This is a genomic window from Cohnella pontilimi, from assembly GCF_005049045.1.
GTDB classification, from domain to species: Bacteria; Bacillota; Bacilli; order Paenibacillales; family Paenibacillaceae; genus Cohnella; species Cohnella pontilimi.
The window spans coordinates 345,397-402,426 of the sequence record NZ_SUPK01000002.1 but is presented as its reverse complement, the minus strand read 5'-3'; the positions used below and the strand labels follow the sequence as shown (position 1 = coordinate 402,426).

Annotated in this window: 59 protein-coding genes and 1 other RNA gene (1 of these 60 only partly in view); 51 read left to right on the top strand and 9 right to left on the bottom strand. The window is 57.1% G+C overall.

Features of this window, described 5'->3' with window-relative positions:
• Window positions 1–1,495, top strand: the 3' end of a protein-coding gene (locus E5161_RS06000; RefSeq protein WP_136776797.1) for an AAA family ATPase. Its footprint begins 1,916 nt before the window's first position; 1,495 of the gene's 3,411 nt are visible here — the last part of the coding sequence; its start codon lies beyond the left edge, outside the window; it ends in the stop codon at window positions 1,493–1,495.
• A gap of 26 nt (window positions 1,496–1,521) precedes the next feature.
• Window positions 1,522–2,118: a hypothetical protein gene (locus tag E5161_RS05995; RefSeq protein ID WP_136776796.1), complete on the top strand. Its 597-nt coding sequence runs from the start codon at window positions 1,522–1,524 to the stop codon at window positions 2,116–2,118.
• 82 nt (window positions 2,119–2,200) lie between these two features.
• Here E5161_RS05995 and E5161_RS05990 read toward each other — a convergent pair whose 3' ends face one another.
• Entirely contained in the window at window positions 2,201–4,129 is a 1,929-nt protein-coding gene (locus E5161_RS05990; RefSeq protein WP_246042114.1) for an FAD-dependent oxidoreductase, read from the bottom strand.
• Window positions 4,130–4,294: 165 nt separating this feature from the next.
• Between E5161_RS05990 and E5161_RS05985 the strand changes: the two genes are divergently transcribed.
• The 28 genes from E5161_RS05985 (at window position 4,295) to rnpB (ending at window position 29,549) form a co-directional block, all read left to right on the top strand.
• Window positions 4,295–4,597 (top strand): hypothetical protein, encoded by a 303-nt coding sequence (locus E5161_RS05985; RefSeq protein ID WP_136776795.1) that lies wholly within the window; start codon window positions 4,295–4,297, stop codon window positions 4,595–4,597.
• A gap of 123 nt (window positions 4,598–4,720) precedes the next feature.
• The gene (locus tag E5161_RS05980) at window positions 4,721–5,095 is read left to right on the top strand and encodes a histidine triad nucleotide-binding protein (RefSeq protein WP_136776794.1); all 375 of its coding nucleotides are present in this window, start codon (window positions 4,721–4,723) and stop codon (window positions 5,093–5,095) included.
• 75 nt (window positions 5,096–5,170) lie between these two features.
• Window positions 5,171–5,344 carry a 30S ribosomal protein S21 gene (rpsU, locus tag E5161_RS05975; protein WP_062492346.1) on the top strand — a complete coding sequence of 58 codons (174 nt, stop codon included), beginning with the start codon at window positions 5,171–5,173 and terminating at the stop codon, window positions 5,342–5,344.
• 14 nt (window positions 5,345–5,358) lie between these two features.
• Window positions 5,359–5,802 (top strand): GatB/YqeY domain-containing protein, encoded by a 444-nt coding sequence (locus tag E5161_RS05970; protein ID WP_136776793.1) that lies wholly within the window; start codon window positions 5,359–5,361, stop codon window positions 5,800–5,802.
• Between the two features lie 178 nt (window positions 5,803–5,980).
• Window positions 5,981–7,333 carry an NfeD family protein gene (locus E5161_RS05965; protein WP_246042113.1) on the top strand — a complete coding sequence of 451 codons (1,353 nt, stop codon included), beginning with the start codon at window positions 5,981–5,983 and terminating at the stop codon, window positions 7,331–7,333.
• Window positions 7,334–7,380: 47 nt separating this feature from the next.
• The gene (gene floA, locus E5161_RS05960) at window positions 7,381–8,376 is read left to right on the top strand and encodes a flotillin-like protein FloA (RefSeq protein ID WP_136776792.1); all 996 of its coding nucleotides are present in this window, start codon (window positions 7,381–7,383) and stop codon (window positions 8,374–8,376) included.
• 33 nt (window positions 8,377–8,409) lie between these two features.
• Window positions 8,410–8,889 carry a single stranded DNA-binding domain-containing protein gene (locus E5161_RS05955; protein ID WP_136776791.1) on the top strand — a complete coding sequence of 160 codons (480 nt, stop codon included), beginning with the start codon at window positions 8,410–8,412 and terminating at the stop codon, window positions 8,887–8,889.
• Window positions 8,890–9,090: 201 nt separating this feature from the next.
• The gene (locus tag E5161_RS05950; protein ID WP_136776790.1) at window positions 9,091–9,987 is read left to right on the top strand and encodes a DUF5667 domain-containing protein; all 897 of its coding nucleotides are present in this window, start codon (window positions 9,091–9,093) and stop codon (window positions 9,985–9,987) included.
• A 149-nt stretch (window positions 9,988–10,136) separates the two neighbouring features.
• Window positions 10,137–10,433 (top strand): sporulation protein YqfC, encoded by a 297-nt coding sequence (yqfC, locus tag E5161_RS05945; protein ID WP_136776789.1) that lies wholly within the window; start codon window positions 10,137–10,139, stop codon window positions 10,431–10,433.
• A gap of 70 nt (window positions 10,434–10,503) precedes the next feature.
• Window positions 10,504–11,697 carry a sporulation protein YqfD gene (gene yqfD, locus E5161_RS05940; protein ID WP_136776788.1) on the top strand — a complete coding sequence of 398 codons (1,194 nt, stop codon included), beginning with the start codon at window positions 10,504–10,506 and terminating at the stop codon, window positions 11,695–11,697.
• 15 nt (window positions 11,698–11,712) lie between these two features.
• Window positions 11,713–12,684 (top strand): PhoH family protein, encoded by a 972-nt coding sequence (locus E5161_RS05935; protein WP_136776787.1) that lies wholly within the window; start codon window positions 11,713–11,715, stop codon window positions 12,682–12,684.
• Window positions 12,685–12,701: 17 nt separating this feature from the next.
• Complete coding sequence (locus tag E5161_RS05930; protein ID WP_136776786.1) at window positions 12,702–15,011, top strand: HD family phosphohydrolase; 2,310 nt, start codon at window positions 12,702–12,704, stop codon at window positions 15,009–15,011.
• Window positions 15,008–15,547 carry an rRNA maturation RNase YbeY gene (ybeY, locus tag E5161_RS05925; protein ID WP_136776785.1) on the top strand — a complete coding sequence of 180 codons (540 nt, stop codon included), beginning with the start codon at window positions 15,008–15,010 and terminating at the stop codon, window positions 15,545–15,547. Before E5161_RS05930 ends, ybeY begins: the two co-directional genes overlap by 4 nt.
• Window positions 15,544–15,918 carry a diacylglycerol kinase family protein gene (locus tag E5161_RS05920; RefSeq protein WP_246042112.1) on the top strand — a complete coding sequence of 125 codons (375 nt, stop codon included), beginning with the start codon at window positions 15,544–15,546 and terminating at the stop codon, window positions 15,916–15,918. Before ybeY ends, E5161_RS05920 begins: the two co-directional genes overlap by 4 nt.
• A gap of 17 nt (window positions 15,919–15,935) precedes the next feature.
• Window positions 15,936–16,355, top strand: coding sequence for a cytidine deaminase (cdd, locus tag E5161_RS05915; RefSeq protein WP_136776784.1), 420 nt, complete (start codon window positions 15,936–15,938; stop codon window positions 16,353–16,355).
• 26 nt (window positions 16,356–16,381) lie between these two features.
• A complete protein-coding gene (gene era / locus E5161_RS05910) occupies window positions 16,382–17,278 on the top strand; it encodes a GTPase Era (protein WP_136776783.1) in 897 nt (298 codons plus the stop codon).
• Window positions 17,279–17,379: 101 nt separating this feature from the next.
• Complete coding sequence (locus E5161_RS05905) at window positions 17,380–17,538, top strand: YqzL family protein (RefSeq protein ID WP_136776782.1); 159 nt, start codon at window positions 17,380–17,382, stop codon at window positions 17,536–17,538.
• A gap of 47 nt (window positions 17,539–17,585) precedes the next feature.
• A complete protein-coding gene (gene recO / locus E5161_RS05900) occupies window positions 17,586–18,407 on the top strand; it encodes a DNA repair protein RecO (protein WP_136776781.1) in 822 nt (273 codons plus the stop codon).
• Window positions 18,408–18,777: 370 nt separating this feature from the next.
• Window positions 18,778–19,665 carry a glycine--tRNA ligase subunit alpha gene (glyQ, locus tag E5161_RS05895; protein WP_136776780.1) on the top strand — a complete coding sequence of 296 codons (888 nt, stop codon included), beginning with the start codon at window positions 18,778–18,780 and terminating at the stop codon, window positions 19,663–19,665.
• A complete protein-coding gene (gene glyS / locus E5161_RS05890; RefSeq protein ID WP_136776779.1) occupies window positions 19,658–21,739 on the top strand; it encodes a glycine--tRNA ligase subunit beta in 2,082 nt (693 codons plus the stop codon). The genes glyQ and glyS overlap by 8 nt, the downstream gene beginning before the upstream one ends.
• Before the next feature lie 37 nt (window positions 21,740–21,776).
• Window positions 21,777–22,583, top strand: coding sequence for a pyruvate, water dikinase regulatory protein (locus E5161_RS05885; protein WP_136776778.1), 807 nt, complete (start codon window positions 21,777–21,779; stop codon window positions 22,581–22,583).
• A gap of 171 nt (window positions 22,584–22,754) precedes the next feature.
• Window positions 22,755–23,225, top strand: a complete 471-nt coding sequence (locus tag E5161_RS05880; protein ID WP_211246691.1) for a YaiI/YqxD family protein — start codon at window positions 22,755–22,757, stop codon at window positions 23,223–23,225.
• A 41-nt stretch (window positions 23,226–23,266) separates the two neighbouring features.
• Window positions 23,267–25,093: a DNA primase gene (gene dnaG / locus E5161_RS05875; protein ID WP_136776777.1), complete on the top strand. Its 1,827-nt coding sequence runs from the start codon at window positions 23,267–23,269 to the stop codon at window positions 25,091–25,093.
• Window positions 25,094–25,124: 31 nt separating this feature from the next.
• Window positions 25,125–26,252 (top strand): RNA polymerase sigma factor RpoD, encoded by a 1,128-nt coding sequence (gene rpoD / locus E5161_RS05870; protein WP_136776776.1) that lies wholly within the window; start codon window positions 25,125–25,127, stop codon window positions 26,250–26,252.
• A 71-nt stretch (window positions 26,253–26,323) separates the two neighbouring features.
• Complete coding sequence (locus E5161_RS05865; protein ID WP_136776775.1) at window positions 26,324–27,157, top strand: hypothetical protein; 834 nt, start codon at window positions 26,324–26,326, stop codon at window positions 27,155–27,157.
• Window positions 27,157–27,969 (top strand): tRNA (adenine(22)-N(1))-methyltransferase, encoded by an 813-nt coding sequence (locus E5161_RS05860; RefSeq protein WP_136776774.1) that lies wholly within the window; start codon window positions 27,157–27,159, stop codon window positions 27,967–27,969. Before E5161_RS05865 ends, E5161_RS05860 begins: the two co-directional genes overlap by 1 nt.
• Entirely contained in the window at window positions 27,936–29,051 is a 1,116-nt protein-coding gene (locus E5161_RS05855) for a Nif3-like dinuclear metal center hexameric protein (RefSeq protein WP_136776773.1), read from the top strand. Before E5161_RS05860 ends, E5161_RS05855 begins: the two co-directional genes overlap by 34 nt.
• Before the next feature lie 85 nt (window positions 29,052–29,136).
• Window positions 29,137–29,549: RNase P RNA component class A (gene rnpB / locus E5161_RS05850), an RNA gene on the top strand.
• A gap of 44 nt (window positions 29,550–29,593) precedes the next feature.
• On the opposite strand, the gene E5161_RS05845 is transcribed toward rnpB, so the two are convergent.
• The 3 genes from E5161_RS05845 to E5161_RS05835 all read right to left on the bottom strand — a co-directional run bounded on the left by E5161_RS05845 (window position 29,594) and on the right by E5161_RS05835 (window position 32,745).
• Complete coding sequence (locus E5161_RS05845; protein WP_136776772.1) at window positions 29,594–30,019, bottom strand: disulfide oxidoreductase; 426 nt, start codon at window positions 30,017–30,019, stop codon at window positions 29,594–29,596.
• Between the two features lie 13 nt (window positions 30,020–30,032).
• Window positions 30,033–30,749, bottom strand: coding sequence for a DsbA family protein (locus E5161_RS05840; protein ID WP_136776771.1), 717 nt, complete (start codon window positions 30,747–30,749; stop codon window positions 30,033–30,035).
• Window positions 30,750–30,879: 130 nt separating this feature from the next.
• Window positions 30,880–32,745 carry a S8 family peptidase gene (locus E5161_RS05835; RefSeq protein ID WP_136776770.1) on the bottom strand — a complete coding sequence of 622 codons (1,866 nt, stop codon included), beginning with the start codon at window positions 32,743–32,745 and terminating at the stop codon, window positions 30,880–30,882.
• A 209-nt stretch (window positions 32,746–32,954) separates the two neighbouring features.
• Here E5161_RS05835 and E5161_RS05830 point away from each other — a divergent pair, with 209 nt between their 5' ends.
• From E5161_RS05830 to thiI, 5 genes are all read left to right on the top strand, one after another.
• Window positions 32,955–33,452, top strand: coding sequence for a YpuI family protein (locus E5161_RS05830; protein WP_136776769.1), 498 nt, complete (start codon window positions 32,955–32,957; stop codon window positions 33,450–33,452).
• A gap of 81 nt (window positions 33,453–33,533) precedes the next feature.
• Window positions 33,534–33,749, top strand: coding sequence for a DUF1540 domain-containing protein (locus E5161_RS05825; protein WP_136776768.1), 216 nt, complete (start codon window positions 33,534–33,536; stop codon window positions 33,747–33,749).
• Window positions 33,750–33,861: 112 nt separating this feature from the next.
• On the top strand, window positions 33,862–34,560 hold the full coding sequence (locus E5161_RS21270) for a lytic transglycosylase domain-containing protein (RefSeq protein ID WP_281279858.1): 699 nt from the start codon (window positions 33,862–33,864) through the stop codon (window positions 34,558–34,560).
• 90 nt (window positions 34,561–34,650) lie between these two features.
• Window positions 34,651–35,820 carry a cysteine desulfurase family protein gene (locus tag E5161_RS05815; RefSeq protein ID WP_136776767.1) on the top strand — a complete coding sequence of 390 codons (1,170 nt, stop codon included), beginning with the start codon at window positions 34,651–34,653 and terminating at the stop codon, window positions 35,818–35,820.
• Window positions 35,817–37,037 (top strand): tRNA uracil 4-sulfurtransferase ThiI, encoded by a 1,221-nt coding sequence (gene thiI / locus E5161_RS05810; RefSeq protein ID WP_136776766.1) that lies wholly within the window; start codon window positions 35,817–35,819, stop codon window positions 37,035–37,037. Before E5161_RS05815 ends, thiI begins: the two co-directional genes overlap by 4 nt.
• 18 nt (window positions 37,038–37,055) lie before the next feature.
• On the opposite strand, the gene E5161_RS05805 is transcribed toward thiI, so the two are convergent.
• Window positions 37,056–37,784: a TerC family protein gene (locus E5161_RS05805; RefSeq protein ID WP_246042111.1), complete on the bottom strand. Its 729-nt coding sequence runs from the start codon at window positions 37,782–37,784 to the stop codon at window positions 37,056–37,058.
• 123 nt (window positions 37,785–37,907) lie between these two features.
• Here E5161_RS05805 and E5161_RS05800 point away from each other — a divergent pair, with 123 nt between their 5' ends.
• The 7 genes from E5161_RS05800 to E5161_RS05770 all read left to right on the top strand — a co-directional run bounded on the left by E5161_RS05800 (window position 37,908) and on the right by E5161_RS05770 (window position 43,633).
• Window positions 37,908–38,570, top strand: a complete 663-nt coding sequence (locus E5161_RS05800) for a TerC family protein (RefSeq protein WP_136776765.1) — start codon at window positions 37,908–37,910, stop codon at window positions 38,568–38,570.
• Between the two features lie 144 nt (window positions 38,571–38,714).
• The gene (locus E5161_RS05795; protein ID WP_136776764.1) at window positions 38,715–39,197 is read left to right on the top strand and encodes a hypothetical protein; all 483 of its coding nucleotides are present in this window, start codon (window positions 38,715–38,717) and stop codon (window positions 39,195–39,197) included.
• A gap of 332 nt (window positions 39,198–39,529) precedes the next feature.
• Window positions 39,530–41,371 carry a translational GTPase TypA gene (gene typA, locus E5161_RS05790; protein ID WP_136776763.1) on the top strand — a complete coding sequence of 614 codons (1,842 nt, stop codon included), beginning with the start codon at window positions 39,530–39,532 and terminating at the stop codon, window positions 41,369–41,371.
• A gap of 12 nt (window positions 41,372–41,383) precedes the next feature.
• Complete coding sequence (locus E5161_RS05785; RefSeq protein WP_136776762.1) at window positions 41,384–41,671, top strand: YlaH-like family protein; 288 nt, start codon at window positions 41,384–41,386, stop codon at window positions 41,669–41,671.
• A 29-nt stretch (window positions 41,672–41,700) separates the two neighbouring features.
• The gene (locus E5161_RS05780) at window positions 41,701–42,006 is read left to right on the top strand and encodes a hypothetical protein (RefSeq protein ID WP_211246690.1); all 306 of its coding nucleotides are present in this window, start codon (window positions 41,701–41,703) and stop codon (window positions 42,004–42,006) included.
• Window positions 42,003–43,100, top strand: a complete 1,098-nt coding sequence (locus E5161_RS05775; protein ID WP_136776761.1) for an LCP family protein — start codon at window positions 42,003–42,005, stop codon at window positions 43,098–43,100. Before E5161_RS05780 ends, E5161_RS05775 begins: the two co-directional genes overlap by 4 nt.
• A 77-nt stretch (window positions 43,101–43,177) precedes the next feature.
• The gene (locus E5161_RS05770; protein WP_136776760.1) at window positions 43,178–43,633 is read left to right on the top strand and encodes a pyridoxamine 5'-phosphate oxidase family protein; all 456 of its coding nucleotides are present in this window, start codon (window positions 43,178–43,180) and stop codon (window positions 43,631–43,633) included.
• 21 nt (window positions 43,634–43,654) lie between these two features.
• On the opposite strand, the gene E5161_RS05765 is transcribed toward E5161_RS05770, so the two are convergent.
• Window positions 43,655–44,161 carry a YhcN/YlaJ family sporulation lipoprotein gene (locus E5161_RS05765; protein ID WP_136776759.1) on the bottom strand — a complete coding sequence of 169 codons (507 nt, stop codon included), beginning with the start codon at window positions 44,159–44,161 and terminating at the stop codon, window positions 43,655–43,657.
• Window positions 44,162–44,338: 177 nt separating this feature from the next.
• Here E5161_RS05765 and E5161_RS05760 point away from each other — a divergent pair, with 177 nt between their 5' ends.
• Window positions 44,339–45,670: a PhoH family protein gene (locus E5161_RS05760; protein ID WP_136776758.1), complete on the top strand. Its 1,332-nt coding sequence runs from the start codon at window positions 44,339–44,341 to the stop codon at window positions 45,668–45,670.
• Here the strand turns inward: E5161_RS05760 and E5161_RS05755 are convergent.
• Complete coding sequence (locus E5161_RS05755; RefSeq protein ID WP_136776757.1) at window positions 45,667–46,179, bottom strand: hypothetical protein; 513 nt, start codon at window positions 46,177–46,179, stop codon at window positions 45,667–45,669. The two genes, E5161_RS05760 and E5161_RS05755, sit on opposite strands and share 4 nt — an antisense overlap.
• A 33-nt stretch (window positions 46,180–46,212) precedes the next feature.
• Between E5161_RS05755 and E5161_RS05750 the strand changes: the two genes are divergently transcribed.
• On the top strand, window positions 46,213–47,631 hold the full coding sequence (locus E5161_RS05750) for an extracellular solute-binding protein (RefSeq protein ID WP_246042131.1): 1,419 nt from the start codon (window positions 46,213–46,215) through the stop codon (window positions 47,629–47,631).
• On the opposite strand, the gene E5161_RS05745 is transcribed toward E5161_RS05750, so the two are convergent.
• Complete coding sequence (locus E5161_RS05745; protein WP_136776755.1) at window positions 47,605–48,687, bottom strand: coiled-coil domain-containing protein; 1,083 nt, start codon at window positions 48,685–48,687, stop codon at window positions 47,605–47,607. The two genes, E5161_RS05750 and E5161_RS05745, sit on opposite strands and share 27 nt — an antisense overlap.
• Before the next feature lie 101 nt (window positions 48,688–48,788).
• Between E5161_RS05745 and E5161_RS05740 the strand changes: the two genes are divergently transcribed.
• Entirely contained in the window at window positions 48,789–49,946 is a 1,158-nt protein-coding gene (locus tag E5161_RS05740; protein ID WP_169306580.1) for a class I SAM-dependent methyltransferase, read from the top strand.
• Window positions 49,947–50,025: 79 nt separating this feature from the next.
• Here the strand turns inward: E5161_RS05740 and E5161_RS05735 are convergent, their stop codons facing one another.
• Window positions 50,026–50,262: a DUF2626 family protein gene (locus E5161_RS05735; RefSeq protein ID WP_136776753.1), complete on the bottom strand. Its 237-nt coding sequence runs from the start codon at window positions 50,260–50,262 to the stop codon at window positions 50,026–50,028.
• Window positions 50,263–50,564: 302 nt separating this feature from the next.
• Here E5161_RS05735 and E5161_RS05730 point away from each other — a divergent pair, with 302 nt between their 5' ends.
• The 6 genes from E5161_RS05730 (at window position 50,565) to E5161_RS05705 (ending at window position 57,013) form a co-directional block, all read left to right on the top strand.
• Entirely contained in the window at window positions 50,565–51,209 is a 645-nt protein-coding gene (locus E5161_RS05730) for an RsfA family transcriptional regulator (protein WP_136776752.1), read from the top strand.
• Between the two features lie 129 nt (window positions 51,210–51,338).
• A complete protein-coding gene (locus E5161_RS05725) occupies window positions 51,339–52,301 on the top strand; it encodes a ketopantoate reductase family protein (RefSeq protein ID WP_136776751.1) in 963 nt (320 codons plus the stop codon).
• The gene (locus tag E5161_RS05720) at window positions 52,298–52,684 is read left to right on the top strand and encodes a DUF3397 domain-containing protein (RefSeq protein ID WP_136776750.1); all 387 of its coding nucleotides are present in this window, start codon (window positions 52,298–52,300) and stop codon (window positions 52,682–52,684) included. Before E5161_RS05725 ends, E5161_RS05720 begins: the two co-directional genes overlap by 4 nt.
• Window positions 52,685–52,840: 156 nt before the next feature.
• Window positions 52,841–54,466, top strand: a complete 1,626-nt coding sequence (gene bshC / locus E5161_RS05715) for a bacillithiol biosynthesis cysteine-adding enzyme BshC (protein WP_246042130.1) — start codon at window positions 52,841–52,843, stop codon at window positions 54,464–54,466.
• Between the two features lie 45 nt (window positions 54,467–54,511).
• Entirely contained in the window at window positions 54,512–55,774 is a 1,263-nt protein-coding gene (locus E5161_RS05710) for an adenosylhomocysteinase (protein WP_425456453.1), read from the top strand.
• 195 nt (window positions 55,775–55,969) lie between these two features.
• Entirely contained in the window at window positions 55,970–57,013 is a 1,044-nt protein-coding gene (locus tag E5161_RS05705) for a DUF4349 domain-containing protein (protein ID WP_136776747.1), read from the top strand.
• The last annotated feature ends 17 nt before the right edge of the window (window positions 57,014–57,030 follow it).

Genomic DNA, 57,030 nt, shown 5'->3' with positions numbered 1-57,030 from the left:
CAGCGATTGGCTGGCGTCCTTGTCGGAACTGTCGCAGCGACACGATCGCTGGGAGAGCGCGTTCTCGGATCGCTTAAGAGAATGGGCGCAAGCGAAAGACGCCGTTTTATCGTGTACGGAGACTTCTAGGCAGGCGGAAAACCGCCGCCTTAAAGCGGCCGAACAGGCCGACTCGTTCGCGAAGGCTTGGACATCGGAATTTCCGGATTTGGCGCCGGAACAGATCCACGCCAAAGCGGAAGAAGCGGCGGCTGCCGATCGGGAAGTACGCGATATTCGGGAACGGCTGGACAAAAGCGTCGGGTTTCTGGAACAGCAAGAGCTGAAATTCCGGGAAGCGGAACGCGAAGGGCATGAGCTCTCTCTTCGCCTCGCCGAGACGAAGGCGCGCAAAGAGAGCGCGGACGCTCTGCTTGCGAACGCGGCCGGCCGGCTCTCGGAAAGAACGGGCGGAGGCTCCGCGTCCGCCTTGCTGGCCGCTTCCAAGCAAGAGCTGGAGCAATTGCGGACCGCATGTGCAGAGGCCAAAGCGGCCGCGGAAAACGCCGAGCGGCACCGCCAGGAATCGTTGCGTCAGCTGGACACCGCCGCGGAAAGAGATCAGGCGGCGGCCGCCGCGATGGAACGGACGTTCAAACGGCTCGCGGACGGCTTGAACACTGCTTTGTTTGAGTCGGCGGAACAAGTCCGGTCTCTTCTTCCGGAGCTCCCGAACGTGCCGGCGCTCAAGCAAGAAATCGAGGCGTACCGCCGGATGGAGTCTCAGTTGACTGCCCAGCGCGAGCTGCTCCGGGAGCGAATGACCGGAGAGCCCGTCACGCCGGATGCTTGGGAGCAAAGCTTATCCGTTCTGGATTCAATTCGGCGGGAGTCGGAAGAGGCGTTGGCGCTGACCGCCAAAGCGGAGCGCGATGTGGACGATTTGTCCGCCCGCCGCGGGCGGTGGGAGGAGCTCGAGCGCAAGCGCGCGGCTCTGTCGGCCGAAGCGTCTCGCATTGCGCAGCTACAGTCGGTATTCCGGGGCAACGCTTTTGTCGAATATATAGCGGAGGAGCAATTGGAGCAAGTGTGCGTAGCCGCGTCCGAGCGGCTCGGCTTTCTCACAAGGCGCCGGTATGCGCTGGAGGTCGATGCAAGCGGAGGTTTCGTCATCCGCGATGACGCGAACGGCGGCCTGCGCCGCCCGGTTTCGACGCTCTCGGGAGGAGAGACGTTCCTGACCTCGCTGGCGCTTGCTTTGGCGCTGTCGGCACAAATCCAATTGCGGGGCAAATATCCGCTGCAATTCTTTTTTCTCGACGAAGGATTCGGGACGCTGGATCCGGAGCTGCTGGAGACGGTCATCACCTCGCTTGAGAAATTGCAGCACAGCCGGCTGGCCGTCGGCATCATCAGCCACGTGCCGGAGCTGCAGGCCCGTCTGCCGCGGCGTCTTCACGTCACGCCGGCGGAACCCGGCGGGCGGGGAAGCCGTATTACCTATGAAACGATGTAGCGGTTGCGATCTCGGGAGGTCTCACATTGGAAAAGAAACGATCATATACGGTTCCCGTGCTGTTGTTAATTCTCGTGGTGCTGACCACATTGATCGTCATGGTCTACAGCAAATTGCTCGTTGCACAGCAGCAGCAAACGACCGAAAAGGGGAAACGGCTGGCGGAACAATACATTCTCGCGAATGCGTTTGCCGAACGGCTGTCGGAAGGCGCCGCACTGCTGCGCGCGGACGCGACAGAGGCGCAAAGGCTGCGCGGTAAGCGGTTGATGGGTGAGGCGGACTACCCTTCGGTTCCAACCGTTGCCATTCTGACGGAAGCCGCACGCCGGACTTCCGGGCAGTCGAACGAAGAAGCGTTTAAGCCGATTTCGGTCGCGATGTCCAAACTGAGCGAAAAATTGAACGAAATCGGCGAACACGACGGCGCGATCACCGCTGAGGAACAGCGCGTGCTTGCCACCGTACACGCCGGGGCGGCCGACATGGCGGAGGCCCTTCACAAGTTTCGTCCTCCGACCGGCGATGCCGGCTTCCGCCAAATGCAAGCCGGCGGCGAGTGGGTGGCCGCGGTCAATGATGCCGCCAAAGCTTTGCAGGACATGGCCGCGAAGCTGAAATGAGGAAACACAGGGAAAAAATCCAATGCCCTAAGCACAACAAAAATCCCGGCATCCAAGATGCCGGGATTTTGCGTTCTACCGATCAACCCGCCTCGACCGGAACGGCCAACTCCTGCAGCAGCAGCGCGGCCGCTTCCCGTGCGCTCGAGAACGCGCGCTCCGCCAGCTCGCCTTTGCCCGAGCAGCCGTCTCCACAGAAGAAGAAAGGCACGCTTTCCAAACGGTTCGGCAGCAGGCGGTTGCCGGCCACGTGCTTGACGCTTTGCACCATCGCCTTTTTGCTCATCCGTTTGACCGCCACGGCGTCGCGCCAGCCTGGATAATGCCGGTCGAACAGCGCCTCCATTTGAGCTTGGCGCTCGTCGAGGTACGCTTTACGGTCCGATTCGCCCTCGAACGACTCGTCGGACAAATACGCGATGCCCTGCAGAAGCTGCCCGCCTTGCGGCACGAGCGTGTCGTCCGTCGCCGAGACGTCGGAGATGAACATTTTGTTGTTCATGTCGCTGATATAGGAGAATGGGCGGCTCACGACATGGCTCAAACCGACGTCATAGACCAGCACTTCCGTCGCCGTATTGGCTTCGAACGGCACCATGAACGGCTCCCAAGGCGTTCCTTTCAGCAGCTTAACCACCTGCTGCACCGGCATGGCGAATACGACCCGGTCGAACGCGGCTTCGCGGTTTTTGGTGGTGATCCAGTACTTTCCGCCTTCGTAGCGGATCGAGTCGGCGCCTTCCTGTGCCGCCAGCTCCCAGCGGCCGGATTGGCCGATTTTGTTTTTCAGCTGCTCCGTGATGACGGCCCAGCTTCCCAAAATATAATTGACCGGCTTCTGGGACAAAAAGAGATTGTGATAATAGTCTGCAATGACGTGCCCCGGCACGCGGCGGGCGTCCTCAGGCGAAATGAAGAAGTTCGAGCATACGAGGTGCTCCCACAACTCTTTCAAATCTTCTCCTTCGCCCGATTGCGCCAAATAATCGCCGAGCGTAGGGAAGCGGCGCAGCTGGTGAATGTTCGCCATCATCGCGGTAATTTCGGCGACGAAACGGACCTTTTGTCCGGCGGAAATGATATCGGTTTTGAGAAGATTAATAAAGTCCAGCGGGGCAGGCGTGATTTGATCCCCTTTTTCATACATAACCTTGCGTTTGTCCACTTGCCGGCTGGAAAAGTCGAGCTCCAGCTCCTTCTCGAGCTTGCCGATCGTATGCCGGTCAATGCCATAAATCGCATGCGCTCCGTAATTGAGCGTAAATCCGGCTTTCTCGTAAGTAAACGCGCGTCCGCCCCATTGCGGACTCCGCTCGAACACCACGCCCCGGATGCCCGGGGAACGGCTCAAATACGCGGCCGCGGTCAAACCCGCCAAACCGCCGCCGATGACGGCGACTTCCATGCTCGGTTCCTCCTTCAGAACGGCGCCGAAGTCCAGAGAGATGTCCGATCCGTGATCCGCCAATCCGCGCCAAGCCCACATAAGATTCGCACGTACGGCCGACTCCAGGTCGGATGAGGCTCCGGTCGCCCATGTCCACAACGTTCCGGTAAAAACATCATATAAGTACTTCGCTTTGCGGCCGTCGAGGAGCCAACGGGATAAACATTCCGTCAAAGCCTCGGCCAGCTCGTTCTGCACTTTGCCGAGAAGCGGCTCTTCCCGGCTGAGCGAATAGAGGCTGCGCACCAGAAGGGGGACATCTTTCACTGTACGTGACAATTCCAGCAGCAGGCTGTTGACCCGCCCTTCCGCGGAAACGCCTTCAGGAAATCTTCGTTCCGACCAGTGGCGGACAATCTCGCATTGGCGTCTCGGAAGCTCGCAGAGCAGCTCTTCCTTGCTCCGAAAATAGTGATAAAACGTTCCTTTCGATGTGCCTGTGGCTTCGATGATATCGCCGACCGAGACTTGATCGTAACCCCGCTGGGCAAACAGCCGGAGTGCCGTCTCCGCCACGTGCTGCTTCTTTTCGCGGGTCGCCGCCCGAAAACCGGGAATCTTCAAAGAGTCCACACTCCTCCGTGTGCCATTATACGCCACGCAACAAGCGATTGCCAGAGGAAGATAGACCGTCGGTCTACTTTGTGCCTCTGACTATTTTTCCGGCCGCGTAGCCTTTTGCCCAAATCGGAATATGCTGATCGCAAAAGAGCCCAAGGAGGAACCGGGATGGATATCAAAGAGAAGAAAAAGCTGTGTAAGGAGCACATGTACCGTTATGTGGCGGTGCATTTGGCGGACGGAAGTTCTTATGACGGCATCGTGGAATTTGTGGACGATCACTGGCTTCGTTTGGCGGTACCCGGAGCGGTTCAGCCTGCCTCCCGGGCCTATTTTCCGGTGCCCTACACTGACTATTTCGGTCCGTGGGGCTACTACGGAGGCTTCTATCCCTATCCCCGCAGATTCGCGGCACTGCTCATCCCGCTGGCGGCTCTGCAAACTTTGCTGCTGCTGCCGTATTTTTGGTGAACGCCGGAGCGGGGGGCGGCGGAGGAGCCGTCCCCCGGCATCCGTTTCGCCATTGGACGAGCCGTTGCGGGATACTGTATGATGGAAGTAACTTCAATCCGGTTCGAAAAGGGGAGCGCGGCTATGGACTGCATTTTTTGCAAAATTGCGGATGGAACGATTCCGTCCCGTAAAGTATATGAGGACGAGCGGGTGGTGGCTTTTCACGATATCCAGCCTCAGGCTCCGGTACATTTGCTGGTGATTCCGAAAAAACATATCGCCTCGTTGGACGACGCGTCCTCCGAAGATGCGGAGCTTTTGGGACATGCGATGCTGGCCGCGCAGAAGGTCGCCCGGGAAGCCGGCGTGGCGTCCAGCGGGTACCGCGTCATCACGAATATCGGACCCGATTCCGGCCAAATCGTTTTCCATTTGCATCTTCATGTGCTCGGCGGGGAAAAATTGGCTCATCTGAATCCGAAAAATACGTCCGAACAAGGCCCTTCCTCAAGTTGACACCCCCTTTCTACATCACATATAATTGGTTTGATAACCGTGTGTTGTGGTCTGTTGCGGAGGGAGGGAAAACAGGTGTCCGAAACGAAAGTACGCAAAAATGAAACAATCGACGCTGCACTCCGCCGCTTTAAGCGTTCCATCGCGAAAGACGGCGTTCTCGCTGAAGTTAAGAAGCGCAAACATTACGAGAAACCGAGCGTTAAGCGCAAAAAGAAATCCGAAGCCGCCCGCAAACGTAAGTACTAGGAGGATTGGCTCCGATGAACCTCGCGGACCGTTTGAACGAAGACATGAAGCAAGCGATGAAGGGTGGAGAGAAGTTTAAGCTCTCTACGATTCGGTTGGTTCGTGCCGCGATCAAAAACCAAGAGATCGAACTGCGACGCCCGCTGGACGACAGCGAATTGATTCAAGTCGTCAGCCGGGAGCTCAAACAGCGCAGGGATTCCCTTCAGGATTTTCAAAGAGCGGGTCGTGACGACCTTGTGGCCAACGTCTCTGCGGAGATTGACATCATCAGCCAGTATCTTCCCGAGCAGCTGACCGAAGAAGAAGTCAAAGTTATTGTCAAGCAGACCATGCAAGAAACCGGTGCTTCTTCCAAAGCCGACATGGGAAAATTGATGGGCGCGTTGATGCCGAAGGTGAAGGGACGCGCCGACGGAAAGCTCGTCAATCAAATCGTCCAACAGTTATTGTCATGAATCCCTCGAGAATGCAGGCACTCCCTTGAACGGGAGTGCTTTTTGCATACATACCGTATATAACCCCCATATTGAAACTTCCGGAACGACCCTCCGTAATACATCATGTTCAAGCAAGCAATCGTTGGATCGTAAGCGGGTACATCCCGGCCGGTCGATTGAAGGAGGAGGAATCCGATTGCTGGCGGGCAATATTAATTTTCGAAAAATGGCAAGTTTAGGGTTATTCCTGGCGACGCTTCTCTTGGGAGCGGGGCAGGCGGCCGCCGCCGAAGCGGCGCCGGGTCCGGTATACGTCGTACCGGTGAAACAGACGGTTCAAAGCGGCCTCGCTTCGTTCTTGGATCGGGCGCTGACGGAGGCGGAGGACGCAAAAGCATCATTGGTGGTGCTGGACGTCGATACACCCGGCGGTCGTCTGGATACGGCCGAGGAAATCGCCGTCCGGATCCGAAACACCAAGGTGCCGACGGTGGCGTTCGTCAGCGGCAAGGCCGCATCCGCAGGGGCGTACTTGTCGCTGAATGCCGGGGCGATCGCGATGGCTCCGGGTACGACGATCGGCGCCGCGATGATCGTGGATCAGACCGGCGAGGCGGTGGACAATCCGAAGCTCGTCGGCCATTGGTCGTCGGAAATGGAAGCCGCCGCTCAGTTGAACGGACGGAATCCGGACATTGCGGTCGCCATGGTGGATCCATCGCGTGTCGTGCAAATGAAGGAACTCGGCCGTACGAAAGAAAAAGGGCAAATTTTGTCCCTCTCCGCCGAAGATGCGCTGAAGGTCGGTTACTCGGATCGTATGGCGAAGTCGGTCGATGAAGTCATCGCTTGGAAAGAGCTGTCCGACCGCACGGTGGTTAAGTTGAATCCGAGTTTCGCCGAACGCTTGTCTCAGTGGCTCACCTCTCCAGGCTGGTCCACGCTGCTGCTCATCATCGGCATTGCGGGCATTGCCATCGAAATGCTGGTGCCCGGCTTCGGAGCCGCCGGCATTCTCGGACTCGCGGCCTTTGGACTGTATTTCTTCGGGCAGTCGGTGGCGGGCTTTGCGGGCATGGAATCGATGATCATCTTCGGGATCGGCATTCTGTTCCTGATTCTCGAAATGTTCATCCCCAGCTTCGGCATTCTCGGCATTCTCGGCATCATCGGGGTGATCTACGGAATCTCGTCGGCGGCATACGATACCGGTCATGCCGCCCGGTCTCTCGGACTGGCCGCGTTGGTCGCCTTGGTGATCACAATGGGGGTCGTCTACATTTTCCGCAAGCGCGGAATATGGAACCGGTTCATCCTCCGGGAGCAATTGACGACGGAGCAAGGCTTCGTGCCTCATGCGTCGCGCGAGGACTGGGTCGGCCGGGAAGGTGCGGCGCTCTCGCCGCTTCGGCCGGCAGGTGTTGCGGATATCGGAGGAGAGCGGGTCGACGTCGTGACGTCCGGCGAATTTATCGAACGCGGGCGTACGGTTCGCGTCATCGCGGTGGATGGAACGAGAATTTTGGTGAAGGAAGTCGCTTCATCGTAACGAATTGTGGAAGCAGGGAAATAAATTTAAAATCGGAGGGTTTCTATATGGATCCAACCATTCAGCTATTGGTCATTATCGCTTTGGCGGTCGTCGCATTGTCCGTTTTTTTCAGCTTTTTCCCGTTCATGCTGTGGATTTCGGCGCTCGCTTCCGGCGTGCGCATCGGGATCATCACCTTGGTGGCCATGAGGCTTCGCCGGGTCGTGCCGAGCCGGATCGTGAATCCGATGATCAAAGCGACGAAAGCCGGATTGGGACTGAACATCAATCAACTGGAAAGCCACTTTTTAGCCGGCGGTAACGTAGACCGCGTCGTCAACGCCTTGATTGCGGCGCAGCGCGCCAATATCCCGCTCGTGTTCGAACGCGCGGCGGCGATCGATTTGGCCGGACGGGACGTGCTGCAGGCGGTGCAAATGAGCGTTAATCCCAAAGTGATTGAAACGCCGGTCGTTTCGGCCGTCGCCAAGGACGGCATTGAAGTGAAGGTCAAAGCCAGGGTGACGGTTCGCGCGAACATCGACCGGCTGGTCGGCGGTGCGGGAGAAGAGACCATTATTGCCCGTGTAGGGGAAGGGATCGTCAGTACGAACGGCGCGGCCAACTCTCATAAGGACGTCCTTGAAAATCCGGATTTGATTTCGAGAACCGTACTCAACAAAGGTTTGGATGCGGGCACGGCGTTTGAGATTTTGTCGATCGATATTGCCGACGTAGACGTTGGCAAAAACATCGGAGCGCATCTGCAAACTGAGCAAGCGGAAGCGGATAAGCGCATCGCCCAGGCCAAGGCGGAGGAACGCCGCGCTATGGCGGTTGCCCAGGAGCAGGAAATGAAGGCGCGCGTGGTCGAGATGAGAGCCAAAGTAGTGGAGGCCGAATCGGAGGTTCCGCTCGCGATGGCGGAAGCTTTGAAGGGCGGCAAGCTCGGCGTGATGGATTATATGAACTTGAAAAATCTTGAAGCGGATACGCATATGAGAGGCTCCATCGGCCGTCAAGGAGACGCATCGCGCGGAGAATCCGACGACAAGAAATAATGCCGCCCATGTCCCCGGAAAGGAGGCGGAAGCTTGGAACAGTTAATATCCTTTTTGATGGATCACTTTTTCATCGTCGTGATTGTAATAGGTTTGATTTACACGATGTTTTTCCGTAAATCTCCGCTGGAGAATCGGCCTTCGAACCGGATGCCGGATTTCGGCAGCGGCGGTGGTCCCGGGCTCCCGCAGAGGCCCCGTCAGCCGGGATGGCCGGCGGGCAGACAGCAGGCGGAACACGAGCGTCCGCGTCCGGTCGAACGCCGACATCCTGCGGCGGAGCCGGCTGCGGTGCGGCCAAGCTGGGCCGATGCGGTGCCGGAGGCGGCTCCGGTCGTGTCGGTAACAATTCCGGCTGCGCCGAGTATTGCAGCCGTGCCGCCCAGTCCTTCGCCTGCCGAGGCGCCTCAAGAATCGGCCGAAGGCGCGCTTCGCCGAGACGACCTGACACGCGCGGTGATTTGGGCCGAAATCCTCGGCCCTCCACGTTCCCGCCGGCCGTATCGCCGGTAATCGATCTTGCCTGCCGCTTCCAAGCGGCAGGCATTTTTTGTGCGCACCGCGGCGCGGCCGGGCCGTTAAGCGGTTGCCATCAGGTTGAGTGACGCAGGTAAAATCAGGAAACCTTGCTTGCTACCCGCCGAAAACGGCATCTCTCTCCGAATGCTATAGATAGAGTCACTTTTACCTAACCTACTGCAGAGGAGAATGCTTATGAAACGGAGACCGATCGACAAGGTGATCCTGAATGGAATGCTGAGCGGCGTACTTGCGATGGGGATCGGAACGGGGAGCGCTTTTGCCAACGGCACCCAAACGACCGAACCCGCCGCTTCCCCAGCGCCGGTAACAGTATCACAAGCGGATGCACAAAAATTGATTTTGCCGGGCGACTTTTTCTACTTCCTCAAAACGTTCGTTGAGAAAGTAGAAATTGTCATCACGACGGATGATGTCCAGCAAGCGAAGCTGCTCAAGCTTATTACGCAGAAAAGAATCCGGGAAGCGGATGTTCTGTTTGAGAGAAACGAACCGAACCTGGCCGTAGTAACCCTACATAGAGCGTTGGACGATCAGGAGCAAGTGATGGAAGACGATCAGGAAGATGCCGAGTCTTCGGTACACCAAGAACTTGCGGACCACTACCGGAGCAATCTGGAAGCTTTGACCTTCGTCCTGGAAAAAGTGAAAAATCCGCAAGCCAAAGCCGCACTGGCCCGCAACATAGAGAAAACGAAAGCGAAGCTGGCACTGGTGACGATAACCGTCGAAAAACCGGGTGTAGTTCCTGCAACTTCTGTCGGCGTTCAGGTCGACATCAAACCGGCACGGACGACGAATGCGGCAGTCGACATGGAAGACGACGATCATGACGATGACAAAGACAGCGCCGAAAAAGCCCTGCACGAAAAGCTGAAGCAAGAACGCAAAGCGGCGCAAGAGAAGGCGAAACAGGAACGCAAAGCGGCCAAAGAAAAAGCCAAGCAGGAACGCATAGCGGCTCAAGCGAAGGCTAAACTCGAACGCAAAGCTGCGCATGAGTCAAAAAAACATGACGATTGCGACGAAGACGATGATCACGACGATGATCACGATGATCACGACGACTAAGCCGTAAACCGCCGCCATTCGACCCAAGAAGCCCCGCGGGGCTTCTTTTTTATGCCGGATGAACCGCTGCCTGCCGTTCGCTTGAGCCTCCCGCTTCATAAATGACGCGCGCCCCGCATATGTTTTACCGAACGGAGGGGGGACGCTTCATGCCTCGAGTCGGCCGCAAGCTGCGCAAATGGACCGCTGCCATTCTCGACCTGCCGCAGGATGTCGCGCTGGACCTCCCCCGCGTCACGATGATCGGCGGCCTGCAGGTCACGGTAGAGAACCATCGGGGAGTGCTCCATTTCTCGCCGAAAACGCTGAGGCTGGCGATGGATCGCGGAGTCATGGAAGTGACCGGAGACAATTTGGTCATACGAAATATCGGAGCCGAGGAAGTGTTTGTGGAAGGGCAAATTTTCGGCGTCACGCTTCATCCGAAGGGGTCTCCCTCCGGGTGAGGCTTGTACGGCCTGACCGCAGGCTCCTTCAATTCGGACAAGCCCATGATAGAGGGAGAGGACGGCAGCGATGAAAGGAACTTGGTTTGCGGCGGTTCGCGGCTATGTGTGGATTAAGCTGATCGGGGGCAACCCGGAAGTTTTCCTAAACGCGGCGACGGCCCATAAAATTTTGTTGTGGAACATCGCCTACTCCTCGGATGGAAGCCTGACGTTCGGCGTATTGGTGCCGGACTTTTTTCGTCTGCGTCCGTTGATCCGCAAGAGCGGGGGAAAAATAAGAATTCTCGCCAAGCGCGGCGTCCCTTTCCAACTGGCCCGGCTGTCGAGAAGAAAGACGTTCGCGGCGGGCATGCTTGTTTTTGCAAGCCTGCTGTTCCTGTTGTCGACTTTCGTATGGCAAGTGCGCATAGAAGGCGAGACGTCCATCGCCGAGGACCAGATCTACCGGGCTGCCAGAGCGGAAGGATTACATCGGTTCCAATGGTCGTTCCGGATCCCGGATTCTACGACACTGGCGCGAAAACTGGCCGCCCGGCTGCCGGACGCTTCGTGGGTCGGCGTGGAGAAAAAAGGGACGACGGTCGTGATCACCGTGGTGGACTCCACCAAACCGGAATTGAAAACAGCGCAAGGTCCGAACGACCTGCTGTCGGTGGCTGATGCCGTCATCACCCGCGTAGTGGCCGAAAGCGGCAGGCCGCTGGTAGAACGGCACGACCGGGTGCGCAAAGGGCAGGTGCTCATCACGGGCTGGCTTGGCGACGAAGAAAGGAAAAAAGCCGTCGTCTCCAAAGGAAAAGTCATGGGGCTCGTGTGGCATGAAATGAAAATTGTTTCTCCGTTGGTGCAGCATCTTAAAACGTATACGGGCGAGTCCAAGCAGCGAACCTACTGGATGATCGGCAACCGGGCGCTGCAAATTTCGGGATACGGCGGCGAACCGTACACCGAATCCCGCACCGGCTCGGTCATTCATCCTTGGCGAATCGGCAAATGGCCGCTGCCGTTCGGCATTCTTGAGGAACGCGAACTGGAGGTGCGGACGGTCACGGAAAAGTTGAGCGCTTCGCAGGCCAAAGAAGCCGGACTTCGCCAGGCGAAGGCCGAATTGCTGTCGCGGTGCGGCAAGGACGCCCGAATCACGTCGGAAAAGATTTTGCATGAACAAACGGAGAGTGGTAAAGTGGTGTTGACCGTGCTTTATGAAGTGGAGCAGTCTATCGGCGTCGAACGTCCGATTGTTCTAACACCTGCCGAATAGGGGGAATGAGTCTTTTTGTCGGAACTGAAACTATCGGTATCGATCCCGCTCGAAAATACGGCGGAGGGGCTGGCGCTGTTCGGTCCGCAGGATAAATTTCTGCGCTTGATCGAACAAGAGACGGAATCCGTCATTCATACCCGCGAATCTGAAATCGTCCTGGACGGTTCGGACAAAGAAGTCCGGTCGCTCGAGCAGTTGTTCGAGACGCTGCTCCAGCTCATCAGAAGCGGACTGCAGCTGAATGAACGAGACGTCCGATATGCGCTGAGTTTGGCACGCGAGATGAAAGCGGACCAACTGCTGGCGCTTTTCAAAGGTGAAATCACGACAACGTTCCGCGGCAAGCCGATCATTCCCAAAACACTCGGCCAGCGGCACTACGTCACAACTATACGCAGGAAAGATATCGTTTTCGGCATCGGGCCGGCCGGCACAGGCAAAACCTATCTTGCGGTCGTTTCGGCCGTAGCTGCACTCAAGAACGGCAAAGTGAAGCGCATCCTTCTTACCCGTCCCGCGGTGGAGGCGGGGGAGAGCCTCGGCTTCCTGCCGGGCGATCTGCAGGAGAAGGTGGATCCTTATCTGCGCCCATTATACGACGCTTTGAACGACGTGCTGGGCGCCGAAGGCGTGGCCAAGGCCATGGAACGCGGCATGATCGAGATCGCTCCGCTTGCTTACATGAGAGGACGGACGCTGGACGATTCGTTCATCATTTTGGACGAGGCTCAGAACACGACCCCGGAACAAATGAAAATGTTCCTGACACGCCTCGGCTTCGGGTCGCATATGGTCATCACCGGGGACGTTACGCAAATCGACCTGCCCAAAGGCCGGCAGTCGGGCTTGATCGAAGCCCAGCGTATATTGCGTGATGTCGAGGAAATCGGCATCGTCCACTTTTCGGAGCAGGATGTCGTACGGCATGCGCTCGTACAAAAAATCATCATGGCTTACAACCAAGATCGAGATCAGCAGCCATAGAGGAAGGAGTACGCCGGATGAGTCGGAATCGAAGCGGCACGTCGGGCACCCATCTGACCTTGCCCCAGGCAGGCTGGCAGCACAGCGTAGCCATTCGCTGGCTCCTGATCCTGCTTTTTGCGTTGTTGTTTTACTTCAGCATCGCCTCGCGCCTTGTGCCGGAAACCTACAATATTACGCTCGGCGCAGTAAGCGACCGGGACATCAAAGCGCCTCACCAAATCGCCGACCAGAAATCGACGCTGGAGGCGCAGGAGAAGGCCGCTGCAGAGGTCGATCCCGTCTATGCCATCGTTCCGATGCGCAACGAGCAGCTGATCGACGAAATATTCACGAGGATCGAGCAGCTGAATCAAGACGCAGAAATCACAGAAGATAAAAAGGTCGACATTTACCGGAGGGAAATCCCCGAGCGGGTCGAACGTCACGTCCAAACCGTCACGGCGGCTTATTCCCAATCGGAAATGAACACGTCCGGATTGCTGACCGAATTGCAAAAGATCGTCGCTTCGCAGATGTATCAAATACCTGAAGAAACGTTTTACAAGCTCCCCCGGCTGTCGGCCGACCAATTGACCGATATGAAAACGGTCGGCAAGGATATTGTTCGGAAGCTGACGTACGAGGCGTTGACCGACGCCGAGACCGCCCGGACTAAGGTTGCTGAGCAGGTGAATGCCAGCTCCCTGACCCTCAAGATCGAGCGGGAAATCGTTCAAGAACTGGTGCGCCTGACCATTTTGCCGAACAAATTTTTCGACAAAAAAGCGACGGAAGCGGCCAAAGTCGAGGCAAAGCAAAACACGCCGACGGTGCTCATCAAGCAAGGAGACATTCTGGTCAAAAAAGGCCAAGTGGTGAACGAGGACATTTACAGCCGTTTACTGGCGCTCGATCTGCTGCAGGAACACCGCACGTATTGGCCGCAGCTCGGGGTGTTTCTCCTGGCCGTGCTCATGACCATCGGGCTCTACGTTTACGGAACGGTCACGGCTCCCGTCAGGCCTACGCCGACGCGCTCCAATCTCCATTGGCTTATGCTGCTGATCATTTTCGGCGTCAATATTTTGATCATGCATCTCGTGGCGCTTACCCATAGTCCGCAGCTTCCGTTCGTCGGTTTTCTGGCGCCTGTGGCGATGGGCAGTATGCTCGTCACGATGCTGCTCGATCTTCATTTCGGGCTTGTCAGTGCATCTGTGTTTACGCTGCTGGCCAGCATCATCCTAAATGTGGAGCAGGAAAGCCTGTTCGACTTCCGGTACGGCTTCGCGGCCGCGGTCGTTTCGTTCACGGCGGTTCTCGCAATCCATCGCGTCCGCCAGCGTTCTTCGATTTTGAAGGCGGGGATTATGGTCAGCCTGTTCGGATCGCTTGCGGTCATCGCGCTGCTGCTGGTCGGACAGGAAACGGACCAGCTGAGGCTGGCCCAAGCGGTGGGCTTCATGTTCGGCAGCGGACTGCTAACGGCCGTGCTCGTCATCGGTTTGATGCCGTTTTTCGAGGTGACGTTCGGACTGCTGTCGGCGGTGAAGCTCGTAGAGCTGTCGAACCCGAATCATCCGCTGCTTCGCAAGCTGCTCACGGAGACGCCCGGTACGTATCACCACAGCCTGATGGTGGGCAACCTGTCGGAAGCGGCGGCCGAAGCGATCGGCGCGAACGGACTGTTGTGCCGGGTCGGATCTTTTTATCACGATGTCGGCAAAACGAAGCGCCCGCAATATTTCATCGAGAATCAGAATGGCGGGGACAATCCGCACGACAAGCTGGATCCGAAAGTAAGCACGTCCATTATTATCGCTCACGCGCGCGACGGAGCCGAAATGCTGAAGACCCACAAGCTGCCCAAGCAGATACGCGATATTGCGGAGCAGCATCACGGTACCACATTTCTCAAATATTTTTACTACAAAGCGGTCAAGCAGGCGAAGGAACAAGATGTCATTCCCACTTACACGGAAGACGATTTTCGTTACCCCGGCCCGAAGGCGCAGACCAAAGAGGCGGCCATCGTCGGCATCGCCGACTGTGTGGAAGCCGCAGTGCGCTCGCTGAATCATCCGAAGGTGGAACAGATTGAGCAAATCATCGGCAAAATCATTAAAGACCGGCTCGACGACAACCAGTTCAACGAGTGCGACTTGACGCTCCGCGAGCTTGACCAGATTGCGGAGTCGCTGAAACAGACCGTGATCGGCATGTTTCATTCGCGCATCGAGTATCCCGACGATAAAGACATCAAACCGCTCAAAAAACCAACGGAAACGAGCCCTGCCGCCGCGGATCAAGCGGCCGCCGGGCTTGCCAAGGAGAATCTGTCATGACCTTGAGTCTGGAATGGATCGACGAACGCGAAGACGGCGCCGGCGCCCAAGAAGAAGCTTGGATGGAACGGCTCGAGACACTGCTGAAAATTGCAGGTGAAGCCGAAGGGGTCGAGAGCGGCATCGTCACACTGACGTTGACCGACGATGAGGGTATTCAGACCTTGAACCGGCAATATCGCGGATTGGACAAGCCGACCGACGTGCTTTCTTTTTCGATGGTGGAAAGCGCCGGTGACGAGCCGGAGGTACGTTTCGAAGACGAATACGAAGCGGCCGGCGAAAGCGGAGAATGGGAAGACGCAGACCGTGCCGGCGATCCGTTCTCGGACCTGCTCGGAGACATCGTCATCTCGGTGCCCCGCGCCGAGGCGCAGGCTGCGGAATACGGTCACAGCTTCGAACGGGAACTCGGCTTTTTATTCGTTCACGGGTTTTTGCATTTGCTCGGCTACGATCATGACTCGGAAGCGGACGAGAAGCGGATGTTCGCCAAACAGGAAGAGGTGCTCGCGAAAGCGGGGCTGACCCGGTGAACGGGCCGCGTGCTTCTTTGGCGGAATCGTTCCGGCATGCGATCGAAGGCATCGGGTATGCGATTCGGCAAGAGCGGCATATGCGTTTCCACGTTGGAGCGGCGATTGCGGCGGCAGCGGCGGGCATCTGGCTTCGCATTCCCGCAGGCGGTTGGCTTTGGCTCGGCGCGGCGGTGTCCGCGGTTTGGACGACGGAGCTCATCAATACGGCGGTCGAACGCACGGTAGATTTGGCGACGCCTGAGCGGCACCCGCTGGCCAAAGCGGCCAAGGACGCGGCGGCCGGCGCCGTGCTGGTCGCGGCGTCCTTCGCGGTTTTTGTTGGTTTGGTTGTGCTGGCGCCGCCGCTGTGCCGGCTCTTATTCGGATAAAGAGGAGAAGGAGAACGATGGGGGATCCACGACAATGGAACGCCGAGCAGCTGCTTGAAGCTGCCAAACAAGCGAGAACCCGGGCTTATGTGCCCTATTCGAACTTCGGCGTGGGTGCGGTATTCATGGATTCGGACGGACAACTGCACGCCGGATGCAACGTGGAGAACGCCGCTTACGGACCGACCAACTGCGCGGAACGGACGGCCTTGTTCCGGGCCATCGCCGACGGACGCAAGCCGGGAGAATTCCAGGTGGCCGCCGTCATCGGCGACACGGACACGCCGATTACGCCGTGCGGCATTTGCCGCCAAGTGATGGTGGAGTTGTGTTCGCCCGACATGCCCGTCATCTTGGGGAATATGCAGGGCGATTACCGGATGACGACGGTTTCGGAGCTTCTTCCGGGAGCATTTTCGAAGAAGGACCTGACTTAATCGGCGGCACCGAAGGAGAGAAAGCGATGAAGCAAGGCTTCAAATCAGGGTTCGTGGCGATCGTCGGACGCCCCAATGTGGGAAAATCCACGCTCATGAACCAGGTAATCGGTCAAAAAATCGCCATCATGTCCGACAAACCGCAGACGACGCGAAATAAGATCCACGGAGTATATACGACCGAGGACATGCAGATCGTCTTTTTGGATACGCCGGGCATTCATAAGCCGTTTTCCAAGCTCGGGGACTTTATGGTGAAAGCCGCTCAAAGCGCCTTGGAAGAAGTAGAAGCGGTTCTTTTTCTCACGGATGTGACGGAGGAGCTGGGCGGCGGGGACCGCTACATCATTGAACGGCTCAAAAACGTCGACACACCCGTGTTCCTCGTGCTCAACAAAATCGACAAAGTGCATCCCGAGGCGTTGCTGCCGCTTATCGAGCAGTACCGCAAGCTGTACGATTTCACGGAAATCGTTCCGGTATCCGCGCTCCATGGCAACAATGTGAATGCGCTGCTCGAGCAGGTCGGCAAATATTTGCCGGAAGGCCCGATGTACTATCCCGCGGATCAGGTGACGGATCATCCGGAGCAGTTCGTCTGCGCCGAGCTGATTCGGGAAAAGATTTTGCTCAAAACCCGGGAGGAAGTGCCCCACTCGATCGCCGTAGAAATCGAAAGCATGAGTGTCGGCGAAAATGGGGTTGTCAATATCGGCGCGGTGATTTATGTGGAGCGGGACTCGCAAAAAGGCATCATCATCGGCAAAAGCGGCTCGCTGCTCAAGGAAATCGGGCAGCTTGCCCGTTTTGACATCGAACGGCTGCTGGGCTCCAAAACTTTTTTGGAATTGTGGGTCAAAGTCAAAAAGGATTGGCGCAACCGCGAGTCCGTGCTCAAATCGCTCGGTTTCCGGAACGACTGAGCGGCTCATTCGCAAAATGTTGTCAGGCATTACCGTCGGCGGCTAAGGGCATTCTATACGGGGAAGAGCAAGTCATTTCCGCCCGGAGAGGATGAAGCGCTGTGCGGGATTTTACATGGCACGTGTTTAGGCAAACCGGCGACATCGAAGCTTATTTATTGTATAAGGAAATGGACAAGCTTGGCAGCTCCGACGGTCAACCGGAAGGGGCGCCCGAACAAGAGGACGGCGGTTCCGCGGGAGAGGCGGTTCCGTCTTGAGGACGGCCCGGCGCTGAAACGGGCGGTTCGGACGGGGGAGAGGTCCGATGCTCTATCGCGTGGAAGGCATCGTAATCCGGAGCACGGATTACGGAGAAGGCAACAAAATCGTCACCCTGCTTACGCCGACGCACGGCAAGCAGGGTGTCGTCATACGCGGAGCGCGCAAGCCCAAAAGCCGCTACGGCGCGCTGGCGCAATTGTTTACATATGGGGAGTATTCGTTTTATAAGTCCGGCTCGCTCGGGACGCTGAACAGCGGGGAAGTGATCGAGCCGTTCCGCGAGCTGCGCGAAGGCTTGGAGGGTCCCGCTTACGCCTCCTACGCGGCGGAGCTGACGGACCGGGCGGTCGGCGACGAGGATGCCAGCGCTTTTTTGTTCCGGCAGCTGAAGGCGTGTCTCGCGGCGCTGGCCGAAGGGAAGGATCCCGCGGTTGTGATGCGCGTTTATGAGATGGTCGTGATCGGCGCGGCCGGTTACTTGCCCGTGCTGGACGAATGCGTGAATTGCGGCCGGACGGAAGAACCGTTCCGGTTCAGCCCGTCCGCGGGAGGCGCGTTATGCCCGCTTTGCCGTCATCGGGACCCTGCGGCATTGGAGCTGGATCCGGGCGTTTGGAAACTGCTTCGACTGTTCGCCGGACTCGATCTGAACCGGCTGGGCAGCATCTCCTTAAAGGACAGCTCCAAACGCCAACTGCAGCTTGCCCTGCGCCGCTGGATGGACCACCATCTCGGTTTGAATCTCAAGTCCCGCAACTTTCTGGATCAATGGGAACGGCATGGAGAACTGCTCGGAAGGCCGGCGGAGGAAGGAACGCGGGAATCCCGCGCCGAGCCGGAGACGGATGACGGCCCGGCAGTTTGACATCCTGCCGTTCGTTGGATAGAATGGTCATAATCGGCTGATCCGATCCGTCGCATGGCGAATCGATCGGTAAGGCCTCAAGGTTCTCGATGAAGGAAAAAGTAGCCGGATACCGTCGGCAGCCAAGCGAGCCGGGGACAGTGCAAGCCCGGACGGACGGACCAGGTGAAAGGCGCTCCTGAGAGACAGGCTCGGAACAAAGTGGGTCGTCCGCTCCGGCGGAAGACCAAGTAGGGTGGAACCGCGGGATGTGCTCCCGTCCCTACGTCCGCGATGGCGGACGTAGGGACGGTTTTTTGTTTATTCCCCCAAAAAAGCCCTATGAATGCCTCTGGGAAGAAGATATAAACTGTGCGAGGTGCGAAAGAACATGAATTTTCAGCAAATGATTTTGACGCTTCAGCAATTTTGGGGCGAACAAGGCTGTATCGTCGTGCAGCCTTACGATGTCGAGAAAGGTGCGGGCACGTTAAATCCGATGACGTTCCTCCGGTCGATCGGACCGGAACCGTGGAACGTGGCGTACGTAGAACCTTCCCGTCGCCCTGCCGACGGCCGGTACGGCGAGAATCCGAACCGTCTCTACCAGCATCATCAATTTCAGGTCATCATGAAGCCGTCCCCGGACAATATTCAAGAACTTTATTTGGACAGCTTGAAACGGCTGGGCGTGGATCCTCGCCATCATGACATCCGCTTTGTCGAGGATAACTGGGAACATCCGGGCTTGGGCGCTTGGGGTCTCGGTTGGGAAGTTTGGCTCGACGGTATGGAAGTTACGCAATTTACCTACTTCCAACAAGTGGGCGGAATCGATTGTCATCCGGTATCCGTCGAGATTACGTACGGGATGGAGCGGCTCGCTTCTTACATCCAGGCCAAGGAAAACGTGTTCGACCTGGAATGGGTTGACGGCATTACGTATGGCGATGTGTTCCGTCAGCAAGAGTATGAGCATTCGAAATATACGTTCGAGGTCTCCGATACTCCGATGCTTTTCGAGTTGTTCGCGACTTATGAAGCGGAATCCAAACGCGCCATGGAGCACAATTTGGTGTATCCGGCCTACGACTACGCTTTGAAATGTTCCCATACATTCAATTTGCTGGACGCGCGCGGCGCGATCAGCGTGACCGAACGAACGGGCTACATTACCCGGGTGCGGAACTTGTCCCGGCAAGTAGCGGCCACGTATTTGCAGGAGCGGGAACGTCTCGGATTCCCGTTGCTGAAGAAAGGAGCTGCTGAGCATGCCTAAGGATCTGCTGCTGGAAATCGGCATGGAAGAAGTACCCGCCCGGTTCGTGCGCGCGGCGATGGAACAGTTGAAGGACAAAACCGAAAAATGGCTGCAAAGCAGCCGTTTAACATACGGCGATGTGCAATCCTACGCGACGCCCCGCCGGCTGGCCGTACTCGTCAGCGGATTGGCTGATAAGCAAGAGGACGTGAGCGAAGAGGTGAAAGGGCCGGCGCGCAAAATCGCGTTGGACGAGTCCGGCGCCTGGAGCAAGGCGGCGCTCGGCTTCGCACGCAGTCAAGGTGTGGATCCGGAAGCTTTGTTTTTCAAGGAGCTCGCCGGTGTGGAATATGTTTATGCGAACAAAAGCAGCATCGGCGTGGAGACGGCTTCCTTGCTGCCCGAGGCGTTGCCGGCGCTCATCACTTCCCTGACGTTCCCGAAAAATATGCGCTGGGGCGCTTACGAGCTCCGGTACGTTCGTCCGATCCGCTGGCTGGTGGCCCTTCACGGCACGGAAGTCGTGCCGTTCGAAATCACCGGCGTATCCGCCGGCAAAGAGTCCCGCGGGCATCGTTTCCTGGGCGCCGATCCGGTGATCGACGAGCCGGCACAGTATGTGGAGCGGCTGCGCGAGCAGCACGTGATCGTCGACGTAGAGGAGCGGGAAGCCGCGATTCTCTCCGGCATTCGCTCCCTCGCGCAAGAGAAAAGTTGGGAAATCGCCGTCCAGGACGATTTGCTCGAAGAGGTGCTGTTCCTGGTCGAAACGCCGACGGTGCTTGCCGGCTCGTTCGATCCGTCTTTCCTGGACATCCCGCAGGAAGTGCTCATTACCTCGATGCGCGAGCACCAGCGCTATTTCCCTGTGCTCAACAAGGAAGGTAAGCTACAGCCGTTCTTCGTCACCGTGCGCAACGGCGACGCCGTATCGCTGGATGTTGTGGCCAAAGGGAATGAAAAGGTGCTGCGTGCGCGGTTGTCCGATGCGAAATTTTTCTACGAGGAAGATAAAAAGCTCGCGATTCCGGATGCTTTGGCCAAGCTCGAAAACATTGTCTACCACGAAGAGCTGGGCACGGTGGCCGACAAGGTACGCCGCGTCCGCACCATTGCGGACAAGCTCGCCGAGCGGCTGCTCGCAGACGATGCGGTGCGTTCCGATGTGAGCCGGACGGCCGACATTTGCAAGTTCGATCTCGTCACCCAAATGGTGTACGAATTCCCGGAACTTCAAGGGATCATGGGAGAAGACTACGCGCGCAAAGCCGGTGAGAGGGAAACCGTCGCCCGCGCAATCAACGAGCACTACTCTCCGCGTAATGCGGGGGACCGTCCGCCGGCTTCGCTGGTGGGTGCGATTGTCGGCATCGCAGATAAAATCGACACGATCGCCGGCTGTTTCTCCATCGGGATCATCCCGACCGGCTCACAGGATCCGTACGCGCTCCGCCGCCAAGCGGCCGGCATCGTGGCCACGCTGCTTGAGCACGAGCTGGAGCTCACGCTCGACGAACTGTTCGATATCGCGCTGCAGGCGCATGCCGCCCGCGGCCTGAAACGAGAAGCTTACGACATCGTGAAAGACATGCAGGAGTTTTTCGCGCTGCGGGTCAAAAACGTGTTGACCGAACAAAGCATCCGGTACGACGTCATCGACGCCGTGCTGGGAGCGGGATCCGCGGACGTGCGGCGGACCGTCTTGCGTGCGCAGGCTTTGCAAGCCGAGACAGCGGAGGAGCGCAAAGAGTCGTTCCGACCGGCGGCGGAAGCTTTTAACCGCCTATCCAATTTGGCGGCGAAAGCAGAATCGCGCCGCGTGGACCCGGCGCTGTTCGCCGATCCGGCGGAAGGCTCGCTGTATGAAGCCTGGCAGCAAGTCCACGGCCGTTATTTGACGGCGTCCGCCGAGAAGCGCATGGACGCGGCGTTGTCCTCACTCGCTTCGCTGAGCGGACCGGTTGCCGGCTTCTTTGAAGCCGTCATGGTCATGGCCGAAGACGAAGCCGTGCGCAACAACCGGCTCGCCGTGCTGGCGCTAATCGCAGACGATGTGAGAGCTTTTGCGGACTTTTCGAAACTGGTCGGATAAGCTCCGTCGGGAGCCCGTTCCGGAAGGAGATGGCGAGATGACGCAGGCGGGATTGATCGTATACGTCGTATCCGATTCGGCCGGGGAAACCGGGGAGTACGCGGTTAGGGCGGCAGCGGCCCAGTTTCACCCGCTGTCCGTCCAAATTCGCCGCGCCGCCTTCATCCAATCCAAGGAAGCGATCGACGCCGTCCTTACTGCGGCGCAGGAGGACCAAGGAATCGTGCTGTACACGCTGGTGATCCCTTATTTGCGGGACCACATGGTGGAGCAGGCCGATCTGCGAAAGGTTACCGCCATCGATCTGCTCGGTTCGCTGATCCATCGATTTGAAGAACGATTCGGCCGGGAATCCCGGCACGAACCGGGCTTAAACCATGTGCTGGACGCCAACTACTTTCGCAAGGTGGAGGCGGTGGAATTCGCCGTCCGGTATGACGACGCGCGCGACGTGACGGGCATTCACAAGGCGGACATCGTGCTCATCGGCGTGTCCCGTACGTCTAAGACCCCGTTGTCGATGGTGTTGGCGCACCAGGCTTTCAAGGTGACCAACGTTCCGCTCGTTCCGGAGCTTGTCCCGCCGAAGGAGCTGTTCACGGTGTCGCCCTCCAAGGTGGTCGGGCTGACGATCCGCACGGACACGCTGAACGCGATCCGGAAGGAAAGGCTGAAAGCGCTCGGCCTGCCGGATACGGCTTCATATGCAACGGAGGAACGGATCCGGCGGGAACTGGAATATGCCGATGATATCATGCGGAAAATCGGCTGTATGGTAATTGACGTGACGAACAAAGCGGTGGAAGAAACCGCAAGTTTGATCGTGGAGCGATTCCAGCGATAGCCGGGAAGAGAGAGCGTCAGCCGCTCTCTTTTTTCGGCTTGACAGTCGGGGCTGCAGCGGTTATCATATTAAAATTTGATGCGCCGTGTGCAGGATTTTGCATCCCGCTAGCGTATATTACGTATAGAAACGGCGTGGCGAAACTTTATGGATGAACGGGTGGTGAACCGGATGAGTCCGATCCGAGACCGGGTTGTCGTCGACGGTGACGCCTGCCCCGTAAAATCCGAAATCGCCCGTACGGTCCAAAGCTGCGGAGCGACGGCCTTGATGGTATCCAGCCACGATCACCGGCTTGTGCCGGAAGAACGGGTACAGGTCGTAACGGTCGATGCGGGCGACCAATCGACGGATCTGTACATCGCCAATGTATTGACGCCCAGAGACGTGCTGGTCACGGGCGACTACGGTCTGGCCGCTCTAGGGTTGGCTCGCGGCGCAGCGGTTCTTACGCCGCGTGGAAAGGAAATTCGGGAGTATGATATCGACGGGTTATTGGAGCAGCGACATTTCTCGGCCCGGATGAGGCGGGGAGGCGGCAGGACCAAAGGTCCCCCTCCTTTTACCCCAGAGGACCGGGTCCGGTTTCAACAAAAACTGACAACACTATTGCGGGGGATGCAGGAGAATTGCAACCTGTAGCGAATTGTAATACGTGCGTTAAAAGGTAAGGTGGGCCTTACATGAATTATGGCATGATACCGCAGACGGTGATAGACGAGGTGCTCCGGCGGTTCGATATTGCCGACACGGTGGGCCGTTACGTACACTTGTCGAAGAACGGGAAATATCTCAAGGGTCTCTGTCCTTTTCACTCGGAGAAAACGCCATCATTCACCGTAACGCCGGAGAAGCAAATTTTCCACTGTTACGGCTGCGGCAAGGGCGGCAACGTCATCAAATTCGTGATGGAGATGGAAGGGGAATCGTTCCCCGAAGCGGTGAAGCGGCTGGCGGAAGAAGCCGGCATTCCCGTCAATTGGGCTCCGATCCGGGATGACGAGGCAAGCCCGAGGCAGAAAGAACGTCAAACTTTGCACGAAGCTCACGCTTATGCCGCCAAGTTGTATCATTATCTGCTGCGAAACACGGAAGCCGGGAAACCGGCCATGGATTACTTGAGATCACGCGGATTCACGGATAAGCTGATCGAGGAATTCGGGCTCGGATACGCGCCGGCGCGTTGGGACACGCTTGTCCAAGGGCTGCATAAACAAGGATTCGAGGCGGCGGAAATGGAACGCGGAGGTCTCCTTTCCCGTAAACAGGAGGGAGACGGTTTTGTTGACCGGTTTCGCGACCGGGTCATGTTTCCGATCCGTGACGGGGAGGGAAAAGTGGCCGCTTTCGCGGGCCGCCTGCTGTCCGACGGGCAGCCGAAATATTTGAACTCGCCGGAATCGCCGCTCTTCAGCAAAAGCCGTACGCTTTACCGGCTGCACGAAGCAAGGGCCTCGATCCGCCGTTCACGGCAGGTGGTGGTATTCGAAGGCTATGTGGATTGTATCAAAGCATGGGCGGCCGGCGTGACCAACGGCGTGGCTTCGATGGGTACCGCGCTTACCGCCGAGCATGCCGCCTTGCTGAGAAGATTCGCCGAGGAAGCGATTGTGTGCTACGACGGGGACGACGCGGGACAAGCCGCCGCGCGGAAGAGCATTCCGCTTTTGGAAGGCGCGGGTTTTCGCGTCAGGGTCTCGGTCTTGCCAGGCCGGATGGACCCGGACGAGTACATCAGCGCCAACGGCGGTGAGGCGTTCGTCCGGGAGATGATCGACGGAGCGGTTTCCGCAGTCAAATTTCAGCTTATATATTTAAGGAAATCCCATATACTCCTAGAAGAAGACGGGAAGATCCGGTATTTGCGCGAGGCGGTGCGCCTGGTAGCCCGCCGGGATTCCCCGACGGAACGTGAACTGCTGCTGAAGGAATTGGCCCAGGAGTTCGGCGTGTCGCTGGACACGCTGAAGCAGGAGGTCCTGGAAGTCCGAAAGCAGGAGAAATTGGGAGATACAGGGGATATTCCCGGCGGATCGTGGAATAATGTATGGAATGAAAAGAGATCTTCCTCCAAGCTGCCGCCGTTGACGCCTGCCTACATTCAAGCCGAGCGCCAGCTGCTTTCGTGGATGATGCAGGACACGGAAACGGCAGAGCTGGTTCAAAGCCGGCTGGGGGACGGTTTTTACGTGGAGGATCACGCGGCTCTTGCTGCTTATCTATATGCTTATTACGCGCAGGGTCATGAACCGGACATCGGGCGTTTTGCCGCGTATTTGCAAGACGATCGCTTAGAACGGACGGCCAGTGCCATCGCGCTGATGGAAATTCCTTTCGGCGAGCGGGAGTTCGAAGATTGTCTCCGCACGGTCGGCCGTATGTCCCTGACCCGAGAAATCGACCGGAACAGAGAAGAAATGCAGCGCGCGGAGCGAGCCGGCGATCACATGCGGGCTGCACAAATTTTGACAGAGATTATTGCCCTGGAAAAGAAGCGCAAAGAATGGTGATTGCGCGGTTTCCAGGGAGGAGGGAGTCGTAATGGCGAACGATCAACACACCGGGCTCGAGACGGAAATGACCCTGGAGCAGGTCAAATCCCAACTGATGGAGCAGGGCAAGAAAAAATCCGCTTTGACCTATAAAGAAATCATGGAGAAATTATCTCCTTTCGATCAGGATCCCGATCAAATCGACGAGTTCTTCGAACAGCTGGCGGATCACGGCATCGAGGTGGTCAACGATCACGACGAAGAACGGCGGGGGCACGGGGAAGACGAAGAGCGCGACGAGTTTAACTTCGACGACGATTTGTCCCTTCCGCCGGGCATCAAAATCAACGATCCGGTTCGGATGTACTTGAAAGAAATCGGGCGCGTCCCGCTGCTCGGCGCCGACGACGAGGTGGAGCTCGCCAAGAAGATCGAGCTGGGCGGAAGCGAAGCGGAAGAAGCGAAAAAAAGGCTGGCCGAAGCCAACCTGCGTCTTGTGGTCAGTATCGCCAAACGTTACGTTGGCCGCGGAATGCTGTTCCTCGACCTGATCCAAGAGGGCAACATGGGCTTGCTCAAGGCGGTCGAGAAGTTTGACCATATGAAGGGCTTCAAATTCAGCACCTACGCCACCTGGTGGATCCGGCAGGCGATCACCCGAGCGATTGCCGATCAGGCGCGGACGATCCGTATCCCGGTTCACATGGTGGAAACGATCAACAAGCTGATTCGTGTATCCCGCCAGCTGCTGCAGGAGCTCGGCCGCGAGCCGACGCCGGAAGAAATCGCCGAGCAGATGGAACTGAGCGTGGATAAAGTGCGTGAAATTATGAAAATCGCGCAAGAGCCGGTTTCTTTGGAGACGCCGATCGGCGAGGAAGACGATTCCCACCTGGGCGATTTCATTGAGGATCAGGAAGCGCTGGCTCCGGCGGACGCCGCAGCGTACGAGCTGCTCAAGGAGCAGCTGGAAGACGTGCTCGACACGCTGACCGAGCGGGAAGAGAACGTGCTTCGCCTCCGCTTCGGCCTCGATGACGGCCGCACGCGTACGCTGGAAGAGGTCGGCAAAGTGTTCGGCGTGACGCGCGAACGCATTCGCCAGATCGAAGCGAAAGCGCTGCGCAAGCTTCGCCACCCGAGCCGGAGCAAACGACTGAAAGATTTTCTGGAATAAGACGATATATACAATATCGAGGCCTTCCGCCCTTGAGGGTTGAAGGTCTTTTTGTTCCAGGAGGGAAAAGGATGCCGGTTGCGGAAGAAGACAAACGCAAAACGATCGTGAACGAAATCGAAGCTTGGCGGAGAAGCAAGCTGCTGCCCGAACAATATTGCGACTTCCTGCAAAACTTATATTTGGATGATCTCAGCGAACGGCCTAAAGGCGCTGTGGGAGCCGCGGTCCGTAAAATCGGAAAGGCGTCGCGCAAGCAATGGATGCTTGTTTTTGGCATTTTTGCCTTGATCTGTGTTGTTGTTCTTCATTTTAGCGCGTTTCCTCTCCCATTGCAAATCGGTCTCGCGGGATTGGTGACGACAGGCTTCGTCGGACTGGCGGGGTGGCTGCGCGAGAATCATCCGCTTCGTGCTTTGCTGGTCATGGTAAGCGGCATGCTGTTTCTGTTCGGAACAGGCGCGGTGATCCTCCAGCTTCACGGTTGGACGAAGGGAGCGGGACCGATCGTGCTGCTGGCTGTTTGCTCCGCGATGTGGATCGGCTGCGGACTCATCATCCGTCAGGCGTTGGTGCACGGGTTCGGCTGGATGGCTGTCATTGCCCTGTACGCGAGATTACTGATGATGCACAATCCACACCCTGCGTGGGGGGAGACCCAGCTTTTCTGGATTCCTGCGGCTTTATTATTCATATGGCTGAGCTGGTTCCTGCACGTGCGGAACAAGTCGGCGGGAACCGTGCTGTTTGCTGTCGGATTGATCGTTTGGCTCATGCCGGAGCTTCATGCCGCCGTCGCCAAGGTGGACATGCAGTGGATTCAGGCCGGGCTTTTGGGTAAAATTTTGCTAGCGGGTGTCGGGTTGTACCGGCTCCGAAAACAATGGATGGAATGGGTTGCCTGATGAGAAACGAATCGAATGCGGAAGGAGCAGCCGTGAAGCTGTCCCGCAGATTGTCGGCGCTGGCCGATTGGGTGCCGCAGGGCGCCCGCTTCGCCGACATCGGGACGGATCATGCGCTGCTTCCCGTTTATTTGGCCGGCGATGGACGAATTGCGTTCGCGGTTGCCGGTGATGTGAATCCGGGGCCGGTTCAGGCCGCCAAACGCCAGGTAGGCGAAGCCGGCCTTAGCGGCCTCGTTTCCGTGCGCCAAGGGAACGGGCTGGCCGTACTCTCGCCGGGAGAGGTGGACACCGTCTGCATCGCGGGAATGGGCGGAAGTTTAATCGCGCGGCTGTTGGATGAAGCGGGTGATCGGCTGGAAGGGGTACAAACGCTCGTGCTGTCGCCTCATGTGGCGGAAGATGCCGTGCGTAAATGGTTGAGGCGGCATGGCTTCGTGCTGGATCGCGAGCTTTTGTTGGAGGAAGACGGGGTCATCTATACGTTGATGCGGGCTGTTCGCGCCAAGTCGCCGGCCGAGGCGGAGGAGCGTAACGCGGAACTGTACGAAGAGCGGCTGCTGGCTCCCTGCAAAGCCCATGTGCCCGCGGATCTTCTGTATGAGATGGGGCCGCTTCTTCTCCGGTCGGCGGGCGAGGCCTTCCGGCGGAAGTGGGAGCAGGAGATCGCCAAGCGTGAACAAATCATTCGTCAAATGAAACAATCCAGCGCTGCCGAAGCTGCTCAAAAAGCGGCCGAGTGGGAAAATTCGGCGGAGGAAATTCGGGAGGTGCTCGCATGTTTGCGCGGGGAGAAACCGTTGTCCAATTGATGGAACGGCTAGCGCCGAAACATTATGCGGAGCCGGAAGATAAAATCGGCTTACAGGTCGGAAGCCTGCGTAAAGAAATACGCAAAGCGCTCATTGCTTTGGATGTGACGCCGGAAGTCGTACAGGAGGCGGCTGCAGCCGGTGCCGAGCTGATCATCGCGCACCACGCGGTTATTTACCGCCCTCTTGCCCATTTGCAGACGGATACGCCGGCTGGAGCGTTAGCGGCCGATTTACTGCGGAAGGATATTGCGGTTTATGTGGCGCATACGAATCTGGACACAGCAGAAGGCGGCATGAACGACTGGATGGCCGAAGCGCTGGGACTCGAGGGCCGAGGCGTGCTGCGCGAGGTCCATACCGACAAGCTGTATAAACTGGTCGTCTTCGTGCCGAAGGAGCATGCGGAAGCGGTCCGCTCCGCCATGTTCGCGGCCGGGGCCGGATGGATCGGCAACTACAGCCACTGCAGCTTTAACCTCGAAGGTACCGGGACGTTCATGCCCCGGGAAGGGACGGATCCCTATATCGGCAAGCAGGGCAAGCTGGAAAACGCTCTGGAGGTGCGGATCGAAACGATCGTACCGCAAAGCGCGCACAAAGCCGTCGTTTCCGCCATGCTCAAGGCACATCCCTACGAAGAAGTGGCTTACGATTTGTACGCCATGGATTTGAAAGGCCGGTCCTTCGGTTTGGGCCGGGTCGGCGTACTTCCCGAAGCGGAATCGTTGGACGTGTTCGCAGAGAGAGTAAAGGCGGCGTTCGACGTACCGTTCGTGCGGGTGGTGGGGGAAGGCGGCAAGCCGATTCGGAAAGTGGCGGTGCTCGGGGGATCCGGTTCGCGGTTCATCCGTAACGCGATGTTCGCCGGCGCGGATGTGCTGGTGACCGGGGATATCGATTACCACACCGCACATGACGCGCTGGTTGCCGGACTGTCCCTGGTGGATCCGGGCCACAACGCGGAAAAAATCATGAAAACTAAAGTAGCCGAATGGCTGCAGCTGCGTCTTCGGGAACAAGGTTATGCCACGGAAGTATTGGCATCACAGATCAACACCGAGCCGTTTCGGCTGCGGTAGCCATTCCGCGTCCGTCTGGATCGCGTTCCAACCATTACCGTTGTGTCTGGCGGGGAATCGCGATATACTATTATTTACGAACCGGAAAGATTGACAGACAATCGCCGGCGGCTCATGGCCGCGGGAGGAAAGTCCGGGCTCCATAGGGCAGAATGCTGGATAACGTCCAGTCGGCGCGAGCCGAAGGATAGTGCCACAGAAATGGACCGCCGATGGCCGCGCAAGCGGATCAGGCAAGGATGGAACCGTGGTGTAAGAGACCACGAGGAACACGGGTGACTTTGTTCCTGGTAAACCCCATTTGGAGCAAGACCTAGGAGAACGCAGCGGAGTTCGCTCTGCAGCCCCGGCCCGGGGCGCGTTCGGGTTGGTCGCTTGAGCCGGGCAGCAATGTCCGGCCTAGAAAGATGATTGTCGCTTCAGCAAGTGGGAGGGCTGCCTTGAGCGGTCCGCGATACCACGTGAAGTACAGAACCCGGCTTACGGCAATCTTTCCGGAAGTCCAAAACCCGCAAAGCGCGACGCTTTGCGGGTTTTGGCGTTTATTGCGTATGATCGGCCCTGCGGGCGATGAGAAGAAAGATCGTGATCAGGATAAAAGCGATCAGTGCCATGAACGGAATCGTGATGAATCCGAACCAGTTTAAATAATCTACGTCGCAAGGGACGCCGGCCGTACAAGGCATCATCGCGGCGAGACCGGGAATTTTTTGCTCCGCGAAGTGGTAGGCCGATATCAGACCTCCGATGACGCTGAGCGGCAGGGTGTAACCCGCGATTCCCCGGTCGTCGCGAATGGCGGCTCTCCCTAACAGCAGTACGAGCGGGTACATAAAGATGCGTTGAAACCAGCATAGCTTGCAGGGCAAGTAACCCATCACGTCGCTGAGGAACAAACTGCCGGCGGTCGCGGTAAGCGACACAATCCAGGCGAACAACAGGCCGTATTTTTGAATAAGCACTCGCATCAAGGCTCCCCCGTTATTGGCCGGCTTCTTGAAGCGCCTTTTCGATTTCCGCTTTCAAGTTGTTATAATTCAGCGAGGTTTTGTCGTCCAGCTTGCGTCCGTTGATCAGGACGGTCGGCGTGCCCGTGAATCGTTGTTGCACGGCGAACCGGTTCTGGCTGTCGATCTCGTCTTTATAGGTGCCTTTTTCGATATCTTGCTTGAGCTTGTCGTAATCGACTTTGACCCCATGCTGTTTCGCCAATTCCGTTAAATATTCGGGTGTTGCCCATATTTTTTTCTCTTCTTGCTGATTGTCTAAAATGGCATGATAAAATTTCCAAAAATCATCGTTGTTCTGGTGATAAATGGCCTGACCGGCGAGGGCGGCCGTAAAGGAATCTTCGTAAATAATGGTCCAATTCTGGTAGGAGAGCGACACTTTACCGGTATCGATGTAGTCCTTTTGCAGCTCAGGTACGATTTGTTGGCTGAAGTAGGCGCAAGTCGGGCATTTGAAGTCTCCGATTTCCACAATTTTGACGGGCGCGTCGGCTTTGCCAAGCGTGGGCAGCTTGTCATAAGCAACATCCACGGCCCCGGGCCGCGGCTTGAACGCAACGAGCAAAGCAATCAATATGACGAAGGCAGCCGCCAGCGACCAAACCAAAATTTTCATGTTACGGCTCTTTTTGCGCTGCTCCACCTGGCGCTTCAGCCGTTGTTCTTTTTTTCTTTTTGCTTTCTCCAACGGGTTCACTCCTTATCCGCTTCCGGCTTGTCCGGAAACACCTCACACGTATTGTATCGAAAAAGGCTTAAAATTGCATGAAAAAAGTACAGCCCGGCGAAAGTTCGCCGGGCTGTACTTTTTTCTGCGATCAGAATCCCAAAACTCTGCGCAATTCCCGCTTGATTTGCCGGGGATACAACTGCAGCGAGGCGGCTTGACCGCCTGCGGCCCGCAAGGCGTTCCGAACATCGATTTCTCCGTAGCCGAATACATTGTCCTTCCCTTTGTCGCCGACATCGTTGGCGGTCCGCCTCAGCAGATCCATCACCTCGTCGTTGGACAGCTCAGGGTTCGCGGATCTCACGAGCGAAGCCAGCGCGGACACATGCGGGCAGGCCATGGACGTGCCGGAGAGGGCGGCGTAGCGGCTGCCCGGATAGGTGCTCGCGATCTGCGTGCCCGGGGCCGCCACATCGATGTAGTCGCCGTAGTTGGAATATTCGGCTTTGACCGAACCGGGATCGGTGGCGGCGACGGCCAACACTTCCGGGTAAGCGGCCGGATAACCGGGCCTGTCCGTATTGTCGTTGCCGCTGGCGGCCACGAGCACGACGCCGTGATCGTGGGCATAGCGGACCGCGTCGTGCAGGAACTGTGCTTGGGCATAATTGCCGAGACTCATATTGATGACGTCCGCGCCATGGTCTACGGCCCAGATGATGCCCTCCGCCACCGAATACGTGGATCCCGAGCCCGAGCTGTCCAGCGCTTTGACCGGCATAATTTTGGTGTACCACGTCAATCCGGCCACGCCTTCGTTATTGTTGACTTGGGCGGCAATAATGCCGGCTACGTGCGTGCCATGGCCCACGTCATCCTCCGGCGGTTTGGAAGGATCCACGATATTGACCCCGGGGACCAGCCGTCCTTTAAGATCGGGATGGTCGGACTGCACGCCGGTATCCACGACCGCCACCACCACCTTATCGTTGCCTTTGCCCCAGTTCCAGCCCCGTTCGGTCTCGATTTCCGGCAGGTTCCACTGATATTTGGAGTACAAAGTGTCGTTCGGCACGATCACTTGCGGGTCGGTTTCCCCATCCTGCTCGTTCGTCAAATACAAGTAATGCGGTTCGACGTATACCGGATTCATCTTCTTAAAATACGCCATCATGTGATCTGTGTGGTGTTTCTTGGAGCGAAACACATACGTTTGTCGGGTGTGCCGAACGACCACGAGATCCAGATCGGTGCGGAGACGGAGCAATTGTGCCGGCGTGAGCGGCTGATGGAACTTCACCACCACTTCGTCAACCGAGTAGTGACTCACATGGCCGTTGTCTTCGCCGGTGCGAACCTCCACATCCTTGGTGGTGTTCGGAACTGCAGATTCGATGCGGTACCGGCCTTCAGCGGGAAAAGGAACGAGCCGCATGTTCAGGCGCTGCTGACGCTCGACCTCCTGCACAAGGGAGGAGGAGACGAGCATGACCATGCCTTTTCCGGCCGTCTTCGCCGGTTCTGCATGAACGTAGTAACTGCGGCCGTCATAAGTAAACATAGGAGAAGAGTAGGGGGTTCCCCGGCGGACGGCGCCTTGTCCCCGACTCCAGTAGGCGGAGGCGGCAGACCGCAGGCCTGCGGACGGAGTGCCGGCGGTTTGGGGACGCTGCCCCGGGCCGGGCAGCCACGCGGCCGTCACCAGCTCAGGGTGCTGCCGGACAAACGCGGCGAGTTTCGTCTTTTGCTCTTTTTGTTCGGTTCCGGATGCATGAAAAAAAACGCGTGCATCCCGCGCGGTTTGCATCCGGTTCAGTTGTTCGGTCGCCAAGGCGTCCCTTCTCACGGACTGCCTTTTGTAATGGGTCTCTTTGGCAACGGAGAACGAGCGATTTTGCGGTGCGGGGTTCTGAGGGGGCTGTCGTCCGGCCGGCGAGAAGAGGGGCATCAGCAGGAATACGAGAGCAATGGCCAAACCGGCTCCCCCGACGGCCAACCAAATTTTGCGGCGCACGAAGGCGCACCTCCTCGGATTTCATTTCTGTCTTCGTTAGAATGAGGGACGTGAGTGAAAAATATACGGGTTTTTTCCCGTTGCCTGTACCGCTCCGAGCCGAGATGTGATACGATGGGAAGGGAATTTCGCAGTGGATACGGCGGAATTCTTTTGTTCGAATGACGGCTCAGCCGCTCATTTTTGGCAACCACGAAAGGGGAAACATCATGCCAGCCAATGTCAAAGGACTTGCCGAATCCAGCCGGGAGAAATTAAAGACGGCCATCGCGGAACTCGAAACGTTCCTCAATGGACACGCCCTGCAGCAGCTCGTCCAGGAAGACACACCCGAAGCGAAGAGCTTTTACGGCGGTCTTCTCTCCGATTTGCGCCACCTTCTCGTCTTCTCCGAAGTGGCTTACGAAAAGCTCGGAGCTTTGCTCCGCCGGCCCAATTTCGACGTCGATTTGGCTGAACGCGCTTTGTACGAGGTCTATCACCACTGCGTCAACGCGTTCTTTTATCCGAAGAACGAATGCTATTCCGAGGATGGACGATACGCTTACACCGGACAGGACGCGATCCGCTTCCGCTTGAAGCCGGTACGCGCCGCCCGCGATGTGGTGCTCAACGTATCCCGGATTTATGAGGAACTGCGCGACGATTTGTCGTACTACGAAAGCGACTACTTGACCCAGCGCCGTATGCAGGGTCAGGCAAAATAAACCATGCTTCCTGCAAACTCCACCCCCCGGTCCGCATACCCGGTTTTCCCGGGCGCACACTAGGATCGGGGGGTGATTTGCGTGCCGAAAGGCGTCGCGTGCAGCGTTAGCAATTGCACGTTTTGGAACCAGGGCAATCAATGCGGAGCGGCGGAAATCGCCGTCGAGATCGATGCCCACTCCACCAACAGCTTTAAAGAGGAATTCGGCGAAGATTTCTTCAGCGCTCACCAGGATTCCGCTTCGGCCTCATCCGTTACCTGCTGCCTTACTTTTCAACCGAAATCCGCAAAATAGTGCTGAAGCACGGCATGCTTCGCGCATGTCGGGACTGGTCGGCCCGCCCAAATTGGTGTACAATGACTAAGATTGGTACAACTTTGGGAATCGGGAGCGATCGGACTTGAACGTGTCGACGGATCCGCGCATCATGAAACAACTGCTGCTTTCTCAATGGATGTCCGGCGCGAACCCGCTGGAATCGACGGCGCTATCCGGCGCGTCCGGTCAAGATGCCGGAGGCGATTTGTTCCAGCTGCTTTTGTCCCAGTTCATGGAATCGACGTCCGGTACGGATACGCTGCCGGCTTTGACTGCGGTTCCTTCCGCCGTAATCGCTGCGCCCGCAGCGGCGGTCAATCCGCTCGGGACCGGTGCGGATCGTCTCGCAATGGACAACGGATCAAGCTCGGCCTATGACGGATTGATTTCCGCGACAGCGGCCAAGTACGGGTTGAGTCCCGCTTTGATCAAAGGCGTGATGGAGGTTGAATCGTCCTTTAACGCCGGTGCCGTCTCAACGTCCGGCGCCAAGGGATTGATGCAGCTCATGGATGATACCGCCCGCGGTCTGGGTGTGACGGATTCGTTCGATCCCGCCCAAAACGTGGACGGAGGAGCCCGTTTCTTGTCCTACTTGCTGCGCAAATACGACGGCAATGTGTCGTCCGCGCTGGCCGCGTATAACGCGGGTCCGGGACGGGTGGACCGGCTCGGATTGACGACCGACGAGCAGATTCGTGCACGGCTGGGCGAGCTGCCGAAGGAAACGCAGAGATATGTGGTCAAAGTGCTGGAAGCTGCGCACCGCTGGGGCTTGCAGGGCTGACGAGGCCGTCGAACGAAATTAACGGGGATCAAGGCGGGCAGACTCTGAGGAGTGCCGCGCTGTTGATCTTTTTCTTTTTAGGAGGACCTTATGGAGACGTTATATTTTGATCATTGCGCTTCCGCTCCGATGCACGGGAAAGTGATCCAAACGGTGTCGGAAGTGATGAAGCTTCACTTTGCGAACGCGGCGGCCTTACACCAGGCAGGCGCGGAAGCAATGAAACTGGTGGATCGGGCACGTGCCGGCATCGCCGCCGGTTTCGGGGCGAAGCCGGAGGAAGTGGTGCTGACCTCTGGCGGGACGGAAAGCAACAACTTGGCGCTGAAAGGCTGGCTTCTCCGGCCGGGGCGGACGCGGAAACATTTGATAACAACGCCGGTCGAGCATGCCTCGGTGTATCGGACCGCCGAACAACTTGAGGAAGCCGGAGTGGAAGTGACTTGGCTGCCGGTGGACGAATACGGACGCGTCCGTGTGGAGGATGTCGCCGCTGCGATACGGCCTGAGACGGCTATGGTCAGCGTCATGCATGTCAACAATGAAATCGGCACTGTTCAGCCGATTCGGGAAATCGGACAGCTGTTACGGGATTACCCGCAAATCCGGTTTCACGTCGACGGTGTACAGGCCATCGGGAAAGTTCCCTTGCTCTGGAACGAGTGGGGAATCGACCTATACAGCGGCTCCGCGCACAAATTCCAAGGGCCGAAAGGGACAGGTTTCCTTCTGGTGAAGGAGGGCTTGGCGCTCGCTCCTCTGCTTACAGGCGGCTCCCAGGAGTTCGGAATTCGGGGTGGAACGCACAATGTGCCAGGAATCGTGGGGATGGCGCAAGCGTTCCGGTTGGCGACCGAGGGAATGCAGGAACGGCGTGAGCGCATGTTCCGGCTGCGTCGACGGCTGCTGGCAATCATCTCGGATATTCCCGAGTTGAAATTAAACGGTTATGGAGCCGAAGAAGAGGAGCGCACCGCGCCGCATGTGGTGAATGTCTCTTATCCCGGGATGAGACCGGAAGTGCTGGTGCATATGCTCGAGCAAGAGGGGATTTTGATCTCCACCCAATCCGCCTGCTCATCCAAAAGCTTGAAGCCCAGCCGCGTGCTGCTCGCCATGGGGCTTGGAGAAGAACGCGGTTCGGGGAGCATCCGGATCAGCTTCGGGGACGAACATACGGAGCGGGATATCGATGCGCTGGGAGAGCGGCTGCGCTTGATGGTCGAGAAGCTGAAGCCACTCGAAAGGAGCCGCGGATGAACGACGATTGGGTTTTGGTTCGATTCGGCGAATTAACCATCAAAGGGAGAAATCGGGGACGCTTCGAGGACATGATGGTGCGGCAAGTGAAAAGAACGCTCGCCGCCTTCCCTGCGCTTACTTACCAAAAAACATACGGCAGACTGTACATCCGGTTGAACGGAGAGGATTACAACCGCATTGCCGACCGGTTAAAGGATGTTTTCGGTATCGTGTCGTTCAGCCGAGTGCTGCGCTGCGAGAACGATTTGCAGGAAATTCGCGCCGCGGCACTGCAGGTGATGCGCGAGGTGGATCCCGCACCCCGGACTTTTAAAGTTACGGTGAAACGGGTGTGGAAACCTTTCCCGCACGACTCGCAGGAAATGAACCATCTCGTCGGGGCACATGTGCTGCGGAACACGCCGGAATTAAAAGTAGACGTTCGGAAGCCGGATACGGAGCTCAAAGTAGAGATTCAGCCGGAAGGCACCTATGTGTATGCCGGGGTTCAGCAGGCGGCTGGCGGCTTTCCGCTCGGGATGAACGGTAAAGCGATGCTGCTGCTCTCCGGAGGGATCGACAGCCCGGTGGCCGGTTGGATGGCGATGCGCAAAGGTCTGGAAGTGGAGGCCGTCCATTTTCACAGCTATCCGTTCACCAGTGAGCAAGCTAAAGAAAAAGTCGTCACGCTCGCACAGCGTTTGGCTTATTATGCCGGCTCCATCAAGCTGCATCTGGTGTCGTTCACCGATTTACAGACGAAGCTCGCACAGACGGGCCATGAACATTTGATCATCACGCTCATGCGCCGTTCAATGCTTCGGATTACCCAAAAGCTGGCTGAGCAGCGCGGAGCCTTGGCGATCGTGACGGGAGACAGTCTGGGTCAGGTGGCGAGCCAAACGCTCGGGAGCATGCATGTCATCGGCCGCGAGACTACGCTCCCGCTTCTTCGTCCGCTCGTAATGATGGACAAGCTGGAAATTATCCGGATAGCGGAAAAAATCGGGACGTTCGAAACCTCGATTTTGCCGTACGAAGATTGCTGCACTTTGTTCGTGCCGAAGTCGCCGGCCACAAATCCGAATTTGCGGATAGTGGAGAAGGCGGAAGATCAACTCGGAGAAGAACTGGACCGGCTCGTCGAACAAGCGGTGGCTACGGTGGAAACGATCGAGCTGACCGCCGAAAGCCGCTCCGATGCCCCGGCACCCGCGGAAGAACGCTGGTTTTAATGAAAAAGCAGGGAACGCTCAAAGCGTTTCCCTGCTTTTGTTGTTTTCCGCTGTCCGACGGGCTTTCATGGTGTTCGTCCAAGCGCCGGCCGCCAGAACCAAGATAACTAACGTGGCGATGAACGCATAACTGAGTACCGGATTGTCCTCGAACAAAGGAGCGAAGCGTTTTTCGTGCGTGATCATCTTGGCAGACGTATAGGCGAGTACGCCGGACCCGACATAAATGATCCATGGATAACGTTCGATAAGCTTGATGAACAGCGTGCTTCCCCAAACCACGATCGGAATGCTGATCAGCAGGCCGAGAACGACGAGCTCGATGCTTCCGTGAGCGGCTCCCGCCACCGCGATGACGTTGTCCAGTCCCATGGCGGCATCCGCGATGATGATCGTACGAACGGCGGCCCACAATGTCGAGCCGGCTTGGATGTTTTCATGTTCATTTTCCTGTACGAGCAGCTTGTAAGCGATCCACAAGAGCAGAACGCCTCCAAGCGCAAGCAGCAAGGGGATTTCCAACAGCCTTACCACCAGAACGGTGGCGACGATTCGGATGGCCACGGCTCCGGCCGTACCCCAGATGACGGCTTGCTTCTGCCTCTCTTTCGGCAGATTTCTCGCGGCCAAGCCGATCACGATGGCGTTATCGCCCGCTAGCAGCAAATCGATGAACACGATAGTCAGCAGCGATGTCCAAAAGTGCAAAGTGACCAATTCGTTGATGAAGCCGGTAATCCAGTCCACTGTCGGTCCCCCTTGAGATTCTCAAAAAGGTTATACGCACGGCGGGCGGAAATGGATTCAACTTTTTCACGTCACATATCCCGGTCAGCCTGTACATACATGTGGTATGGGGGGTATGTCCGGATGGAACTGCTGGATCGGCTGGTCATTTTTATGGAAATCACGTTGATCAACCTGCTCTTGAGCGGCGATAACGCCGTGGTGATCGCCATGGCCGGGCGACGCCTCCCCGCGGCGCAGCGGCGGATGGCCGTGTGGTGGGGGGCGGCCGCGGCCGTAGTTTTGCGGTGCGTGCTGACGCTCGGCGCCGTGGCGATGCTCGGTATTCCATTTTTGCAAACAGCCGGGGCGTTGTTATTGTTCGTGATTGCCATACAGCTTATGACCGAACACGAAGAAGTAGAGCGGTCAAAGCCGGCAACCAACTTGGCCGGCGCGATCTGGACGATCGTAACGGCCGATTTCATCATGAGCCTGGACAACGTGCTCGCGGTTGCCGCGGTCGCCGAGGGGGACATTGTGATGATCATCATCGGCATCGCCATGAGCATCCCGATGATCATCTGGGGCAGCGCGTTTATTATGCGCATGCTGGACCGACTCCCGGGGCTCGCTTATATCGGGGGAGCGCTGCTTGCTTATACCGCAGGCGAGATGCTATTGCACGATAGGGGACTACAGCGGGCGCTGCCGCCCATTTCCGATGACGTGGCGATGGCGGTGCCATTCGGCACCGCGGCTTTGCTGCTCACGGCCGCGTTATGCCTTCGGCGGAAGCGGGGATAACGGGGGCAAGTTACGGTTGGGAACGAATGCCTATTTGCCGACTGGTTTTTTCGCCGCACTTCCATTACACTAAAGAAAAAAGACGCCACGATCCGTCAGGCATTCGTGCCGTCCGAGAGACTGTGAAGAAGTGGGGGAACCGTCGTGAACAAGCAATCCGCCGCGGTCGGCGTTTTGGTGTTGGCTGCGGGATTGGTCATTTTGCTGGGCAAGCTGGGCGTATTCGCTTTTATCGGTTCGGTATTCTGGCCTTTGTTCATTCTCATTCCGGGGATTTTGCTGCATGTGTTGTATTTTGGCAGAATGGTTCCGTCCGAGACGCTCATCCCTGCCGGTATTTTAACCGTTGTCTCGGTAATCTTGCTGATCGGCAACTGGTTCGGCTGGGATTTAATGAAGTACTTATGGCCCTTTTTCCCGTTCGCGGTTGCGGTTGGGCTGTACGAGTATTACATATTCGGATATTCGCGTTCCCGCACGATTTGGACGGCTGCCGTCGGTCTTGCGGTCTTGTCGTTGTTCTTGTTCGCCATGACGCTGCTGTGGACATGGGGCATTTACTTGCTCGCAATCGTGCTAATCGCCGCAGGCGCTTGGCTCGTGCTGAACCGGCCTCGGATTTGGTAATGTGTGGACAAGTGGAGTTGGCGGCTACTTAATGCATCTATCGTTTCGGACAAGCTGGTTCATAAGGTAATCGACGTGAAGAACACGCCGTTCGTTCCTTCGGGAATGGGCGGCATTTTTATTTTCTAAGGAGGCAGAGATCATAAGTTCATCATTTGAAGGGAATAACATGCTTGGCTTTTATTGCTTACTAGCGTATAATAGCAGGGATGTAGAGAAACGTCGGCCTCGCTGTCGACGTTTTGTGCTTAGATGGCGAAAGTCCGTGAATGACGAATAATAAACACAGATAGACAAGAGCAGATATACAAAGAGGAGTGGACCACCGAAACATGCATCCAAGAGACAAAATCCGCAACATTGCGATCATTGCCCACGTTGACCACGGCAAAACGACGCTGGTTGACCAGCTGCTTCGCCAGTCGGGGGCGTTCCGTGAGCACGAACAGGTGCAGGAACGCGCCATGGACTCCAATGATATCGAAAGAGAACGCGGCATCACGATTCTGGCCAAAAATACCGCAATCCAATATAAGGATAACCTGATCAACATCGTGGACACGCCCGGACACGCCGACTTCGGCGGAGAAGTAGAACGGATCATGAAAATGGTCGACGGCGTGCTGCTGGTTGTCGATGCGTTCGAGGGCTGCATGCCGCAGACCAAATTTGTGCTGCGCAAAGCGCTCCAGCACGGCTTGACACCGGTCGTCGTGGTCAACAAAATCGACCGTCCGGCCGCCCGTCCTGCCGAAGTCATCGACGAAGTGCTCGAACTGTTCATCGAGCTGGAAGCCAACGACGACCAGCTGGATTTCCCGGTCGTTTATGCGTCCGGCTTGAACGGTATCGCCAGCACCGATCCCGATGTGCTGGGTACGACGATGGAGCCGTTGTTCGAGACGATTCTCGAGCACATTCCGTCGCCGACCGAAAATCCCGACGAGCCTTTGCAGTTCCTCGTCACGCTGCTGGACTACAACGAATATTTGGGCCGCATTGCCATCGGTCGTGTGAACCGCGGTCGTATCCGCCAAGGCCAACCCGTCGCGGTGCTCGACCACGATGGGAAAGTGCGTCAAGCCCGCATTGAGAAGCTTTTCGGCTTCCAAGGCTTGAAGCGCAATGAAATCGAAGAGGCGGCCGCCGGCGACATTGTCGCACTAGCCGGCCTGAAAGACATCAACATCGGCGAGACGGTCGCAGATCCGGCGAATCCGGAGCAGCTGCCTGTCCTCACGATCGACGAACCGACGCTGCAAATGACGTTTCTCGTCAACAACAGCCCGTTTGCGGGACGCGAAGGCAAGTGGGTCACTTCCCGCAAACTGCGCGAACGTCTCTTTAAGGAACTGGAGACCGACGTCAGCTTGCGCGTCGAAGAAACAGACAGCCCGGACGCATTCGTGGTCAGCGGGCGCGGCGAGCTTCACCTGGGCATTCTCATCGAAAATATGCGCCGTGAAGGCTATGAGCTGCAGGTCTCGAAGCCTGAAGTTATTATCAAAGAAGTCGACGGTGTGAAAAGCGAACCGATCGAGCGCCTGCTCATCGACGTGCCGGAAGAAAGCATGGGTGCGGTCATGGAGAGCTTGGGCACGCGCAAAGCCGAAATGGTGAATATGATCAACAACGGAAACGGCCAAGTGCGGCTGGAGTTCCTGATCCCTGCGCGCGGCCTGATCGGCTACCGTACGAACTTCCTGACGATGACGCGTGGATATGGCGTCATGAACCACGCGTTCGACAGCTACGGTCCGTTGGTCGGCGGGCAAGTCGGCGGCCGTCACCAAGGCGTGCTCGTCGCAAGTGAGACGGGTACGGCGACCGCTTACGGCATGCTGTCCGTCGAAGACCGCGGCATTTTGTTCCTGGAGCCGGGTGCAGAGGTATACGAAGGCATGATCGTCGGCGAGCATACACGCGACAACGACATCATCGTCAACATCTGCAAAGAAAAAGCGCTGAACAACATCCGCACCGCGAACAAGGAAGAAACGGTGAAAATGAAGGCGCCCCGCCTCATGTCGCTGGAGGAAGCGCTGGAATACCTGAATGATGACGAATACTGCGAAATTACGCCGAAGAGCATCCGGCTGCGCAAAAAAGTGCTGAACAAAAGCGAGCGCGACAAGTATGAAAAACAGCGCCGTATGGCGGAAGCCGGGGTATAAGGAGGCATCGCGATGCAGCAGTGGTTCCATGATCATCCGCTCATGGCTTACGTGCTGATTCTCGGGTTTACCATTTATATATTCAATGCCGTGTTCCGCCCGGGCCGTCTTCCGATTTTAAAAGAAATTCTCGTGTACCTGATGATGGCTGTCGGGTGTCTCGTACTGCTCGTCCTGCAGTTGGATAAACTGCCGATCATTCAATGCATGGGCGTTGCCGTCATCATGATGATCATGCTGCGGCTGCGCCAGCTTTACGATAAAATCCGCAGCCGCCGCAGTGCGGACAACGGTCAGTAACCCGGCATTCAGGAAAGAGGGATGCAACCTTGAGCCTGATAGATGCGTTATTTTATTGGCTGCAAATGAAGCTCGTGTGCGAAGCTCGACCGGATGACGAGGCGGCGCGGGCGACCGTCGACTTTTTTGCGCAAATTTTGTCGGAAGATCACGATCTCCTGTCATACGATTTAACCTCGCAAAATGAGGTAAAAATTTATGTCACCTATACCGTCAAGGGCGAGTCCGAGAGGACCGTATGGTTCGACCGGGAAGCGGCGGAACAGCTGCTGCACGGTCCGGTGCTCAGCAAAGCCGAAAAAGACTTTGACGGGAACGAGGAGGAGCAACGATGAACGAACATATGCCTCTGCCGCCGAGGAACGAAGGCCGTTCCTCACGAGCCCCGAAGGCTGTGCGGCCTCCACGGAAGCCGCGGCGTTTAGCCCGGTTCGTATTTTCCTTTTTGCTTATCGTCATTATCGGATTAGCGTCATATGCCGGCTATTTGTACATCAAAGCGGATAATCTGATCGGAGACATCTCCAATCCGAAGGAAAACAAGGTGGCAGCCGCCGAGCGGGCGCAGGTGAAACCGATCGGGCTGCTGGTGCTGGGTCTGGATAACCGGCAGGAAACGGGAAGCTTGAATACGGATGTCATGATGGCGGCGACGTTCAATCCGAAGACGAAGACGGCGACGGTCGTATCCGTGCCGCGGGACTCCACTTTGAACCTGAACGGATATAAAACCCGGAAAGCGAATGCTTATTACGCCCGGTTTCTGTCCGTGGCGCGATCCGAAAAAAACTTGACCGGCGACGAAGCATCGCAATACGCGAAAGATCAAATGAAGGAAATGATGAGCGAGTTTTTCGGCATCCCGATCGATTACACGGCCGTTCTCGATTTTCAAGGCTTCATCGACGTGGTCGACGCGCTCGGCGGCGTCAACGTGAACGTGGATCAAGACATGAGGTATTGGGACAACGCGGACGGAACGGATATCAATCTCAAAAAAGGCGTTCAAGAGCTGAACGGTAAAGATGCACTCGGATTTGTACGTTACCGAAAATCCAAGCAAAACATCACCCGTCCGTCGAGCGATTTTGAGCGGAACGCCCGCCAGGATCAAGTCCTTGGAGCCATTGTGGACAAATTGAAGTCGTTCAGCAGTGTGACGAAAGTCGGCGGCGTCCTGGATGCGGTAGGGAACAACCTTCACACGGATATTCCGAAGCAGCAAATCGAGAACATGATCTCGACCTATTTCCGGATCAGCAAGCAAAATATCCGGTTCATCGCGCTGGAAGGCACATGGAAGAGTCCGTACGTATACCTCGACCAGACGAAGCTGGATCAAGCCAAGGAGGCGCTCCGGGAAGAGCTGCGGCCGGAAGGGCGGCCCGTCTCCGAGCCGGCTTCTTCTGCGGCAACGGACAACGGCTGACCGAAATACCTGCCGCTTTAAAATGAGCCTGGCCCTGTGGTATAATGTTGTAAGACACATCGTAAGGAGTGCTGCGAATGGCGGAAACGTTAACGGCATTGCCCGAAACGCTTTTCAACCAGCTCCAGAAGGAAAGCTTCGTCCTTCTTCACACCATCGATACCGAGAGCGGGAGCCCGACTTCCAGTGCGATTTCTTGGATTTACGCGGTTGACCCAGGCCGGCTTCGGTTTGCGCTCGACGGCCGCTCGCGGTTGATTCACAATCTGAAGGCCCGCCCTGAAGTCAGCATCACGCTGTTCGGGGGAGGAAGCGTGCACGCGGTTTACGGTTCGGCCAAAGTGCTCACCGATAAGCTTGAAGGCGTACCGTTTGCCCTCGCGTGTGTGGATCTCGAGGTGAACACGGTGCGAGACGCCATGTTCTATGGCGCGCGTTTGTCGGTACAGCCCGAATATCAGAAAACGTATGACAAAAGAGCCGCCGACCGCTTGGACGGACAAGTGTTCGACGCCATGAAGAAAGCCCAGTGAGTATGTTCACTGGGCTTTCTGTCATTTCTGGCCGACGGGCGTGTTGGGGTTCCCGACATTCGGCATGATCCGGCCGACGATGTCGGCCAGCTCTTCCGCAAAGCCGGCGACCGGACGGCCTCTCTGCACATCCGCGCTGATTTCACGGATGCGCTGTGCCAAATCGATATCCGCCGTCACCATGGCATTGGCACCGTACGGATCTTTGCGGAAAGCCTCGGCCACCGCGTATTTGATTGTTCCGACGCGGGAGCGGTCCATTTTGGGATCAACGTCGATCCCGACAATCGCAAATCGGCCGAAGACGACACAATTGGCGTCATTTACGCCGCGAACGCCGCGGGCCAGCTGGGCCAGATGCGCAGCCTTCCCGTTATCCGTTCCGTCGACGCCGCGCACCGTGTTTTGAACATTTACCCTGGCGTTTTGCGCAGTCTGCCCGGGCCGGGCGTTATTCCCGCAGCCCGACAACGTAACCGCCGACGCAATCAGCAGGACGGCCGCGCAAAACGCTGTTTTACTTTTCATAAATTGTTTTCACCACCCTGGTTTGGAGGGATGTTGATCCCCCATGAATGACGAATGTGCTTCGCAGCGCTGGGGGAGCCCCAATGGCTAAATAACTACGGCTTGTGCTTGCCATCTATTGTTCCCCGTTATTCGCGTGCTATGACCAAATTCGCCGAAATCCGGGAGGGACCACCGTTGAAAAAAATTTGCGTGCTCGACACGAACGTGCTGCTTCATGATCCGCTCGCGATGTTCTCCTTCGAAGATAACGAGGTCATCATACCTGCCGTCGTCCTGGAAGAGATTGATTCCAAAAAACGGCTGGCCGATGAAATCGGGCGCAACGCGCGCTTCGTCTCCAGGGAACTCGATCGCATTCGGGCCAACGGTCAATTACACAACGGTGTGACGCTGGAGAACGGCGGGATCCTCAAGGTGGAAATGAACCACCGTCATTATCTCCGCGTGCAGGAATTGTTCGGGGAGATGACGAACGACAACCGGATCCTTGCAGTCGCGCTCAACTATTTTTTGGAGGAGCAGGAGGCGGAGGATCCTCGTCCGGTCATTCTCGTCAGCAAGGATGTTTTGGTTCGTGTAAAGGCCGACGTGCTCGGCATTACGGCGCAAGATTATTTGACGGACAGGATTGCGGCCGACAACGAGCAATATTTGGGCCAAATCACCCTTCATGTTCACCCGTCGGTTATCGATGAATTTTACAATCATCGCATCTTAAACGTGAGTGAGCTGCGGTTAAACGTGCAGCTGCACCCGAACGAGTTCGTGATTTTGCGGGACGAGATGGGTACCTCCAAATCGGCGCTGCTCAAGGTCAGCCCCGACGGCCTGCGGCTGGAGCCTCTTCATCTGAGCAATGAGTCGGTGTGGGGGATTACGGCCCGCAACGCCCAGCAGCGTATGGCGCTTGAGCTTTTGCTGAACGACGATATTCCGCTGGTCACGCTTACCGGCCGTGCGGGGACGGGGAAAACGCTGCTGACGCTCGCCGCCGGGCTGATGAAGGTGGAGGATGAGCACAAATACAAAAAGCTGCTCATCGCCAGGCCGGTCGTGCCGATGGGCAAAGATATCGGCTATTTGCCGGGGGAGAAAGACGAAAAACTGCGTCCGTGGATGCAGCCCATTTACGACAATCTGGAATTTTTGTTCGATACGAAGAAAGCCGGGGATCTCGATAAAATATTGATGGGACTCGGAAGCATCCAAGTGGAGGCGCTCACCTACATCCGGGGCCGGTCCATTCCGGGGCAATTTATTATCATCGACGAAGCGCAAAACCTGAGCAAGCATGAGGTCAAAACGATCGTTTCCCGCGTCGGAGAAAACAGCAAAATCGTGCTGCTGGGCGATCCGGAGCAAATCGATCATCCGTACCTGGACGCGCAAAGCAACGGTCTCAGTTATTTGGTCGAGCGTTTCAAGGACGAGGGAGTCGGCGGGCACGTCACTTTGGAAAAGGGTGAGCGTTCCCGCCTGGCGCAGCTGGCGACCCAGCTTCTCTAAAGCTGCGGCTCTCGTGTGAACCACTCAACTCCGCATCCGTAAGCCCGGGCGACGCGTTCGGCCAGCTCGGCCAGCTGGCTTTCGATAAGATGCCAGGTTTGGCCGTCTTCGCACACGTCCGCGATGCGGTGTTCCTCCAACTGAAGCAAGGCCGGGGCGGATTCCGCACCCGGCCTTGCCTCCGTTAACCGGAAAACCGCCGTATACGCCAAATCGACATAGACGTTCCCGGCCCGGGTCGCGAATGCGAAATCTTCGAAGCGGCCGCTTCGAAAGCACACACTTTCCTCTGAGAACATCAGCAGCTCGCAAGGCTCGGCTTCCACTTTATAGTGCGCCAGCATTTCGAACACGGGAGGATAGGCGGCCGGGCTGTCGAAGATGAGCAGCTCCCGGTGCCGGTCGAAAAGCTCGGCCCGCTCCGCGATTCCTTTCACGATTTGCGCATAAAAGCCGGGTAATTTGTTCTCCGGCAAGTGCATGTCCAATCCGTATTTCCGTTCCATCATCGACGCCTCTTTTCTGCTGTTCGTTACTTGCGGGTGGTACGTGATACACCGGATAAAGCGCTTCCGAAAAAACGAGACATCGGCTGTCCGTCCTGTTATCATGGGGGAGAGAAAGGTTCCGAAGAAGGCTGGGTGAATCCTGTGGCCCGTCGCAAGTCCGCCTTATGGTTTCTTCTTTTGCTGCTTACCGTGCTTCTGTTGTCCCCGTGGTTTTCGGCTCCTTCCCCGACGTCGCCAGAAGTCCGCGAATCTCGCGGCGGTCCTGCCGCGGCGGCGGTTCCGGTCGCCGAGAAGGAGCCGGTTCGGATCCGGGTAGCCGCCGCGCTGAACGAGCAGGAATTCCGGTTCCTTCAGAAACAGAACGACGAATCGGCTTATCGTCATCCGGATATCGTCGTGGAGTTCATCCGCATCGATCCGGAAGCGGCTTACTTGCAGTTTCGGGAAGCTTTCAGGCTCGGCGAAGCGGCGGACGTGATGCTTGTCGAGAACGAGTGGATCAAAAAATTCGCAGCGTCGGGTTACTTGCTTCCGGTTGACGGCGCCTTTATGGGAGAATCGTTGGCCGAGCAGTTCGACGCTCTGTCCGCTTCCGTCAAATGGAACGACTATTTGTGGGGCGTACCGCGCGATTTCGATCCCTACGTTGTCGTGTGGAACTTGTCCGTTTTGAATACGCTGCTCGGCGACACGGCTGTGACTCCCCAGGGCACCGCCCAGTGGCGGTTATTGGCGGAGAAAAGCCGGGAAAGCGGCAAAGCGACAGCTTGGCTGGCCATTCAAGAGAGTGACGCGTTTGCATGGCTGGCGTGGCTCCAAACTGTGACGGGTCAGCGTTCAGATACGATATGGACGGATGGGCCGGACATTTGGAACGGTTCCCCGAGGGCTGATGCCATGGCCTTATTGGATCAGGAACGGCAAGGAGTCCATTATGCGGCCGGCGATGCCCAAGCGGCAGCGCTGGTGGCCGCCGGGAAGGCGGCAGCCGCCGTTCTTCCCTACTCGGAAGCCCTGAAACTGACCCAGAAAAACACCGATAAAGGTGCCGGAGCTATCGTCATGGACCGAGGGGCTTGGAGACAGCCGTTCCATTGGCCCCGCGGCCGCAGCTTTGTCGTTTCCTCCCGGACGCAGGCGGAGGACGCGGCCCGCAAATGGATCGAGATCATGACCGAGAGCGGCATGCAGCAAGACAACGTTCGGATGTTCGGGAAACTGCCCGTGTACCGCTCGATGTACGGCCCCGATTCTATACGCGTCTCTCTTTTTTCCGGTTCGTCCGCAGGTACATTTCCCAACTTGCCTCCTGCGGATGACGAGCCATCGCTTCCGGACCGGCTGTCGTCTCTTTTACGGCTATGGAGCGAATGGGCCGGCGGAAGGATGACGCTGGATGATTGGATCCGGCGGTGGCCGGAGACGTCAGCCGAGCTTCAACTGAACGATTAATCGCCCTTCCTCCAACGAAACGCTCTGCGCCTTTACAAATTTAATCAGCTTCTGAGGGTAGAAGCCAAGGTCGAAGTTGCGCTGCAAGTCGGCGCGGGTCGTGTCGGGCAGCTCCAAGCCGTTGAAATTCAGGGAGTCGACATGAAACAAAATGGCGTTCTCGGGTTCGTTCTCTAACGAATAATGGCCGATGATCCGGATTTGGAGATTTCCGTTGTCTCCCTCCAGAGACATCCGATCCTTCTCGAAACGGATCGCAAACTGCTTGAACTCGTCGCTGCGGCTTCTCAGAAAATCGTTTAGCTGCGTGTCAGTGATCGTCAATTTCGTTTTGAATCCGCTTGTTTCCATCGTTTCGGGATGCTGTTGGATCCACTCGGGCAGTGCTTTCATCGCCTCGGCCAATTCACGGAAATGGCGGTTCACCTCGTACAGTCCGATATTATTCCAATAGGCCTGCATTTCAGCCATCAATTGCCGGATATGCGCTTCGTCGCCGCTTGCCGCAAGCGCCTTGTTTAGCTCATCCTGCAGGGCGAGAAGCCGTTCCCGCTGTTGTTTCAAATTGCTCTCAACGGCGGCCAGCTCGTTTTTGTCCTGCTGCAGCCGTTTATAGCCGTCCTTTAGCTTCGCGTATTGAGCGGCGTACTCGTTCATCGTGGTCCGGTCGGATTGGAGAATGAGATCCATGATTTCCCATGTGCGAAGCAGCTGAGGAAGCGAATTGGCGTTCAGCAAGGCCGCAAGCACGAAATCTCTTTGGCCTACATAATAGGAGCGCAGAACTTTTCCCGCTTTTTCCCGTTGTGCGGCGATGGCGATTTCCTGCTGCGCCAGCCGGTTTTCGGTTTGCCGGATTTCCGTCTCGGTTGTCGTTTTCAGACTTCCGATTCGGTCGATTTCCCGGTCAATTTCCACAATGGACAAGCTTTTTTCCAAAAGCTTTCGCGTTTCTTCGGGAAGCGGCTGGGCATATACGGGCATAAGAGCCGCATTGCGCGACAAGGTGAGCAGCAGCGATACCATAATCAGGGCAGCCATCGACAAACGGCGCATCGGGAACCTCCTTTCGGCGGCAGCGAAGGCTGCAGGGTAGTCCAACATATGTACCCGTCTATTATAATATGACCTTACTTAGCGGGGAAGGAGAGGCGGCTTTGAACGTCCAGCGTCAGTTAGACAACACCTTGCTTGACATCATTCGAAAGCAAATCCAAGCCAGTCCGAGGTACGGTACACGGGAAGACGAAACAGTCCGGCCGTGCATCACTTTCCGGGAATACATGTCCCTCTGTCTCTATCATCCGGAAGGAGGATATTATCGTTCGGGGAAGGCCAGGGTCGGCCGGGAAGGCGATTTCTACACCAGCGCCTATATCGGCGATATTATGGGCGAAGTGCTCGCGGAACGGCTCGTTCGGCTCGCCGACGAGCGCTTTCCGGACGGAGGTCCCGTAGAAGCGGTAGATTGGGGCGGCGGAACGGGACGTCTAAGCGCTCAAATGCTGAATGCTTGGCTTCGGCTGGGCGAGGAGGGAGCCAGGTTTCGCATAACGGTCGTGGACGGCGATCCGGAGCATAGGCGGCAGGCGGAGGAGCTGCTCGCCGAACACATCGAGGCCGGACGGGCGCGGGTCATCTCCACGGAGCATGCGGAAGAGCAAGCTTGGCAAGAGCGGCAAGTCGCAGTGATCGCCAATGAGCTTTTGGACGCTTTTCCCGTTCACCGAATCGTACGGCGGGGAGGCCGTATTTGGGAATGGGGAGTGTGCTGGGATGAGCGGCGTCAAGCGTTGTCGCCCTGCTTAACTGAACCGAGTGACTTCCGGTTGGAGGAATGGCTGAACAAGCAAAACATCCTTCTTGCGGAGGGACAGACCACGGAAATCGGGCTTGACGGCGCGGAATGGACCGCTCGATTGGGAACCATGCTGGGCGACGCCATCCTGATTTTCATTGATTATGGTGATTCCACGGCGGAATTGACAGGTTCTCACCGAATGGACGGAACGTTGCTCTGTTACGAAGACCACCGGGCTCATGATGACCCGTACCGCAGTCCGGGACGGCAAGATTTGACCGCCCACGTCGACTTCGATCTGATCCGATCCTACGCTTTGCGGGCGGGCTGGCGGGAGCTGGCATACGCTACGCAGAAGCGGTTTCTTGTAGAAAGCGGTGTTTTGACGAAACTGGCCACTCATGAATTTACGGATCCGTTTCATCCGGTCGTGCGCCGCAACCGCTCGATCCGGCAGTTGCTGCTATCCGATGGCATGAGCGAATTGTTTAAAGTGCAAATATGGGTCAAATAACGAAAAAAACCTCCGTTCCGCCAACGCGGATGGAGGTTTTTGCGTCTTACTGAATATGTAGCCGTCGGCAAACCGGCGGTTACAGAGGCAAGCCCATTTCGAAAACCGACCAGTACGTGAACCCGAGAAACGCCACGACCATGTAACCCCAGAACATCATAAGGTAAGCGCGTTCGGTGAATTTCAAATACCCCAGCAAAAAGAATACGGCCGTTTGGATAAAGAACAGCAGCGCCATCTCGTACATGTCGCCCGCGAAGGCCATGAGGGCGATCGCCAGTGTCCAGAAGCCCAATACCCGGAACATGCGTGCCACGATAAATCCCCTCTCTTCCAGTCCACCCGATTTCTACAGCATATTATACCGTTACCGCCCAAGGAGTGTAAAGGACGCAAGAAGTGACGAAATGGCAAACTTTTTGCCTTCCCGATTCGAGGATGCCCCGTCTGCCGTGGCGTTATTCTTTGGCGTAATCCGTCAAGCGCATCCAATTGAAGGTATAGCGGTGCGAAAAATGGATATACATAGGAGTATCCGATAGATTCTATGAATTCTACTCCGGGCATAGAAATGAAGAAACCGACGAATCCAAGTGAAGCAAGGAGGGAAGGGCACCCATGACGGCTGTGAGACAGGACGCATGGAGTCCGGATGACGATTTGATCCTGGCGGAGGTCACGCTGCGCCATATCCGGGAAGGCAGCACGCAGCTGGCCGCTTTCGAAGAGGTGGGACAGCGCATTGGACGTACGTCCGCGGCGTGCGGATTCCGCTGGAACAGCTGCGTCCGCAAACGATATGAAGAAGCGATTGGCATGGCCAAACAGCAGCGCCAAAAGCGCAGCTATCTGAAGAAACAAGGCATTACCGCGATTTCCGGCACCGAGCGGCTGTTATCCGACGACGGCGAGTCGGCCAAACACGATGCCATGTCCGCGGAATCTCTTTCTTTGGAAGCGATCATCCGATATTTGCGCCAATGGAAAGGCAGCGTTCAGGATATGACGCGGCAAATCCGGCAAATGGAAAAGGAATTGAAAGAGAAGGACGAACAGCTAAGAGAATATAAGGAGCAGAACGAACGGCTTTCCAAGGAAGTCGACGAAGTGCAGACCGATTACCAGGTCGTCAACGACGACTACAAGGCGCTGATCCGGATTATGGACAGGGCCCGCCGGCTGGCATTTCTCGCGGAAGAGCCGGACGAAGAGCGGGCGCGGTTCAAAATGGACGCCAACGGCAATTTGGAACGAATTGAATAACGGTCTGTTTGATGAAAGCGGCCTGCGGGGAAATTTCCCTTGCAGGCCGTTTGCTGTTTGCTGCAGGGACTACCCCTTATGGTGCGGCTTTGATATGGTAAAGAAAAACGGAAAAGGAAGAGACGAACGATGACGGAAATCGCGGTGATGGGCGGAGGCGCGCTCGGTATGCTGTTGGCCGGAAAGCTGGGAGCGGCCGGCTGTGACGTCGTGTTGTGGACACGTTCGGAAGATCAGGCCGGCACCATCAACCGGGAAGGAATCACCGTGGAAAGCGCCGCAAGCGAATTGAAACATGTGGTCCCTGTCCGTGCGATCCCGCTGCGGGAAGTGAAGCCGGGTTATCGGGGGAATGTGCTGCTTACCGTCAAACAAACGGCGGTAGGGCCGGCGCTTCTCGAATTTTTGGCGAAAACATTGGCGGAAGACGGCGCGGTCACGCTGTTTCAGAACGGCGTCGGCCATGTGGAGCCGGCTGCGGCTGCTCTGCCCGGACGCCGTCTTCTGGCGGCGGTCACCACCGAAGGCGCTCTCCGCACCGGGACAGCGTCCGTTCGACATACCGGCAGCGGGCAGACATGGATTGGCTCTCCGTCCGGTGCTGCAGGCGAAGCGGCCGGCTCAGCGGAGCATGACGAGACGTTGATTCAAATGATGGAGCAGGCAGGATTTTCCGTTTTTATGTCGAACAATATCCGGGAGAGAATGCTTCGGAAGTTGTTAATCAACGCGGTGATTAATCCGTTGACCGCGATATGGCGGGTGACCAACGGAGAGCTGACGGCGACATCCGGGAGACAAGCCGTCATGGAAGCGTTGTTCCGGGAAACGGCGCACATATTGCAGCGGACGGGCTTGAGCGGTACGGACAGCTCCGAACTGTGGAACAGCGTACTTGCCGTATGTTCCGCCACCTCGGCCAATCGTTCCTCTATGCTGCAGGATGTGCTGAACGGGCGGGAGACGGAGATCGACGCCCTGAACGGCGCCGTTTGTCGTTTGGCGGAATCCGCAAAAATCGAAGCGCCGCTAAATGCCGCGCTGACGGTTCTCGTGAAAGGTATCCGGTCGCCTGAGGAGCGTAAAGTATGAGTTGGTTATGGAACAACATCGTCTATTTATATGCCGGATTGGCTACTATTCCAGTCGTTCCGTTTTTGGTCGTGTATTTGTTGGGCAGGACACGGGGAATGGAGCGAAATAAATCGATCCGTTTATCGATGGACGTCACCACCGCTTTTCTGTTAGGCATCGTCGCCACGCTGCTGAAAGAGCGCTTCGGCTCCAACCTCGGCTTCTATTTCATCGTCTTGATCATGTTGATAGGAGCGGGTTTGATCGGCAACGCGCAAAACCGGATCCGCGGCAAAGTCGATACGGCGCGCATCATACGGGCCGTTTGGCGGCTTTCATTTTTCGCGATGAGCTTCATGTACCTCGTGCTGATGTCGCTCCGGTTGATCGCTCCTGTATAAAACAGAGACAAAGACCGCTCGCCGCCCTTCGGGCCGGAGGGCGGTTATTTTTTGGCCTGCCGGAGGCTCTAAACGGTTTTGACGAGGTTTCTCAGGTTGTGTAAAATCAAAGCAGTCATCTTACTTGAATCGATCGGGGGAAACGGCCCGTTGAACGTGATATCGCTGCAAGAGCCGAATCTTCCGTCCTTGGCGGGACGTTATCGGCGGCAAGATCCGCAAGTATCCGCACTTTTCGGCGGACATCCTTCCAGGGAGGAGGACTGGCGACAGCGCGCCGAATGGCTTGATCGCGAAAGTCCGCTTCGCGCGGACCGGCAGCGGGTGACGGAGGCCTTGAAAGCCTATCAAGCCAAGCTGACTGTTCATCCTGCGGCCCAGCGTTCGCTGGAGCTGCTGGCCCAGCCGGACACGCTGGTCGTAGTCGGCGGGCAGCAAGCCGGGTTGTTCGGCGGTGCTCTGCTCATCTACTATAAAGCGTTAACCGTGATTCAGACGGCACGCTATGCCGAGCGCCTGCTGGGCAGGCCAGTGGTGCCGGTATTTTGGATCGCAGGAGAAGACCATGATTTCGAGGAAGCGAACCATGTTCACGTGCAGACGGCGGACGGCCAAGTGGGCAGAATCCGGATCGAACGTCCCGAAGGCTCGCGGCTTGCCGTGAGCCGTACGTTGCTGTCTCCGGCCGACTGGGAATCGGCAGTCGCCGAGCTGGAAGCGGCGCTCCCGGATACGGAGTTCAAACCGGGTGTGTTGAACCGGCTGCGCGAACATACCGCGGATTCGCCTACGCTGAGTCTCGCTTTCGCGCGGCTGATCGCGGAATGGTTCGGTCCGGAAGGGCTCGTGCTGCTCGATGCCGACGACCCGGCGCTGAGAGCGGCGGAAGGTCCGATGTTTCGGGAGTTGATCGGGCGGAACGACGAACTGGAACGGGCGCTCGCCCAAGGAGAGCGGGCCGTCACCGGCCTGGGTTTGCCGCTGCAGGCGGAAACCGCGCCGGGGAGCGCGAATTTGTTTCTTCATCATGAAGAAGGCCGCCTTCTGCTGCATAAAGACAACGGGCTGTTCGTTGACCGCAGAGGCCATGTTTCCCTTGCCTATGAGGACATGCTGGCCTTGACGGAAGATGCTCCGGATCAGCTAAGCACGAATGCGTTGACCCGGCCGCTCATGCAGGACTATTTATTTCCGGTATTAGCCGCCGTTCTGGGGCCGTCCGAGCTCGCCTACTGGGGCATACTGGGGCAAGCGTTCGAGACTTTCGGTCTCCGCATTCCGCTGCTGGTGCCGCGGCAATCGTTCGCGTATTTGGAGCATACGATATCCAAATTGCTGGCGAAATTTTCTTTAACCGTCGAAGAAGCTTTGACCGAATGGGAAGCGCGCAAAGCGAAATGGCTCTCGGATCAGGACCAATGGGATTTGCATGGCAGGTTCCAGACGGCGAGAGAACAATTTTTGGCATTGTATGCGCCGGTCATCGAGACGGTATCGTCTCTGCAGCCGGACTTGGCGAAGCTGTCGCAGAGCAACCGCGACAAAATTTTGGAACAAATCACGTACTTGGAGACGCGATCCGTCGACGCTTTGTCCAAGCGGCATGAAGCTTCGCTCCGCCAATGGGATCGCATCCGTTCTTCGCTGAAGCCGGGCGGCAAAGACCAGGAACGCGTTTACGGCACGCTTCATTTTTGGAACAAGTACGGTCCGGACTGGCTCGCCGCGTGGAAGGACGTCCCTTTTGACGTTTCCGGCGGTTTTCGTCTGGCTGATGGATAAAAGCATGCCATTCACATGGGATCGATAACAGGAGGTCATGATATTTTGAAAACTTCTATCGAGAGTATTATCCGGGATCTTTCGCTGGCCGCGGAAGGCAAACTCAAAATTGACTGGGTGCAGGCCCACATGCCGGTGCTGAACCGGATCCGCGAACAATTCGAGCGCGATTTGCCGTTCAAGGGGCTGCGTGTGGCTATCTCGCTCCATTTGGAAGCGAAAACCGCGTATCTCGCGAAAGTGGTTCAAGCCGGCGGCGCCGAAGTCGTCATCACGGGCAGCAACCCGCTGTCAACGCAGGATGATGTATGTGCGGCGCTCGTGGAAGACGGTATTGCCGTATTCGCCAAATACAATCCGGATCCTCAAGAATACAAGGACCTGCTGGTCAAAACGCTGGAAACGAAGCCGGACCTCATCATCGACGACGGCGGCGATCTTGTCACGATTCTCCACGCGGAACGGCAGGATTTGCTTGCCGGCATCCGCGGCGGCGCCGAGGAGACGACCACGGGCATTCTCCGCTTGAAGGCGATGGAGAAAGAAGGATCTCTGAAATTTCCGATGGTTGCGGTCAACGACGCGTACTGCAAGCATTTGTTCGATAACCGCTACGGTACGGGGCAGTCCGTGTGGGACGGCATCAACCGTACGACAAACCTTGTCGTCGCCGGCAAAACGGTCGTGGTCAACGGTTACGGGTGGTGCGGAAAAGGTGTGGCCATGCGCGCCAAAGGTCTGGGCGCGAACGTCGTCGTCACGGAAGTGGACGCGATTCGTGCGGTTGAAGCGTACATGGATGGCTTTACGGTTCTCTCGATGGCGGAAGCCGCCAAAGTCGGCGAGTATTTCATCACCGTAACCGGGAACAAGGACGTCATTCGTGGCGAGCATATCGCGAACATGAAGGACGGAGCGATTTTGTCCAATGCCGGCCACTTCGACGTCGAAGTCAATTTGGTGGAGCTTGCGGCGATGTCTGTTTCGAAGCGGATCGTCCGCCGCAACATCGAAGAGTACACGCTGAAGGACGGCCGCAAAATCTATGTGCTCGCGGAAGGGCGTCTGGTGAATCTGGCGGCAGGGGACGGACATCCGGCGGAAATTATGGATATGACGTTCGCGCTTCAAGCGCTGTCCCTTCGCTACGTGAACGAAAACTACCAACAAATCGGCAGCCGGGTCGTCAACGTGCCGTATGAGCTCGACGAGCAAGTCGCCCGCACCAAGCTGGAAGCGCTGGGCATTCGCATCGATACGCTCACGGATGAGCAGAAAGACTACCTCGATAGCTGGGCCGCGCACTGAAACTGAATATTTACAACCAGGGCCTCCATCTTCGTCTAAATGGCGAAGTGGAGGCTTTTTGCTGTGTAAATACCCACCCGCCCAGGCGTTCGAGCGGAACAGCAGCGGTATTTAGTCACTCATAACTGTAAGGTCCGGTAACTTTTTCCTCCCACTCCGCGTCTATATCGTATATACCGGAAAAGGGGGATATCTATGTCCAACGGAACAAAAATGGGGAAGCGCCGGTTCACAGGTATCATCGCATTGACAATGCTGCTTGCCGCAACGCTCTCCATGGCTGCCTGTTCTTCCTCAAAGTCGTCGCAAGACTCGAGGGCGGTACAACCGCAGGCGATGTCCGGCTCGGCGAAATCGGCCCCGGCTGCGGAGGCAAAGAACGTAACATCCGATACCGTACTCTACACCACGAGTTCCAGCGACGCCAAACCGGCGGTCAAGGGCGCCGCGGCGCAAGCCGAGGGAGGCATTATGCCGATGGCCGTTACGGATGACGGAATGAACCGCAAAGTTATCTATAAAGCCCAAGTCACTATGAAAGTACCCAGCTTCGAATCTGCGGACGAAAAACTGCGGGATGCGATTCATCAAAGCGGCGGTTACATTCTCAACTTCTCCAACAGCGTGAATGCGGACGAAAAAGGCGCGACCTACGTCATCAAAGTTCCGGCAGACGGATTTTCTTCTTTTATCGAGCAGCTCAGGAAGATTCGGAAAGACCTGCAATTGAATATGGAAGGCAGCGACGTCACCGAAGAATATGTAGATTTGGAGGCGCGGCTGCAAGCTAAGAAAACAGTGGAAGCCCGTCTCCTGGCTTTCATGGATAAAGCGAACGGCAGCGATGACCTGGTGCGGTTTTCTTCGCAACTGGCCGACGTACAGGAGCAAATCGAGCAGATCAAAGGCCGGATGAGGTATTTGGATCAAAACGTGGCTTTTTCCACCGTGAATCTGAGGCTGTATGAAGGAACTGCTGAATCGATGGGACAAAAGGAAAAGCCGGGCGGGCTGGGCGAGAGAATGACCGCCGCCTTGACCGGCAGTGCGCGGGCGTTAGGAGAATTCGGCCAAGCGCTTCTCGTGTTCGTCGCCGCACTTCTGCCCGTTGCCGCCGTCGCGGCCCTCGTCGGTGTTCCCGTGTATGCCGTTTTCCGCGGAAGACGCAGAGCACGCTTGCAAACGGCGCCGTCTGACGCTCAAATCCCCGATTCCCCGCCGGAAAATGAAAGTCATTAATCCCCTAAAATAATTTT

Excerpts from the sequence above, each read along its gene's own strand:
- E5161_RS05985 (WP_136776795.1), top strand. The coding sequence starts at position 4,295 with ATGGATATCAAAGAGAAGAAAAAGCTGTGTAAGGAGCACATGTACCGT.
- E5161_RS05980 (WP_136776794.1), top strand. The coding sequence starts at position 4,721 with ATGGACTGCATTTTTTGCAAAATTGCGGATGGAACGATTCCGTCCCGT.
- E5161_RS05970 (WP_136776793.1), top strand. The coding sequence starts at position 5,359 with ATGAACCTCGCGGACCGTTTGAACGAAGACATGAAGCAAGCGATGAAG.
- floA (WP_136776792.1), top strand. The coding sequence starts at position 7,381 with ATGGATCCAACCATTCAGCTATTGGTCATTATCGCTTTGGCGGTCGTC.
- E5161_RS05950 (WP_136776790.1), top strand. The coding sequence starts at position 9,091 with ATGAAACGGAGACCGATCGACAAGGTGATCCTGAATGGAATGCTGAGC.
- yqfC (WP_136776789.1), top strand. The coding sequence starts at position 10,137 with ATGCCTCGAGTCGGCCGCAAGCTGCGCAAATGGACCGCTGCCATTCTC.
- yqfD (WP_136776788.1), top strand. The coding sequence starts at position 10,504 with ATGAAAGGAACTTGGTTTGCGGCGGTTCGCGGCTATGTGTGGATTAAG.
- E5161_RS05930 (WP_136776786.1), top strand. The coding sequence starts at position 12,702 with ATGAGTCGGAATCGAAGCGGCACGTCGGGCACCCATCTGACCTTGCCC.
- ybeY (WP_136776785.1), top strand. The coding sequence starts at position 15,008 with ATGACCTTGAGTCTGGAATGGATCGACGAACGCGAAGACGGCGCCGGC.
- cdd (WP_136776784.1), top strand. The coding sequence starts at position 15,936 with ATGGGGGATCCACGACAATGGAACGCCGAGCAGCTGCTTGAAGCTGCC.
- era (WP_136776783.1), top strand. The coding sequence starts at position 16,382 with ATGAAGCAAGGCTTCAAATCAGGGTTCGTGGCGATCGTCGGACGCCCC.
- recO (WP_136776781.1), top strand. The coding sequence starts at position 17,586 with ATGCTCTATCGCGTGGAAGGCATCGTAATCCGGAGCACGGATTACGGA.
- glyQ (WP_136776780.1), top strand. The coding sequence starts at position 18,778 with ATGAATTTTCAGCAAATGATTTTGACGCTTCAGCAATTTTGGGGCGAA.
- glyS (WP_136776779.1), top strand. The coding sequence starts at position 19,658 with ATGCCTAAGGATCTGCTGCTGGAAATCGGCATGGAAGAAGTACCCGCC.
- E5161_RS05885 (WP_136776778.1), top strand. The coding sequence starts at position 21,777 with ATGACGCAGGCGGGATTGATCGTATACGTCGTATCCGATTCGGCCGGG.
- E5161_RS05880 (WP_211246691.1), top strand. The coding sequence starts at position 22,755 with ATGAGTCCGATCCGAGACCGGGTTGTCGTCGACGGTGACGCCTGCCCC.
- dnaG (WP_136776777.1), top strand. The coding sequence starts at position 23,267 with ATGAATTATGGCATGATACCGCAGACGGTGATAGACGAGGTGCTCCGG.
- rpoD (WP_136776776.1), top strand. The coding sequence starts at position 25,125 with ATGGCGAACGATCAACACACCGGGCTCGAGACGGAAATGACCCTGGAG.
- E5161_RS05865 (WP_136776775.1), top strand. The coding sequence starts at position 26,324 with ATGCCGGTTGCGGAAGAAGACAAACGCAAAACGATCGTGAACGAAATC.
- E5161_RS05860 (WP_136776774.1), top strand. The coding sequence starts at position 27,157 with ATGAGAAACGAATCGAATGCGGAAGGAGCAGCCGTGAAGCTGTCCCGC.
- E5161_RS05855 (WP_136776773.1), top strand. The coding sequence starts at position 27,936 with ATGTTTGCGCGGGGAGAAACCGTTGTCCAATTGATGGAACGGCTAGCG.
- E5161_RS05845 (WP_136776772.1), bottom strand. The coding sequence starts at position 30,019 with ATGCGAGTGCTTATTCAAAAATACGGCCTGTTGTTCGCCTGGATTGTG.
- E5161_RS05830 (WP_136776769.1), top strand. The coding sequence starts at position 32,955 with ATGCCAGCCAATGTCAAAGGACTTGCCGAATCCAGCCGGGAGAAATTA.
- E5161_RS05815 (WP_136776767.1), top strand. The coding sequence starts at position 34,651 with ATGGAGACGTTATATTTTGATCATTGCGCTTCCGCTCCGATGCACGGG.
- thiI (WP_136776766.1), top strand. The coding sequence starts at position 35,817 with ATGAACGACGATTGGGTTTTGGTTCGATTCGGCGAATTAACCATCAAA.
- E5161_RS05800 (WP_136776765.1), top strand. The coding sequence starts at position 37,908 with ATGGAACTGCTGGATCGGCTGGTCATTTTTATGGAAATCACGTTGATC.
- typA (WP_136776763.1), top strand. The coding sequence starts at position 39,530 with ATGCATCCAAGAGACAAAATCCGCAACATTGCGATCATTGCCCACGTT.
- E5161_RS05785 (WP_136776762.1), top strand. The coding sequence starts at position 41,384 with ATGCAGCAGTGGTTCCATGATCATCCGCTCATGGCTTACGTGCTGATT.
- E5161_RS05775 (WP_136776761.1), top strand. The coding sequence starts at position 42,003 with ATGAACGAACATATGCCTCTGCCGCCGAGGAACGAAGGCCGTTCCTCA.
- E5161_RS05770 (WP_136776760.1), top strand. The coding sequence starts at position 43,178 with ATGGCGGAAACGTTAACGGCATTGCCCGAAACGCTTTTCAACCAGCTC.
- E5161_RS05765 (WP_136776759.1), bottom strand. The coding sequence starts at position 44,161 with ATGAAAAGTAAAACAGCGTTTTGCGCGGCCGTCCTGCTGATTGCGTCG.
- E5161_RS05755 (WP_136776757.1), bottom strand. The coding sequence starts at position 46,179 with ATGATGGAACGGAAATACGGATTGGACATGCACTTGCCGGAGAACAAA.
- E5161_RS05745 (WP_136776755.1), bottom strand. The coding sequence starts at position 48,687 with ATGCGCCGTTTGTCGATGGCTGCCCTGATTATGGTATCGCTGCTGCTC.
- E5161_RS05730 (WP_136776752.1), top strand. The coding sequence starts at position 50,565 with ATGACGGCTGTGAGACAGGACGCATGGAGTCCGGATGACGATTTGATC.
- E5161_RS05725 (WP_136776751.1), top strand. The coding sequence starts at position 51,339 with ATGACGGAAATCGCGGTGATGGGCGGAGGCGCGCTCGGTATGCTGTTG.
- E5161_RS05720 (WP_136776750.1), top strand. The coding sequence starts at position 52,298 with ATGAGTTGGTTATGGAACAACATCGTCTATTTATATGCCGGATTGGCT.
- E5161_RS05705 (WP_136776747.1), top strand. The coding sequence starts at position 55,970 with ATGTCCAACGGAACAAAAATGGGGAAGCGCCGGTTCACAGGTATCATC.